Raw genomic sequence first — 42,350 nt, 5'->3', positions numbered from 1 at the left:
TCTACAATTAGGCACTAATGAGTTTAAATTAAAATATGGTTTTAAAGAGCTTTATGGCACCTCCGTACATAAGTTTTTAATGCAGGAACGCCTGAGAAAATCAAAAATGATGATTCAGTACAGTAGCGAAGCTTTAATTTCTATTGCTAGAATGACAGGCTTTAAAAGTATCGCCCATTTTTCTAGAGCTTTTAAAAAGCATTATGGATACCCTCCTAGTGAACTGCGAAAAACTCCTTTGGAAGGAAAAAAATGATGACTTTTCAGCATCTTAGAAAATAAATCCCTTAGAGTCAAAAACTTATCCTTTAAAGAATAACTGTATCCTATAATTTTATACCAATAAATAACAAATGGTATGAAATGGTCTCAAAAACAAACAAATCTAATTACGGAAACAATTTCTATTGTCTTCGTCATTTTATTTGTTTATGCCGCAGTAAGCAAATTTCTTGATTATGAGAAATTCTCTATTCAAGTGAGTCAATCTCCAGTACTAACATCAATAGGACATTGGATTGTATTTCTGATACCAACTTTAGAAATTATTATCGCCATACTTTTAGCATTACCTCGACTTAGGCTACTTGCTTTATATGCCAGTTATAGCCTGATGGTCATGTTTTCCACATATATCGTTCTAATCCTAAAATTTAGCCCTTTTATACCCTGTGCGTGCGGTGGAATTTTAGATAGTATGGGATGGACGGCACACCTTATTTTTAACCTATTCTTTGTGGCTATTGCAACTATTGGAATTCTATTGCTAACACAAAAATCAGTAACATGAAAACAACTATTGTAAAATTAATAACATGTGCTTCTCTAAGTATCACTATGGTAGTATGTTTATATGCTGTATCAAATAAACTTACACATAAACAAAACAGTTTTCACAGGTATTTTCCTCCTCACCCCATTCTATTAGATACGGTTATTCATATTAAATACAATTCTTACTATTTTTCTGGATACGATGCTTTAAACAATAATATCTACCTAGGAAATATCACAGCACCATTGCATTTGCTTAAGGTTAATCTCCTTTCCAAAGATACTACCCAAATAAGCATTAAAATGAATTCCACATCATTAAAAAAATACTATGCTAAAAGTAGAATATTGGTTATCCCTCCTGATTTCTATCTTTTAGATGGCATAACACCAAAACTTTTAAAGGGTAATATCTCATCTTGGAAAGCTAGTGAATTCATGTATGATAACGCCTATTTTAACGAGGCCATTCCTATAGGTCCAAAATCAATGGCCATCCGTTCTATTGATGCAAAAAAACAAGAGCTGGTTTTAGGCAAACTGTCAAACAAACCACCTTATGTTACTTTAGCTCCTAATTTATTAAAAAAGCAATGGGATGGCATATTTTGTACTGATGGGGCTTTACTTTATAATACAAAACGGTCCGAATTAATTTATATATACTACTACCGTAATCAATACCTTATCATGGACACCACAATGCAGTTAGTAGATAAAAGAAAAACTATTGACACCAATAGTATTGCAAAAATCAAATCCAAAGCAATTGACGCCTATAATTCTAAAACCATGACAGCTCCTCCTTTCCTAGTAAATAAAAACAGTTACACTTATAATGATTACCTCTTGGTACATTCTAATTTAATGGCTAAAAACGAAAGCCCTGAACGATTTAAAAACTCAACAGTCATTGATGTTTATAATTTAAAAACGAACACCTATGATTTTAGCTTTTACATAAATGGATATAAAGGCTTCAAGCTTAAAAGGTTTATGATTACAGATAATCATTTACTAGCCATACACCACAACTACCTTATAATTTATGAATTAAACCAAAACTGGTTTTCGGAAATGAAGCCGATTTCAAATCAAAACAAAGATAATATCGCGATAGAATCAGGAAATAGAAACACTGAACACCTGTATAAAAAATAAGTGTATCCTATTAATTTAATTTTAGAAAAGATGAAAAATTTAAAAATCATTTTGCCTGTAATGGCATTCATGTTTGCTGTAGCATTATCATTTGCCACGGCAACTGAAACTAGTCCCGCACAAATGGGAGAGTATGTAATTTCTAGCAATCCGCAAGCTTGTCAGCCTGTGGATGCTGGTTGTGAAGGAGAAGGAATTACCTGTACATTCCTTGGACAACACGTCTATGCTGTTAAAAACGGAACTACTTGTAATAGTTTGTTAGAAAGAGATCCTGATTAATTTTAAAATAGACAAAACCTTGTCTAAAAAAGGAGTTGGTAGTGACTTGCTACCAACTCCTAATTTTACTTTAATCAGATATGACAAGGACTCTAAATTCCTTATGGGCGATTTCCATTTCAAAGCCTTGTTTTTTTAATGCTCCTTTAATGGTATCAAAGTCCGATAACAAAACAGTTGTTTCAGGTATATCTATGTGAAATGCTAGCCCTGTTTCATTAATAATAGGCATATTTAATTTCGATTTCACCATATAAAATATCGAATCAATGTAATTATCCACTGAAACATTTTGAAAGGAAAAATTTGTAAATCCATCAGATTTCAACCTATAATCACCTCCTTTTGTTTTCAAATTACTTTTTGCCTTTTCTAAAACGGTTAAACGCCAATAAGGCAACATCCGCTTCTCTATTTTAACTTGATATCCAAAATAGTTTTTCAGATCTCCTTGCATCACGTCTTTGATATACTCTGGTATTGCTTTTTCAGAAGGTACAATAAGGCTATAGATGAACAAGTTTTTTCTAGTCTCATAATTTACACCAGAAAATAAGGACTTATCTTTTAACTCCAATATCAACTGATTATAATCTCGCTCTTTTAAATATAGATAGTCATTCAATACCCCTTTAGAATTAATATATCCAAAATAGGCTAGTTTATATAAATCTGATAAGGTTACACTTCCTTGAAGCCATCCCTTTTTTCTATAACTATTGTCACGACATACTGCATCAATGGTATTTGATATTCTAGGCACTCTAACCCCTTCCTTTTCATAATGAGTAAATAACGATCGGTACAAAAATGGAGGGTTTTTAACCCTTTGACCATTGGATTCAAACGGCATAAATTCATCCACCTTTTCCAACACCGCCTTTTGCCGTGCTTCATTTGAAATATCTCTAAAGAAAAAATCCTTGTCCGCTAAGAACAACTTAACTTTCTCTTGATCGATTGCATTGGTTATGGCCTTCACAATGCCTTTTGAATCAATATAAATAATGCAGGGAACTTTTGATTCAGGTACAAAACGCTGAAACAACAAAGGATCAAAGGCTACAGGAATTTTCAATCCCTGTTCCTGCTTAAGGTTTGAGTATAACTCCTTAAGATTCTCCATTCCAGGTTCCATTCCTAGAAAAACATGTTTACCAACTCCTGCATCTGCTGCTTCTCCTCCAACTAAAAAGATGTTTATCTTTTCTCCAAACTGTTGATTCAACCCATTTAACTTGGAAATGTTTCGAACGGCACTTGAACAGTATCGACTCCAAAAATAAAGGATAGTTGGTTTACCCTTCAACTCTGAATAGGTCGTTCGTTTCTGGGAATAGTCTATTATATTTTTTATTTCAAAATCTAGAATAGGCTTACCTATTTCTGGAAACTGATTCGGAGACTCTTGAGAATTAAGACTTAACCCAACACTTAATCCCATAAAAAGCAGCCCAAGCATAGTTTTAATTTTATACTTCATGGTTTTCATAAAATTAAGAGTCTAATATTCTGAATTTTGAGATAGGTTTGGATTTTTCGCTAATTCACTTTCAGGGATGGGATAACGCAACTCTGCTGTGCTATTCCAATTGGGTTTCAAAGCAGAAAGCACTTTATTAGCTTGGCCTATCCGTTTTAAATCAAACCACCGATGTCCCCTCTCTGAAAACAATTCAATTCGGCGTTCCTTTAAAATAATATCTAGTAAATCTGCGGTAAGGCTAGTGTTCACATTTGATAAGCCTGCCCTATTCCTAATGGCATTAATATCTTGTTGAGCTTCGATTATCAGTCCTTGATTTGTTCGTGCTTCTGCTCGAATAAGATATTGTTCTGCTAACCTAAGTACGGTGCTATATTCTGAAGGCGGATCAATGGTCGATTTTATCTTGTACTTAAATGGAAAGTAGTCAACTTCAACACCACTGCCTAAAGATGAAACCCATTGATTTAGTCTATCATCTCCATTTTCAAAAGCATTTAACAAATCTTCACTTAGTGCTACTGGACTTAAAAAATAGTTCGGTGTGGTAATTATAAATATATTGCCTTCCCTTGTTTCTCCTGTAGTACCCACAGGGGAAATTTGCCAGATCGCTTCTTCACTGTTCGCTAAAAACACCTTATTTAAATCATCTGAAAGCTTAAATAGTTGACTAGCATTTATAATTTCTGACGCCATTTTTTCAGCATTTAGCCAGTCTTCTTGGTAGAGATATACACGTGACAACAGAGCTGTTGCACAATAGCTATTTACATGTGTTCGCTGATTATCTCTATAGGATACGGATAACATGGATTTGGATTTGTTTAAATCCTCTATAATGAATTGATAGGTGTTTTCCTTTGATGCTCTTGGTTCCAATGCATTTTTACTGTAGTCCGTAGTATTAATTAAAGGAACTCCGCCATACAAATTTGCTAAATTGAAATAAGCAAAGGCTCTTATAAAATGAACTTCTCCTACTAACTGTTGCTTAGTTGCTTCAGTAATCTTATTGGATCGATTCAACCCTTCTAGCGCTGCGTTGCACATGTAAATAATGTTATAGGCCGTTGACCAAAACTTTAAACTTGTAGAACTATCTGGGTTAATGTTATGCTCATAATATTCTTCGAACTCCGGGTACGCAATGGGATTGTATAAATCCAATTCATCTGCTGAAACCCCTGTTACTACCGTAATAGAGTTTACACTTCCACTAGCAAAACCATTGAAGTTAAAGAGCTCATGATAAATGCCATTAACGGCTGCAGTAGCTAATTCATCACTCTCAAAAACTACTTGACTTACTACCTTTGAGTTTGGAGGAGCAATGGTTACATAATCTTCGCAAGCTACAAAGACTATACTAAGTAAAAAGGCAATTAGGTATATTTTATATTGTATTTGTGTTTTCATTGTTCTAAGGGTTAAAAAGTTAATTGCACTCCAAAAGTGAACATTCGTAAAGGCGGTAAGTTTGAAATACTGCCATACAGAGCTGACTCTGGATCTAAACCTTCATAATCTGTAAGTGTAAATAGGTTTTGACCATGTAAAAAGATCCTACCCGATTGCAAGGCTACTTTTTCCATTAGATCTGGAGGAAAACTATATGAAAGAGACAATGTTTTTAACCGTATAAATGACGCATCAGTGATTACTAAATCACTAGTTCTTGCTCTTGTGTAAGTTCTATATGCTGTTGAACTTGTTGAGAACTGCTGTGTTGTTGCTACATCCCCTGGCATTTGCCAACGATCAAGAACGGCAGTCTGTTGATTTCCTAAAGAACGCCCTGGGGCTTCGAACATAGCCAAATGGTTTCGTCCTTTTTGATTTACAAATTGAAAAAAGAAGTCTAATGAAATATTTTTGTGACTAAGCCTATTCGTTAATCCTCCGTAGTATTTTCGTCCCATGTCCTGGATTATTAAGCGGTCATTAAAATCAAAACGTCCATCGCCATCCATGTCTTCCATCTCGTAGAGACCCGTTGTTGAATCTACACCTAAAGAACGGTATAAAAGTGCACTGTTTAAAGATGATCCAACCTTATATTTGTTATTATATGCTGTATTCTCAATATCAGGAAACTCTATAAGCTCGTTCTTAGGAATCGTAATATTAAAAGAGGTTTCCCAATTAAATGTGTCGGATTGAATATTTTGAGTGGTAAGCTGTAACTCCCAACCACGGTTTTCTACCGTAGCTGGTAAATTTGCTTGAATGGATGTAAAACCTGTAAGCGCAGGAAGTGTATAACCCACCAGTTGGTTAGACGACCTATTTCTATACCAGTTTGCTGATATCATGATACGGTCGCCTACAAACCCTAATTCGGTAGATAATTCCATTTTTTTATTAACCTCCCATGAATAGTTTGGATTTGCTAACTGTGTAGGGTACAAACCACCTACTCCATTGGTGGGTTGATACGTATCATAATAGCCGTAATCTGCAATCTGATCACTACCAGTTGTACCGTAGCTGCCTCTAAACTTCCCAAAACTTAAAAAAGGTAATGCACTTTTTACAAAGTCTTCCTGTGTAAAAATCCATGCGGCTCCTACAGCTCCAAAGTTGGCAAATTTATTATTCGGACCAAATCGAGATGAACCATCTCTACGCCCTGTTAGGTTTATAAAATATTTGGATTCCCATTGGTAACCAACCCTACCAAACACAGCATTATAAGCATACTCTCTATCGTCCTGAGTCAGAACACTTACACTATTGGCTGCTGCAAAATTATCTAGTAAACTTTCATCAGTATACCCCTTCCCTACTAATAGAGAGGACTCATTTTTACTATTTTGAAACGTCGCTCCAAATAAAATATCCAATTCACCTTGACCTAAGCTTTTATTATAAACCAATTGGGGTTCTACGATATAGGAGTCCCTAGAGGTTGTACGTTGACTCGCAGTATTTTCAGAAATTACAGCTGGATCATTACTGCTTATTGGATTTTTATCTAAAGCTATACTCAGTAAATTAGTGTAACCCACACTTACTTTGGCTTGCAGACTGGGCATAATCTGGTAGCTCACCATCATACTACTTAATAAAGTATTTGTGTTTATATCCTGTGTTTTTCTTAAGTAACTTAATGGATTCACCCATGTGGAGTTTTCCCAATTTAAATCACCTTGATTATTATACAGTTCTGGCGCATTGGGGGCTAACGTTATAGCTTCATTTATAAAACTGGAGGCTTCAAAACTATTATGTTTGTCCACGCCATAGTTTACAGATAAGGTAAAATTTAGTTTATTATCTACAGAATGGTGATTTAAATTCAAGTTTCCTGTCAGCTTTTTATAACCAAAATCTCCAGGAAAAACTAAATCTTCATTGTGATACCCCATTCCAAATAAAAATGATGTTTGAGGTGTTCCGCTCGATATAGATGCCTGAACATCCGAAATAAATGCGCTATTACTTAATAATAAATCCTGCCAATCGGTATAGCTATTTTGATTCCAAACTAATAAATCTGGGGCATTACTCAATGTTGGTATTTTATTATCATTGGTAAAGGCTTCATTACGCATTTCCAAATATTCAGAAGTATTTAAAACATTCATTTTCTGAGATATTTCACCAACACCTGTATAAGCACTAAAATGAACTCTGGATTTCCCAGATGAAGCCTTTTTAGTGGTAATTAAAACCACCCCATTTGCCCCTCTTGAACCATAAATTGATGTGGCATCAGCATCTTTGAGAATCTCAATACTTTCTATATTTGAAACATTTAAGGTACTCAACGGGTCTAGTCCAGATATCGCATATAACCCAGAAGCATCGATCTCCTCCGAACTTATTGGAATTCCATCTATAACATAAAGTGGTGAATTACCATCATCTCTAAGACTATTTCGCCCTCGTATTTGAATAGTTGTAGCTGCTCCTGGCAAATTGTTAGTTTGATTTATCTCTACACCTGGCATTCTACCTTGTAATGCTTGTAAAGGGCTTACCACAGGTTGTAAAGCTATATCCTTTGAACCAACACGACTTATACTTCCTGTGCGTTCTCTTTCCTTAACACTATAATAGCCTGTATTAATCATCACTTTACCCAACTCGGTAATGTCTTCCTTAAGTTTCACATTAATTTGACTTTGATTATTTACAGGTATCGATTGTTGTTCAAAACCTAAAGCCGAAAAGAGCAATACCCCTCTACTGTTTACTTCAATACTGTATGAACCATCAAAGTTTGATATGGTGCCTTTCTGAGTCCCCTCTACTTTTACATGAACTCCTACTAAAGGCATATCATTCATATCAGTAATAATGCCTTTAACCCTTATCATGCCTTGTTTGATGGGTGTGGGAATAATGCGCGTAATGGTATAATAATTCCCATTTGTTACTGTTATTTTAAAATTTGCTGGAGGAAGGCATTGTTCTAATAACCTATTAACTTTTACAACGCCTTTTTTTATAGCTATTTCGGGGACGTCTTTAAAAATATCCGATTGGTAAATGAAGGTACATTCTGTTTGCTCTCCTATAATTTCCAAAACCTCGTAAATAGTCATGGTTTTGTCTGCTTTTATAGAAACTTTTTCATTTTGTGAAAAAAGAATTTCTGATGAAAAGCCGAAAACAGTTGTACAGCATAATAAGATTAGTGTTTTCACAATAAGCTTTGGAAGCACTTTCCTTTTAAGGAAAATACCGTTGGTTAATTTTATTTGCATAAATTTGTGTATTAGTTGGTTAAAAAAACCGATTAGTGTATAGGGAATTTAGCTTTGTACTGTCCAGGTAGCAGCTTTATTCCCTTTCTTTTACTTGATTGTTATCGTCTTGTTTTTTATCTCATAGGCATTAATAATGTTTGTGTTTTGTATTCCGTTTAAAATATCTTCTATATGCTGATTTCTATTTAATAAGCCACTAAATCTGACTTGCTCCAAATCATTTGATTCAAAATAAATTTCAACATCATACCATCTTGAGAGCACTTTCATAATCTCTTTTAGTGGTTTATCTTTAAAATTAAAATATCCTTTTACCCAGGCTATATCGTATTTTATATCTACTGTTTCTTTAACGACCTCTCTAGACAAAACATGCATTACAGTTTGTTCTCCTGGGCTTAATGATTCTGAGTGTTCATTGACCTTGACATCAACCTTACCTTCAACTAAGGTTGTGAAGACTTTATTTTCACCTTCATAAGCTTTAATATTAAATTCCGTTCCAAGCACTACTACTTCTTGACCTTTGGTTACCACCTTAAACCTGCTTCCATGATGCTTTGTACTTGGCGACACATCAAAATAAGCTTCACCATATAAAAGTTCAACCATGCGAGTCTCTCCTGGCTTAAACGCTACAGGGTATTTAAGTTTTGTGGCTGCATTTAACCACACCTCGGTACCATCTGATAAGGCTATTTGATACTTACCGCCTCTTGGCACAGTCAAATAATTAAATGCTGTGTTAAATTTGGTTTGTCCTCTTTCATAATCTAAACGCTCTCCGTTGCTGGTGACTAACTCATTTTGGAAAGGAATTCCTTTTTGAAGTGCAACTTGAGAACCATCCTCAAGAGTCAATATAGCCTTATCGGTACCGGCAACAATTTTGGGGACTTCCAACGCCCTGTGTTCTTTTTTATTTAAAATAATATGCGCTACAAACCCAACAGAAATTAAAATAATAACAATAGCAGCTACCTTGTAAAAAGGTGCTAATAGTGGTTTTCTTTTAGGTTTAAGCTTTAATGCAACTTTTTCCCAGTCCTTTTGAGTATCTATGGATTGTAGTTGCTTTACGTTATATTCAACTGCTTCCTCTCTTAAAGCTTCGAGCAAGTGCTTTTTATTATCTTCATCAAATACATTGGAAGTGTGAAGATCGACTGGTTCTTCTCCTTTTGATAAAGCTTTTGCTGTTTTCTTAGCTAATGAAAATATGTGATCGTAAATCGTCATAGAAATTGTACTTATACCTCTATGACAATCAACACGTGTGAAGCGTCTACAAAACGTATTAAAAAATTAAGAAAATTTGATTTAAGTGACTCAATATGCCTTTTAACTTTATATAGGCTCTATTCTTTTGAGTCCGTACTGTACTTTGAGTTATAGACAACTCTTCGGCAATTTCTTTGGTGGTGTAGTCCTTCAAGCTTAATTGGATAACCTTAGCTGTTTTTTTAGGTAAGCATTCGATGGCTCTGTATAATTCAGAATAGATTTCTACAGTGGTTATTTCAGCTAGTACATTGGCCTCGGTTTTCAAACTGAACTCTGTTATTAGACTGGATTTATTTATCTGTTTAACATGGTTACTTTTCAAATAGTTTAAACAGTGATTTTTCACCATGGTATACAAATAAGCCTTTATGGCATTTTGATTTTTAAGTTGCGGTGGCTTTTCCCAAACTTTCACAAACACCTCTTGTACAATATCTTTAGATGCATCCATATCCTGAAGGTACTTACTGGCAAATAAACACAAGGATGGGTAAAGAGTTTCAAAAAGTGATTTGAACCCTACCAAACTGTTGGGATGTGCTTTGCGGGTGAACATGCTCCGTTGGGTTTTTAAAGGAAATATTTCATTTTCCTTAAAACTATTAGCGCCAAGTATTACTGCTTAAAGCTTCCCTGAATTCACATTACAATAACTAAAAGGGCGCAGAACTCAGCTTATTGCCATTGAGGTACTGGTATACCGTTGCAACAATAAGTGAGCCCACGCCCGTAGACGTGAGCATCTTACTTATCATCTCGTTGCAAAAATTACCAGTTTTCAATGGCGAGATTCAAAGCGAATGCTTCAATATTTTTTATTCGAAGTATCGCAAATATATTAATTCTAAGCTAATATAATAAACATTATCCACCTGTACTAGTACCGTTGTACAAATAAAATAATAATTCCAATTTGGTAAATTAAAAACAACTTTTTGGGAACTGAAATTGAAACACATATTATTCTTAAAGTCAAAGATATGAGGATGAAAAAAAAGATTTCACAAGTTACCTTATCCCAGTGCTTAGGTATGAGCAGTAGTTTTGTTTCTCATGTAGAATCTGTAAAAAGAAGAGCAAAATATAACATAAATCATCTTAACGAGATTGCCAAAATATTTGATTGTTCCCCTAAAGATTTTTGGCCAGAAAAACCAATTTAAAATTTACAACTAGTATTTACTATAGTACTGTATTTTATTTGAATTTTCATTTTGTCAATCAAATGGATTATATCATTTACTCGAAGAATATCAAAATTGCAATATGGCTAAATTACGACCAGAAGAAATTGCATTTAATGATAAAGTAGCCCAAAGAATTAAGGATCTTAGGGTAAAAGTCAACCCTAATCAAAAATAATTTTCAGAAAGCCATGATATCGATAGACAAATAGTTAGTCGATGGGAAAGTACTACTGACGAAAGGGGAGTCTCGATTCATACAATAAATCGTTTCTGTAAAATGATAAATATTACCTTAAAAGAGTTTTTTGACTCCGAACACTTCACTAAGGAATAATTTCCTTTGTCTTATGCCTAAAGATAAAATATGTCAAAAAATAAACTACACTAGTAAGTACCCGTTATATAATTTAGCTTTGGGATAGCGTTTAATTTATTAGCTTTTTGCATGGGGCAGCTCTTTAAAGTTGTGCAATGAGGCACTAATGAAACAAGCTGTAATGTGCTACAGTATGGCAATTTAAACGCTATAGACGTGTGGCACGGGGAACAAACCAAAAGATATTTCAACTACCTCAATACAAGCTACGGTTTTTGAGATATCGGCAAGATCAAGCTAGGGCAGAGCGATAAAAACAGGTTTTAGCCTGTGGGGCAATTATGTTGATTTTTTGTAGGTAATCACACATTCTCTAATTAAATAAGCTTCACAATACCCTAAATCAATCATTTTATTTAAGATGTAAATAAAATCCTCTATTAAACTTTGACTTTCTTTAATTTCTTGAATATGATTATTAAGAAGTACTTGAATTAATTTAACCGCATTTGTAGAGTCTAAACTCTTATAACCACTATCATCTTCCTTTAAATTTTTCACTATTAAATTAATTCCCGATGGGAGAAAAACTTTTTCTCCAAAAGTGGAAAAAACTGAAATTATATGTGATAATGATTTTACTTTAAAATACCCTACAAATTCGTTGTACTGAATTCTATAATTGACAAAACCTTTCCAATTATCTGATTTTATTGACCAAGACCTTTCATTAACATCTAACAAAAGTTCTTTTACAAAAAAACAATTGCTTGATGCCTTAACCTTATTGAAAAGGTATTTCCATAATTCCCAAAAATGATTTCTATACCTTTCTACATCATTATCTTCATTAATTAAATCATCTAACCTTGTGACAGTTGTATTAAAAACACCTGTTATAAGCTCATACAAATCTTTTAAATTATGCATATTCTTTAACTCGTTATTTAGAATGGGATTGCATAATTTATCTATTAACGATTTGCTAAAATTTACATCATTAAACAAAAGAACCTCGTTAAAATAAAAACGTAAGTCAACAAGAATTGTATAATTTGTTTTTCGAGACTTTATTGAACGAGAATAAGACAAATCATCTTCTAACTTTAAGTCTTCTAAAATTAATTCACACATTTTCAAAATGTAATTTTGAAAGAACTCAATATTCACACTTGAAGTTATTAGAAGTAAAGAATTGTTTAAAAAATGTGATTCATACGATTCAAAAGACAAATAAGAAGTTTCAGGTAAATCACTTTCGATTAATATGCTTTTAATAAATTCAAATTCCTTTTCTTTGTAATCCTCTGTTTCTTGTTGGCTACGATAATGATTCACCCTATTTTCACTATAGAATTTCGCATAGTTTATTTGAATAATAATTAGTTTTTGAGCCTTTTCTGGGAATTCTTTACTGAAAATTTTTCTGAAATATTTTTGAAAATTTCTTATTTCGTGGTCTGCCAAATTACTAATTAGTAAACATGTAACAAGTAGATCCAAATCTTTCTCATCAACAATACCTTCACTGAATTTATATAGTAAATGAATAGATTCAATAGTTAATTGTTTTTCCAATATATTATACCCATACAAACGGCTAAAACTACCTCTATCATTAGTTTCTTTTATTATTTGCTCCAGTGCATCAATAATAGTTTCAATACAATACTCTTTTTGAACTTTACTTAATTTTTCATAAAATAAATTTAGGCCCAAAACAGATAATGTTACAGGTGAATCCCATATTGAATTCTCAGTTTCATCTGAAGAAAAGTGTTCGAAAATAATCTCCCATTCATCAAATGACATTTCAGATTTCTTTTCCTTTACCTGTCGTAACGAATGGGAATAATGCATTGAAAGATTATCATTTACATTTTCTTTAGTAAAAGTCTCAACTACATTATAAACAGGTTCAGTGTAATTTACCTCTAACTGAAAAACCCCTTTTTCTTCATCTACAATTGATGCTTTGTATTTTCTTATATCCATTTCGATAATGGCTTTTTCCCAAAAAATATCTTCCTCACAATTTTCGTAAAAACCATCAAAGATTGTTTGTAATTCTATATTGAGCAAACCACTATTTATTTGATAATGAAGTAGAAATTCTCGAAGTCCACGTTGATATTTTGTTCTGTGGGGAAGTCTATTGAATTCTCCTTTCTCTTTTTGGGCATAAGAAATTCTTTCGTCGTAAATTGCTGTAGCGGAATGTTCTCTTGTTGCTCTATGTGTATCCCATTCATAAAACTCTCTAACTCTTAAAATTGGTAAAATGGTATCCCCAAATGCTTTTGAATAAGCTATAAATACACTGGTTAAAACACTAATTATTGTAGCTGAATTGGAATTTTCTAATAAATAATTAGTTATTGTTTTTAATAATTTGTTGTCAGGAACTTCAAATCGAGCAATTTCTAATAAATATTTTTCAAGGCTAATTAAAACAGATTCAAGCAAGTTATGAGTTACAGTTGTACTTCTATATGCGTTCCATAAATATTCATTTCCATAGAGCGTCTTTACATAACCGTCATTTAACATCATTTTAATTTCCTTGAGTTCCTCTTTTACACTAAAATCAGATTCTTTATAAGATGATGTTATATAATTAGTGAACTCACAAATAAAAACTACAGCCTTTAAAGGATGATGTTTCAGTAAATTATAAACAAATGTTTTATAAATACCAGACGGAAAAAAATCAAATCTGGTTTTTGTTATACCCCAGGCATCTTCTCTTTCTTTACGTTCCGGAAAAGAAAATCCAAAAGGGCCTTCTCTTTTAGGTAGACTTTCAGGTGGTATACGTTTCCAATGTTTGTTCGCTATGTGTATTAATGTATCCGGTAACTCTTTAATTAGTAAGCCATTTCTAACACCACCTATAGCCTTTTTAATTACCAATTCACTAAAACCTTTTAATCTTCCATACTCATCTGTATTTGAACTACATTCTTCAATAAATTTCTTTAATTCATCTTTACAATAAGACGCAAAACCAAATAACATGTATACAAAGCCTGTCTTTTGATTGACATTTTTTGATGAATAGCCCCAATGGTCACTTCCATCGTACATTTCTTTTATATAATGAAAAACCAATATATTTGCTGCTTCTATCTCTTTAATAGAACAAAGCTCAAATTGGAAAAGAAATTTATATTCCCAGTCCAGTAAAAAATTTGAAATAGACTTCCTTATACTTTCTATTTCTAAAATATTTGAAGATAAAAAACATACCATTTCTTCCCAACAAGAACCTACAGGAAATAAAATGTCTTTAGAGTTTGCCTTGTTAAAACTATATTCCCTACAAGTAGTTCTTATAAGCAGAATACATCTATTCAAAAACATACAATTGTTTTCCAATAATGTTGAAGAGAAATATTTGAAAAAAGAACTGCAATCATCTGACCTAAAAACAGCTGTAAGTATTTCATCTGTCCAATATGTAGGTATTGACTCATCTTCAACGGTCAAAGAAATTAAAGTTGCAACTGTATCAATATCATTAGCAAGTAATTCTTCAATCCATAATCTAAAAGCTCTTCGTAAAGCTGGTTGGTTACCTAGTTTATTAAATAAATCTGCTTTATTAGAGAGTTTATTTGCAATTGAATAAATATATCTTATTAATGCCCAATCCTCCAAAATATCATGAGAGGGAGAAAATTGATATTTATTATTATTTCTAACTATTATATTATCACTTTCCAAAAGCTCTACCGCTTCATAATCTATTTTATCATCTTGGGGTTCAAAAAACAATCTCATATTAATAGCTCTACCTACTGCAATATGCATGAAAGTAGTACCTCTTTTTCTAGGAAGGCCATTCTTTGTTACCGTTGAATTCTCTATAACTTCATTCCATAATATCTCCTTAAATTCTGAATAACTCATGTCTTCCGAGATATTTTCATTTTCTACTTTTACCGCTGATACTGTAAAATCAAGATACTTAGGGCTTCTTAAAACTTCATTTATTTTACTATTAGAAAGAAAGTTGGTTAATTGAGGAAATTCTTTTTTTATTAACTCAATTTCATCATCATTTAAAAGCGGTATATCTACCACATTTATTTTTTCGGAATCGATACCAAATTTTTGTTTAATTACATTAACAGCATAAGACCTACAAGTCATTAAAAGTTTAATTTCCTTATTTTCTGAAATAATTGTTAATAATTGTTTAAACGCAGAATCAGGTTGAGCTTCCAATAATTTTTCAGCACTATCAATTACAATAATTTTATTTGAAAGCACTGATATTAAACTAAACAAATCGAATAAATTGTGATTTATCCCGACTTCACTGAACACTTGAGCTAATGAATTCTTATTTAGCTGATCAGCTTTAAAAATTATAGGAACTGTATCTGATAATTCAACACTTAAAAGATCTTTTAATAGGGAAGATTTACCAACACCTGGGTAACCTGTTATTATAGAAATATCAGATTGATTTATAGACTTTATTATTGACTTTTTAACAGTTGCTCTATCTATATGATAACCTTTTATAGAATTTTTGAATGGTTTTAATAGTAATTCACCATCTTGATGTATTTTCTTGAGAGAAGAGTACGCATCATTAGTTATAGATAAGTCAAAATATTTATATGGTTGAAAACTACTTAAATTTTCTTTAGAAATACCCCCTCCATTTCGATTATGTGTAGCAACTTCATTAAGAAGTATACTCCAAATCTCTTTAGAAGTAGTTCTTACATCTTTAGATTTTGATAAGTGAATAAGATTAAGTGTATATGTTTCATCTGTGCTTGCTTCAGCAGTAAAATCATAAGCCAGCAAATGAAAGCATTTTAAGAACTGAAACAGCTCTTTTTCGGTAATAACTTCTCCTTTTGCTAAAGTTAGACTTTCTTCAAATATATCAAGTGCTTCTTTTTTTATTTTCGTTCTATTAATTTCAGAAAAAAAATCTTGTGAAGTACTTTGTTTAGAAGCTATTTGACATAAATAAACTATATGATTTTTATCGTTATTAGTTAGACTCGATTTAATAAGGAACATTTTATCTCTTTGTCTATCGAAATGGTTAACATTATTAAAATCCTCCCAAAAAGCCTTAATTACTTCCAAAAAAATTTCATTCTTTGATGAAATTGGAATATTATATTTTATTTGAGAAATTATTCTTTTCGTAATATTATCTTCTTCAACTTTAAAGAATAAATCATCTGTTTGATATCCTTTATTCTTATTTTGAAATCCAATTTCTATAATTTTTCCATTAGGAAATGATGGCACTACACCATTAATAATCATCTGTAACAAAAATGATGCTTGCACATAATTTTCATAATGAAAACCACCACCACCTGTTTGAAATACACTTGCCTCTCCTGCCATTTATTCTATTTTTCTATTAAACCAAGTTTTAACTCTTCCAAAATTTGAACAGCATATTCTAAATCCCAATCTTTATTTCGAATCCATTGTTTAGCTATTGCTGAATTTTCAACATTAGCAACATTGGTATTTATTGTTGTTAGAATTCTTTCATTGATTGCTTCAGAAACATTTAAAAACGTACTTGCTTTTCTACCTAATACCCTTGCTGCAATTTTGAGTTGGTCTAAATCTCCTTCTTCTGGAAAAGTATCGTTATGATGCTCTACTATTTCATTAAAATTCAAATTGAAATAGTGTTCTATAATTCTTAAAATATCATACAAATCACTATCGCGTTCTTCAGGCCTATCGCTCCAAGCGATTAGCTTTAAAATGACCATACCTGGTAAGGAAGGAATTTGTATTGATTTTTCTTCAATTTGAACAGTTTCCGGAAGTTGCAATACTTCGCTAAAACCTAAAACATGTAAGTCGGTATAGCGCTCATTGAAGTTTACTGTGAATTTTTCTTCAATTTCGCCAAATGGTAATAGATCTATAACAATATTAAATTTATCGTGATACATTGTCCATGGAGCCTCTACTTTATTAAATCCGTAATTGCCAAGCTCTTCAACTATGGTTTCAAATTCCTGAATAGAAGAAATCATAATTGCAAAGTCAATATCTTTTGTACCTCTGCTAGGTTTAATTCCGTCTTTTAATAATTCTAAGGCTATGGCACTTGCTCCAATGAGATAATAAGGCACTTTTAGTTTTATCATAACCTCATCAATACAATCAAAAACTTCTTTAAAGTAGGGAATAGCGAGTTCTTTATATGTTTGGTTGGATGTGTTCATCAAAAATTAGTTTTGCAGTTTCTTTACACCTTTTATCATCAGTATTCATTAAATCTATATAAACCAATTGTTTTGGTGCTGTGTTGTTATTATTTTTATTAAAATTTGCTGCCCAAAACATATCATAGGCCCAGATATCTCCATTATCGTCAGGTAATAATTTGTATTGCAACATCAAATCTTTTGTAGTTTCTTTTGTGTAAATCGTGAATTTTTCTGGTCTTAGATGATCAGTTATGATATCTCCAGCTGGTTCGCCACCCCAAACTGTTTTATCGGTTTTGAATTGTAACGTTCTCCAATCTTGGTTCTTGTTTTGAAATCTAAAACGTTGTTTAAAAAGCGTAGGTTTTAACGTTTGCTCAAAATCTGTCATCCACTTATGCAACAGCTCTTCATTATCATTTATTATATATTCATTTTTGTTTAATTTTAATATGAGGTTGGTTTCCAATAACCCATTTATGATTAAAGGAATATTACCTAATGCTACATTGGTTATTTCTGCTATCTCTCGTTGTGTTTGGTTGATTAATTGAGGATCTAATAAGAAATGAAATATTACTTTTAGTCCTGTTTTGGTAAATGCTCTATTTCCTTTTTCTTTTTGAGTTTTTGTTGTTTTATGGGTATCTATAAAAATAAAAAAACCGTCTTTATTGATGTACACATTTCCATTTTCTTCTAAATAATTTACTTGATTTTCTCGAAGTTCTTTCTTTACTTTTGGATATAGTTTTTCTGCTACTAATAAGAAGTTTTTGAATCTATTATTATAATCTATGATATTAAACAATTGATGGTTTTTAACATCTTTTTTAACTTCAACCAGCATTGTGATTTTTTGATTGTTAATTGTGAGGTTTAATTTTCCATCAACGCCTATGTCATTATTATCATTCACAGGCTCCCAATTCCATGTTATTGGAATATCCTTTTCTAAATTATGAATTGCTTTATTTAGTATCTCTATTTCTTTCATTGTATTTTTCTTCTATGTTCATTATTTTTAAACGTTCATTATTCATGAACACTTGTTTAATATGAACAAATATATGTTAATTATTTAAATAAAGTCCTAACACTTAAAAGTTATGATGGTTAAAATTTGGCAAAATTTTTCAGTTTTGCCAAATTTTAATTTATTAAAAAAAGGTGATGTGTACTTATTGATAGAAAAAATACATTAATTTATAGGATTAAATTAAATAGTTTTCGCATTCTACTTCTTATACGGTTTCCATAGTATTGTTCAATTTTTGAAGCAGATAGTGGCTGTTTTTTTTCCTAACAACCAATGTGCTTGTGCATGAGCATTAGCATTTTATATTTCGTTATGTCCTTTTCCCTCAAAAATTTTCGGTTTTGCTTTATCAATTCTTGATATTCGTGTTTTAGATTGCTTGGCTTGTGAGAAATAGAGTAAATACCCTTTTTGTCTCCCTGGGGTTAGGTTAAAAAATGCTGTCTCTAATTCGGGATTGTTTTTAAATGTTTCTTCAAGTTCATGAGGAATTTCATATTCAGAAGTCTTTTTCATTTTTACTTCCAGTCCTACCTTTTCGACCTCTATGGCTTCAAAAACATAAGCTTTGATAACTGCTTTTAAGTCAATAATCTCCTGTTCGTTTATGAATCGAATTTGACGAGCTGACTGGACGTTTTCGGTTTGTTGAATTAAAAGGTTGTTAGCATCGTTCAGTAATGCTCCTTTATGAAATAACAAGGCACAATACTCTTTAAATCCGTGAATGAGTACAATGTTTTTACCTTGAAAAGTATAACAAGGATGCATCCATTTAAAATCTTCTTCGAGGCCACATTTTAAACAGATTTCTCTCAGGAGAATGGTTTCTTCTTTCCAATTTTTTATCTTTTCGATATATTGGTCAACTTTTTCCATTTAAGATTTTTTTAATTTTTGCAATTCGTTTAGTAACTCTTATAAACCTAGCTTAAAAACTGATTAACAATACTCATTAGTAGCTCTGGTTGCTCCACATACACTTCGTGTCCGCAAAAAGGGATATTTGCTAAGTTTGAATCTTTTATTTTTTCTGATAGTTCAAACGTATGCCTTTTTCCTACTAAAAAGTCTTTGTCTCCTCTTACGATTAAAGTTGGACAGGTTATATTTTCAACCTTATCATTAGGGTGCCCCGTAGCTGTTTCATCAATCCACATAGGGACAATTGCTTTTGTCAAAACATCAAAATCAGGTGTTGGATTTATTCGTTGATAAATTTCAAATGTGTTTGGAAATTTTTCTTTCCAACTATTTGCAGTGATTCCTCCAAGTATATCTTTTGATTTTTCTAGAGATTTTGAATGCCAAGTTGTACCAATCACAATAAGTTTATCAATATTAATCTCATTTACAGAAGCAAGCCGTAACCCAACAATACCACCATCACTAAAACCAATGATAATAGGATTCTCCAAATTTAGCTTCGCAATGATTGTTTTAACGTCTATTTCAAGTTGAGCATAACTAAGTTCGTTAACACCTAAAGTAGATTTACCTTGCCCTCTACTGTCAATTCCGATAATTCGGTACTCTTTTTTAAGTAAAGGAATCATTCCATTAAAATCTTCTATATTTCCAAAACCTCCGTGTAAGAATATCAATGGCTGTTTTTGAGAATTTCCTAATTCTTCGTAATAAATTTTAGCAGAATCTATTTCTACAAAAGTTTCTGATTTGTGCCTAAATTTCATTTTCATATTAAATTTTGATGTAAATCATTGATAGCTTCTGTAATTGAAATTCCATAACCTTTTAATATTTCAAAACCTAGGTTATCAACTAAAGTTACCACATATTCATTTTTAATGTATTCAAACCTTAAGTTTTTTAATTCTGATAGGTTTATTTTTTCGTCTATCATAGTTGTTTATTCCGATAACAATGTAACCTCCTTCAAATCTGCCTTTGCATTTTTTAAAAACTCGTAAGTCATTTTATCTGCTTTACAGTTGATAAACTTAACTCCTTTCATTTTTCTACCTTTATAAAAAGTATTGGTTAATACTGCATTTTGAAATGTTACTTTCTTGAATCTGCAATTATCAAAAGAACAGTTGTCGATATTTCCTTCAAAAACAATGTTTTCAAAATACATTTTAATAAAAGAGGTTTGATTCCAAACAGTTTTTATCACTTCTATATTTATAAAAGTTCCTGAAATAAACTTTACCTTAGATAAATTGGCATTTGAAAAATTACAGTTTTTGATGTGGTTTTGTGAAAATTCAGATTCTTGTAATGCACAATTTTGAAATTTATTTTTTATTAATTGGGAGCCTTGTATTCGACTGTCTTTTATTTCAGAATCTGTAAAATCACATCCATCAATATTGTTACCTTTTAATTGAAGTCCTGATAATTCAGAACCGATAAATTTACAGCGTTGCATATTAGAGTTGCTGAATTTATCTTTAAGGTTCTTCAAACCTGAAAAGTCTGCATCCACCCAATTCCCACTAGACATATCCCAACTGATGTTTTTTGTATCAGTATTTTCTTTCTCTTCAGATTGAGACTCTGTTTTTGGGGACGTTGATTGAAAAGTTTCTGAAAAATAATTTAGGTCAACATTAAGAATTTCAGCAAGACGGTTAAATGTAGTGATGTCTGGCATTGATTCTCCACGTTCCCATTTGCCAACAGCTTGTGGACTAATAAATAAAAGTTCAGCTAGTTTAGCTTGTGAAATGTTTGCTTTTTTTCTCGCTTCGGAAATTTTGATTCCAATTGTTTTAGTACTATTCATTTTTTTAGTTTTAAAATTATGCGACAAAGTTATTTTGAAGCGAGGTTAAAACGCATAAAAAGCAAATACTTGTGGTTGTAATTACACTACTTACAGTTGTTTATTCATTACTGTTGGTTGTAATTCGTATAATATTAAATATTGTTCAGTTTTGCTTGTGCTTTAATCAGTTGCTTAAATTCTTCTGTAGGGATATCTTGGTCAAATTTTATCTGGATTGTCTTTTTTCCTGTTTTATACCCCTTTTCTTCCAATATTTTACGCATCTCTTCGGTTAAAGAATCTATGCCAAAACTTACGTGTTTTTTAGCTAATGAAAATCCTGCAAGAATTCCGTTGTATTTATAGATGGGCACATTCCAACTAATACCACTTTCTGCATTTGGTTCAGTAGCTTCAATTAGCTTTTTCAGCTTAATCATTACTTCTTGAGATTCTTGTGGTGAAATATCAATAAACTCATCAACTGTTTTAGGTTTTAAATCTGCCATATTTATAGTTTTTCTAATTTTCTGTTTGCCGGTCTAAAATACCAAGATGCTACTGTAAGAACTAAAAGTAAAATCGGTCCAAAAAGTGTTATTAATTCATCTCCAACTGCTAAATGGGAAATAATAGCACCTGACATTACAAAGAAAAATCCTGCATAAGCCCATTCCTTTAATAGTGGAAATTTCGGAAGGAGTATTGCTATAACTCCTAGAATTTTCCATACACCTAGAATGCTTAACAAATACATAGGATAGCCTAGTAATTCCATACTTTGAATGTTTTCTTCTAATTGTAACAATTGTACAATTCCTGTTGATAACATTCCTAAGGAAAGCCAAATTGTGGCTATCCAATAAATAATTTTATCTCTTTTTTTCATTATGACTTTTTTTAGTTTGTAAATATTTCCTCTAATTTATCGTGAGCCATATTTAAGCCATAAGCAAAAGGTAGTTTTAATTGCTCAGCACGATGTGCTTCAGATTTATAAATAATCTGAATGGTTAACTTGCTTTTGTCTTCTGTAACTTTTTCAAAATTCAAGAACTCCAATTGTACACCTATTGACATATTTTCCATTTCAAAAGTTCGTACTATTTCTTGATTAGTAACAATTTTATGAATGGTTCCATTTGCCTTAAACATTACATTGCCTTCGTGTGAAGTCTCGAATTGGTAGCACCCGTGATTTCTATTTTCAAGCTTTATCACTTTTGTTCCCATCCATTGTGCTACAAATTCTGCTTCGGTATAGGCTTTGTATACAAGTTCAACAGGAAGGTCAAATTCTCTCGTGATAGTTAGCTCTTGCTTACCTTCTAGAGCATTGATTTTTGTTTTTTGGTCCATAAGTTTATGTATTATTTGATTGATGCTGCTTCATAATTGCTTCCAATGAATTAAATCGGTCGTCCCACATTTTTCTAAAAGGCTCTATAAAATCAGCTATTTGTTTCATTCCGTTAGGGTTAAGCTCATAGTATATTTCTCTTCCCTTTTGTTCCTGTTTCAACAACTCACATTCGGTAAGAATTTGAATGTGTTTGGAAATGGTTTGTCTGGAATAATCAAAGTTTTCGGCAATAGCACTTGGTGTCATAGCACTTGCTGCCACCAATGTGATAATTGTTCGTCTAGTTGGGTCGGCTATGGCTTGAAAAACGTCTCTCCTTAATTTCATTACGCAGTTATTTGACAGCAAATATAAGTGCAGTTATTTAATTGCGCAATTTTTTTTAAGAAAAATAAGATAGAATATGTGTATTATTTTAAATTAGACAACTGTAAATAAACGGTTAGATTAAATAGTTTGTAATGGAAAAATATCTAGAAGCAACACCTGATGGTGGTAAACAATTTTATCAAAACTTTAAAGATAAGGGAGAAATTGTAATGCTTAATCTGCTAAGGTTTAAAGAAACAGCTGATTATACAAATTTAAAACATCTAAGCCCCAAACAAGAAATTAGTGGAGAAGAAGCCTATCAGCTATATCTCGATACCACAAAATCACAATTTCTAAAAGCAGGTAGTGAAATTGTATATTATGGAAAGGGAAAAGATTTTTTAATAGGACCTGAAACGGAAAAATGGGATGCAATATTATTGGTTAAACATCAATCGGTACTAAAATTTATGGAATTTGCGCAAAGCGAAGATTATCTAAAAAATGTTGGTCATAGAACTGCTGCTCTTGAAGATTCACGTTTGTTGCCTACTACAGAAATGAAAAGCAAAATATAACTAAGCAGCTTGGTATATCAATAATATGGAGACACTAATCTTTTCCTTTCATGTTATAACTACTTCTGACAGGATTGATAAAAAGAGCAACAATTGTATTTATCAGTGCACAAGTATTGCAACTTATGCACTGATAAATTTCCTATAATTCTAATGTGACCTCTGTATAATGAAAGAGACTCATATTATAGGTAGTATTTTCATAAAGAAATCCTAAATAATATTCTCCCGCTTCCCATGCCTTTATACCAGAAATTGGGTTAGGTGTAGGCTCATTATTATCAAACTCCGCACCTATTAAGAAGTCTGGATATGCTTCGGTATCAAAATTTATATTAGCGAGGGTTTGCGCCTCCTCTACACCTGTATGCTTTTCAATATCCCAAATAATGGTTTTAGAATAATCTATAGCATCTATAGACTCTGGCTTATGATTAAGCTCTTTTTTAATAAGCACCACATAAAATTGTCCGTCGCCTTTTATACCTGCTACAAAGAAAGTTGCCCTAAGAAAATCGTTCATATAAAGCGTGTAATCTGGATTTCCAAACACCTCACCCCCAGAATATTTATAAACAGCTCTATTAGTTTCTGGATCAGATATACCTATGAGAGACAAAATTGGATCAACAGGCAGGTTTTCAGGGAGCATTATTGTAATATTTCTTTTTTCTTCTAAAACGGCACCATTTTCATCGCTTACTACAATTGTAAAATCATAATCGCCTTCTACAGCATCTTCAGGAATGTTAAAGTGTTCATGAACCGTGGCATTTTTAACACCCTTAAATTCATTCCAAGTTATTTCATAGCTCCAGGGACTTGCATAGGTTTCTTCTTCTTTAGGCTCAATTTTTATTTGCACAAGATCAATTTTATCGCCTGCAAGAATTTCTGCATTAAAGTGGAAGTCACGCCCAATAACGCCTATTTCATTGTTTTGGAGTCCAATTTCCACATTATCAATAGTTGGCATTAATGGTTCTGGATCATCGCTTTCACAGGAAGAGAATAGCAAGCATACCAAAGGGATTACTAATAAGAGGTTTTTTAATTTTGTTTTCATGGTTATTTTTCTGATTATTTATATTTAAGTATGTCTTAAGTTTTCAGTTGTTATAAATTTGAAAATAACATTCTTTTAAAATTGCTCCTAATCTTACTCCGTATCTACAATTGATTGGGTACAATTTTTAATTTACTTCTCACCTAATCATTTCTCAACACTAACGCAACTATGTCGCTATAGGTGTTCTGCAAATTTATACTTTTTACACAATAACGCAACTCTGTTGCAATAAAATAATTTGAAACAAAGAAAAACACATACAAAAACTGAGAAATTAAAGGACTTAAAATCTTTAGAGACGAATTAAATTACTTTATAACACAAGACAATTTTCAATCAGCTATTGATAAATATTATAGATATGTTAACTAGATTATGAGAAAAAAGCTAAAAAATAATGGGAAGTGACAGAAAGCAGTATCTTCATATATTTTTGTAGAAAAACATAAGGAAATCCTCATTTTTCAACTCATTCGATAATACCTTTCATAGTGTTTAAAGTAAAAATGAGCAAAGTGTCTAGTTTATAATTCTCTAATTAATACGGCTTATTTTTAAATTGTTTAAATTACTATAATTGATAATTCCCAAAACATCAATACCTGAATGACTTTCTATACGCAATATCTTATCACAATCTTCTAAATCAAAATTGATATGATATTCAGGATATAATTGATTGAGGTCTGTAATTATTTTGTTGGCTAACTGTTGGTTACCAACATTGGTTTTAAAAATCTCAACCGTTACTTGTGTAAAAGTCATTAGATTACTCATTTTCATTTTTATTCAAAATTGAATAAATAAAATCAATAAAACCTTGCCTTATGACAATTTCTAGAGGATAAAATATTGATTCTTTTACTTATCCCCGTTTAACTGCTTTATCTTTTTCTTAAAACTTAATTTTTCTGATTCAGAATGACTTAAACTGATTGCTAATTTATAATGTGAAATAGATTTCTCAACTTCTATTTTTTCATACAAATAGCCTAACAAGGAATGGTAATAACTAACATCCATAGGTTTTAGTTTTTCAACTTCAGCTATTGCTTTAGCATTACCATATACCTTTGCCATAGCAAAAACTCTATTTAAAGACGTAATTGGCGAATATTCTATCAAAACCAATTGATTATAAAGCTTTAGTATATTTTTCCATTTATCATTTTTTTTGGTAGTATGCCAATAGGCTATTGCCGCTTCCAAATGATATTTTGAGGTTTCCTTACCATTTGTTGCATTTACCAAATAATAATTACCTCGTTCGATAAGTGATGTGTCCCACAGATTTTTGTCCTGCTCATCAAACAGAATGACTTCACCATTTTCGTTTGTTCGTGCTTCAATGCGTGAACTCTGGAAGCACATTAATGCCAATAATGCGTTCGCTTCTGCAGTGTTAGTGAGTGAATTTCCGGTTAATAACAAATTCAACCTAATAGCTTCTGAACAAAGTTCTTTACGGATAAAGTTATTGCTAGATTTAGAAAAATAGCCTTCGTTAAATAACAGATATAAAGTTTTTAAAACGGTATGTTGTCTAGATTGTATTTGCTGTTTAGACAGTATTTTTAATTGGAATCCGCTGTCGCGAAGATTATTTCTTGCCCGCTGAAGCCTCTTTTTAATGGCTTCCCTTTTAGAGAGAAACGCATTGGCAATTTCTTCTACACTAAAACCACAAAGAATTTGAAGAGCCAATGCAATTTGACTTTCATTTGAGTTTGCAGGATTACAAACAGCAAATATCATAGCCAATTGACTATCTGAAATAAGTTGATTACTGAATTCTATCTCATTTAAATAATCAGGTTCATAGCATGGGAAGTGATTCTCAATGTGTGTTTCAACAATAGAAATATGTTTAAAATAATCTTTGGCTTTATTTTTGGCAACGGTATAGAGCCATGCTGTAGGGTTTTCGGGAACCCCGTTGATTGCCCAATGCTCGGAAGCCTTTAGGAAGGTGTCACTGGTAATGTCCTCTGCAATCTCTATATGCCTTAAACCAAAATGACGGCATAATACAGCCGTCATTTTTGCATATTCCTGTCGGAACAAATGTGGTACAAGTTCGTTATGTAATTGTAAATTTTTCAAATACTAATCACGTTTTAAGACTTCACGTACCTCAATACTGCCACCAACTTCAAAAATGGGGTTTCCTTTTGCAATTTCTACTGCCTCATCAATGGATTCTGTTTTTATCACAATATAGCCCGTAATAAATTCCTTGATTTCAGTATAAGGTCCATCCGTCACTACATTATTGGGTTTTACCGTTTTGGCACTCCCCGGTATGGGTAAAAGGGTGTTTCCCTTATCCACTAATTTGTTTTGAGCAGCAATGCTTCCAAGCCAATTCATACGTTCCTCCATTTGTTTTGGGGAAGGTTTAAAATTGGAAATGTCGTTTAATCTAAAAATTAATGCGAATTCTTTCATTTTGATAAGTTTTAATATTCACCTTTATGACGATTGGATTTCCTATATGGGGACATGTTATAATGTGTTTTTAAAAGTAGATGTTTACTTTTTCCATTTTTATTCATTTATCTGTTGTACCATTTTGGCTTTTTCTACTCAAACAGTTTATAACTATAGCTAACTCTTGATTTCATTTACTCACTTTACGGGCTACTTTCGTATGTTTACGTGATCTGGTATGCTTTTGTAAATAATTCTGACTAAATTCATTTACTTCACCTATCTCCAACCCAATGTGGATAGATCAATAGTTGTCTGGAAATTTCGTTGAGCTGATTTAGATGTTCATCTGATAATTTCCAGCCCACAGCATCCAAATTTGAGAGCAATTGTTTTTCATTTCTGGCTCCCACAACCACATTAGAAACAGTATCCTGTTGCAATAACCAATTAATAGCGACTTGCGGAATACTTTTATCTATTTCCTTGGCAATGCGATCCAGTACATCAACTACATTGTATACTAACTCATCATCTACAGGGGGAGAACCAATATCTCCCCCAGATTTTATTCTGCCTTCACCTAAAGGCTGATTTCGTTTGATCTTTCCAGTCAATCTTCCCCAACCTAGGGGACTCCAAACCATCAGTCCCAATGCCTGATCTTTGATCAACGGCATCAATTCTTGATCGTAATCTCTACCTATTAGTGAGTAGTAACCCTGGTAGACAATGTATTTTTCCAGATTTAACCTTTCGGAAATGGAAAGTGACTTCATAAGCTGCCAGGCGGCAAAATTAGAACACCCAATATAACGTACTTTGCCATTTTGCACCATCGTATCTAATACGCGCAAAGTCTCATCAATAGGTGTGCTGGAATCAAACCCATGCATGATGTACAAATCAATATAATCTGTTTTTAAACGCCTTAGGCTAGCTTCTAAAGCATTCATTAAGTGATAGCGAGATGCACCCCTATCATTAGGCTCGTCTCCCATTTGAAATGTCGCTTTTGTAGAGATAAGGCTGTGTTGCCTTTTCCCAGCTAATGCCGCTCCAAGAATAGATTCGGAATCGCCTTGAGAGTAAACATTCGCTGTGTCAAAAAAATTGACCCCTCGATCCAAACATAGATCTATAAGTCTGGAGGCTTCTTTCACACCTGTTTTACCCCAGCGCCCAAAAAATTCGTTCGTGCCGCCAAATGTACCTGTACCCATACTTAGTAACGGTACTTTTAGTCCTGAATTTCCTAACTTTCTATATTCCATAATTTTCCTGTTTTTCTATGAGGCAAAATAGAAACATTAAAAGCCGAATTCACAGGAGAATTATCACAGATATGATGTGTGAAATGTCACACTAAACCGGCAGGAGACGACTTAGTGTTTCTCTAGAAACGCCTAAGTATGAAGCAATCATCGTTTTAGGAACGCGCTTAATCAAATCCGGATACTGTTCCAATAGATAATGGTATCGGTCGCTTGCTTTACTGCTGATCAGACACATTATCCTTTTTTGGAGGGCGATGTATCCTGCGGTAGTTTTCTTGCGAAAGAAAGATTCCATTTTTTGTAGGTCACGGCACATCTTTTCTTTATTCTCTAGTGTAAGCGCAAAAACAGTCGAGTCTTCCAAGCAGTCTACAGACAAACTTGCTTTGGTCCCATTATGAAAAGCTTCTGGATCGGTGATCCACCCGTTTTCCATGGCAAAATGAATGATGTGTTCTTTTCCTTCAGCACTGGTGCGTGCCGCCTTCATCAATCCTTTTGCAACAAAGTACTCATGTGGCACATAATCTCCTTGCTGGATAATGAGATGATGCTTCTTAAATACCTTTGGTTTAAAATAGGAGAGTACTTGTGCAAATTCATCATCAGTAAGCGTGATGGTTTGTTCTATGTGATGCCTTAGTTTGCTTTCCAATTGATTCATTGATGAATATTCCTAAATTAAATTTTAATGTAAATCATTAATTGCGGCTGTTATTACCTAAACCATCTGCTACAAATTTTTTAAAAAATCAATATATTTCGGTACACTTTTCTCAATCCATTCTTTCGAGGCATTCAGTTCCATTCCATAATATGCAAAAAATGGTTGATAGTCAGCTTTTATATACTCAAATGTAAGTTCAAAAGGAGTTGTCAGTTGAGTTAAAGTATATTTGTATTTTCCATATTGATTATATTGATTTTCATCAATCCCAACAGATATTGCCAAAGAAATTTTCTTATCAGAAACCTTATATCCACTTTTGCTACCATAGGCCCATCCGTAAGTAAGGACTTCATCTAACCATTTTTTGAAAAGTGGGGGACAGTTAAACCAATAAAAGGGAAACTGAAATACTATTTTGCTATATTGTTCTATTAATTCCTGCTCTGCTCTGATATCAATTTTTTCATCTGGATAAATTTCATGTAATTGATGAACATGAAATTTATCTGGGTATTTATTTAACTCTAGGATCCATCTTTTATTAATTGTAGAATCTTGGATATTCGGGTGGATAACAATTACAAGTGTTTTCATTTAAATTAGAAGGTTTTTACTTTCCGCTAAAAAGACAACATCACCTCAGGTAAAGGCAATATTAAATTGTTTTAGGTATTCGATTTTGGGTGACTTACTGCAATTAGGCAGGGTATTATTCTGGTCATTTAAGAGGTTTATAATATTCCAACTTGTGCCAAGCACTGTTGGGAACAGGCATTCAATTACTTTTCTTTCCATTTACCTTTTTCTTTGGCTATTTCTATAAATTTCAGTCCATTTTCAGTCATCAACCCTTGTTCAATCATTCGTTCGGCACGTTCTATATTTCTATCGCTCCAATTGCTCCTTTTCGGGTTTCGAGGTGTAAAGGTTAGGTAATAACTTTCTTCATCACGTTTTTTACAAAGGCTGTCAATCCAACCAAAACAAACAGCTTCTTCAGTAGCCTCAATGAGGCTAACACAGGCTTTCGTACTCTTTTTTTTGTGCAGAATTAACCAAACAGATTTATCTGTTTCGCAATTTTTGTTCAACCACTTTCGCCACTCTTTTCTTGTTTTACAGTATATGGCGGGCTTGCCGTCTTTCATCTCCATTATTCCGCTGTTTTCTTCTCTAAAATTTCCAAATAGTGTTTATTTGTCATAATTCCGAGAACATTCCCAAATGGGTCAATTACAGAAGCTGTTACAAAAGCCATTTTCCCACCACTTCTATCTGTGATTGGCTCAAATAATTTTGCTCCTTTAGAAATTAAGAGTTTTAGCGTATCTTGTAATTCATCAACATGCCAATAAGCGATTGCTCCACCAACCTTCTCTGTTGAATTTTTCGGTGTATACTTTCCATCAATAATGCCAAGTTCGTGCTGATAATCACCAAGTCGGAACTCAGAATAGCCCGGAACATTAAAATAGGGCTCCATTCCTAAAATTTCACTGTACCATTTTTTTGCTTCTTCGTGATTGTCTGCATAAAAACTGATGGTGGCAAGTCCTCGTAATTTGATATTTTCCATTTCTCTTTTTTTTTTAATTAATTCTGGCTATTCATTTATTTTCGGTTTACTCAATTATTATCAATAGCATTCTAAACGTTTTGATTTAATGTTTAAGTAAATCTTGTGAAGAAGCAACTAACTGTATTACTTCAATTTGTGGTAAACCTTCCAAACCGCTTTCATCCCGATGTTTCTGGAAAGATAGAAATGAAGGGACCTGAAGCAACTGTTTTTGAATTTCCTCATTTTTATAGTGTGATAGATGGACAAAAGTTTTTCCGTCTCCACACAAATAGGATACATATTGAAAGTCGTTTGAATTCAATTTTTTAAAATCAACCATAAACAAATTAATGTTCTCTTGGTTCTTCTGAACGAATTCAGGTTTTACGGTGTACGTTACTTTTACAGTTATCATTTTGTTTATTTTTATCATATAAACCATTTCCATCAAAATATTTTTTCCGTTGAATTTCGCCATATTCCTCCATTGTCATTTGGTGTGGAGTGAAATTTTCGGGTAAACTAATAATGGTCTTAATTCTATCTATTCTAAAATTTCTAAATTCGTTTCTTAACCTACACCAAGCTACTACAATCCAATCTTCTGAAAAACTATGATAAATAGCAAACGGTTCAATACTTCTTATAATTGGCTGTATGTCTGTTTCTTTTTTATAAGCTATTTTTAACACATTAAAATTGGTTAAAGCAGATTGTATTATTGATAGGTAATTACTTGTTTTTTTATTTTCCCAATTTTTTCCTATTATAGTTCGATTGGACAAAAAATCAGCTTTAATTTTTTCATCATTTCTTAATACTGCTTTTACTTTACTTATGGCATTGTTAAATTCTTTTATTAAGGATTCATCTTTAGTTTTTGACATCATTTTTTCAGCAAAAATTAAAGCATTTGCTTCTGGTTCCGTAAACATTACAGGTGGAATTTTGTATCCATTCATTAAAGTGTAACCTTTTCCTTCAATAGCAACAATAGGTACGTTGGCTTGTTCTAAAGCTAATAAATCTCTATAAACGGTTCTTTTACTAATCTTAAATTCTTTAGACAATTGTGCTACGGATACGTATAAATTGGATTGTAATTTTAAATGAATGGCTGTTAACCGGGAAAGTCTTGAAATATTATCTGTATATGCCATTACAATAGTATTTTAAACGCTTAATATAGCAATTTCATCCATTAGAATTTCAATATCAAAATCCTGTTTTTGGACGATATTTATAATAGCAGCATTATCTAATGCTTCGTTATAAGTATCAATTCTTAAAATATGGTCACAATCATCAAGATCAAAATCAACACAGTAATTAGGAAACTTATTTTTTATTTGTTTCTTTGTTTCCTTTGCTTGTTTCTTTTTTAAGATATTAGTTTTATATACTTCTATCATTTTATAACCTTTATAATTTTATACAACAAAGAAATAAGGAGTTGTGACAACCCTTCGACAGCCTTTTTTAATTTTTAAAAAAACTAAACACAATGTGACAATAAATTGATTGTAGCTCCATTGGGGTCTTTTACAAAAAATCGTCTTACGCCCCAATCTTCATTGGCTATTGGATATACAATTTCAATTTTTTGCTTTTTGGCACGTTCAAACCAATTGTCAATATCCGAAACTTCAATTGATATAAATATTGCAGAGTTATCTAAAGGTTTGTTTTCATTATTTTGAAAAATTGAGATTTGTGCTGTTGGGTTTTCTTTTGACACGAAAGTCAAAATCCAAGCCAAATCCATCGCTAAGTCCATTCCTAAAAATTCAGTATAGAATTGCTTACTTTTCTCTATGTCGTTTGAATAAATATTTGGAACAATCCTTCTCATGATTACTTTGTTTTTTGTTGAGTGAATTTGATTAAAATCAAACCCCAAATTGTCTTAAATGGTGGTCGTAATGCTTATAAGCAAAAATCCCAATTTGTTCTTTGGTCATTTTGCCGAAAAAGCCATGAATAAAACTTGGGTTATTATAGACTCCATATTGCTCAGTTAATTCAATTAGAGTCTTTTTTTCCTTTTCAAAATCTCCATTTTTTTCTTTGATAGTAAAGTTTGAACCTGCCGGTGCCCCCTTACCCATACGTTTGTCGTTTTTGGTGTTGCTCTTTAGTACCATTTTGCCAATAAGTTTACCAACAAAGTCTTGTTTATAAGGTATATTGTTATCAATGCCTAACACCCATTGATTCCATTTATTCAAATGTTTAATCATTTGGTAAACATTCATTTTACCCCATTGCGCTTCACTGTCCTTGTCAATTTGCTCTATTCGATTGATGAGTTGCTTTCTATTATCTTGGTCGAAAATTGTTTTCATCTTTATAATTTTATACAGTATGATGTTATGGTCTTTATTTTTTCGCCTTTTGCACTTTGAAAGACATAAAAGTCTGAAAATGCATATTGCTTTCCGTTTTGCATTTTCATCATCCCATTGGCAGCTCCTTCTTTACCGTGGGATAGGATTTGGTCAATTCTCAATTCAGCTACTTTAACAGATTGCATTTTTTCTAATTCCTCTATAAACGCTTTTATTCCTTCTAATTTTTTATCGCCAATCCTATTCCAAACAATATCGTCTGTTACATTTTCGGTTAAAAAAGCAACATCTCCTTTCGCAAAGGCTATATTAAAACGTTTGATAAATTCCATTTTGGGCGAGTTACCACAATTGGGACTAGCTATTATTCTGGTCATCTTTATCGTTTTTAATATTACATATTCTCATTATATAAAAGATTAAACTTATGTCCATCTGGGTCGGTAAATACACAAACGTAGAAGTCATTTTTATCGTAGAATTCTTTCCTGTCGGTGTTTGAATCGAATAAAATTTTACCTCCTGCCTTATTTATTTCAGCAATCCAATGGTTGTATTCTTCTTTACTTTCTGCTGCCATAGAAAACATCACTTCATTGCCTTGATTTAAATCAGCCGTTTTTCCTTCCAGACTTTCTTCCAGTTTTTCTTTTTTGAAAAAGTGAATCACAAAATTATCAGAACCAAAAAAGAAACTGACTAAATCTTCCGAAGGGCTTCCATTTAACTGAAAGCCCAATGATTTATAAAATTCTGTCGTTTTTTCTATGTTTTCTACACCAAGGTTTGCCCAAATCTGTTTTGTTTTCATATTGATTCTATTTTTCAATTACATCCACAATCAGTTTTCACTTGTTGACTTTCGTTTAAGTGCTTAATTATATATGGTGACATTTCCATCTTTTCTGACTTGTTTTGAGGTTCAAAATACCCTTTCAACAGAACTTCTATCAACATTTCTTTTGTGGGTTCAGACGTTGTTAAACCGTTCCAATACCATTCTCTTTTTTCAGAATGATCGTTTGCATGATTTGGGTAAAAGTCAAGGTTCCCTACCCTTATGGTTGGGGAAGCAATGATTTGTACTTTTTCAGCTTCTTCAATCGTCTTCACTGTTTTTGACTTGAAAAAGATTTCACAATCCAATTTATCAAATAGTTTTTGTACTTCCTGAATAGCAGAAACTAATTCACCTTGAACCGTATCACAGGCTGAGCAAGAATTATTTTCATTTGTTGTCATTTCTACTTGAATGAGTTCTACTTTTAATACTTTTTGTGTTTCCATGTTCTTATTGATTTAAATTTTGATTTACCTCTAAGACTTTGAAAACACTAAAAAGACGCAACAATTTGTTTTTTTATTCTAAACAACAGGCTTTGGTTATATGATATGACAGGTACTGATGTTCGGAAGATTCGAGCTTACCACATTCTTCAAACTTTTCTTTTAACATTTTTCTTGCTCTTTGAATTCTTGACTTGGTAGCCGTTAATGTTAAGCCCATTTGTGTTGCAACTTCTTTTTGAGGGATTCCTTTAATATCTGAAAGGTGTAATGGCAGAGCATATTTCTTTGGTAGTCTGTCCAAAAAATGATGTAGCCAAATAAAAATCTTTTCGTCATAATCATTATTGGCTGATACATCTAAATTCTCTAGATAAAAATTTGTGGTTCTCTGGTTTTTCTTTTTATAATAGTCCGCAATTGTGTTTTGAGTAATGCGATAAAGCCAGGGTTTAATGTGTTTTACATCGTTCTTTCGTTCGCAATAATTTATAACTTTTATCAATACCGCTTGTACTATATCATCAACATCTTCTTCATTTGATACTCGCTTGTTTACATAAGCTCTTAATGGGTTATGATACATTGCCCAATACGTATATATTTCACATTTCATATATTTAGTATTTTTCATCTTTTATATTTAGTAAAATATCTGGAACAACAGACGTTATACCGTTTATAGTTGCACCTGCGTGAGCTACATTTCTAGCTGTTTCTAAAAACGGAATGGGGAAGTTTAAGTCCGGTTTTGAAATATCGTCTAAATACCCTTGCTCTGCTTTGGTGAGTGTAATTTTTAATGCATTTAAATTGGTGGTTAAATGGTCCATTGTGCGAACTCCCATTAAGGTTGATGTGACACCTGGTCTAGATATTACCCAAGCCAATGCAATTTCCCCAGGGGTAACATTTTTTTCTTTAGCAATTTTAAGAAGTCCATCTATAATCGAATACGTACTTTCAGAAAATGCTGGATTATCATACCTATCACTCAGCTTTTCGCCTTTATTATCTCTTGTATATTTCCCTGTTAAAACACCTTGTTTAAGTGGCGACCATGGCATAACTCCTAAGCCCAATTCTTGAGCCATAGGTATTAACTCACCTTCTGATGTACGTTCCAATAAAGAGTATTCAACCTGTAAACCAATAAAAGAGGACCACCCCCGAAAATGAGCTATCATTTGAGCCTGAGAAATTTTCCAAGCGGGTGTATCTGATATGGCAATATACCTCACCTTCCCTGATGTAACAAGGTCGTGTAACGCAGATAAAGTTTCTTCTATTGGGGTAAATTCATCATAAGCGTGAACCCAAAACAAATCGATATAATCTGTTTTCAGTCGTCTTAATGAATTTTCTAAAGATGTTATCATTGTTTTACGACTTGTTCCTCCTCCGTTGGGGTCTCCAGGATACATATTCCCAAAAAACTTGGTTGAAAGCACAAGACGATCTCTTCTTATGTTATTTCCTTTAATATAGTCTCCTATAATTTTTTCGGAATGACCTTTGGTATAAATATTTGCAGTATCTATCGTGTTTCCACCCAGTGCAATATATTTTTCTAAGATTTTTACTGAATTCTCAGGGGAAGTGCCGTAACCCCAATCCTTTCCAAATGTCATGGTACCAAGGGTTAGCGGACTTATACGTAGACCTGATTTTCCTAATGTTTTATATGATGTTAATTCCATGATTCTTCGTATTTTGATTTTTGTCTAAAAATTTCATCTATCTATTATTTAAAAATCACAACCAACCATTATACAAAACGACCAGAGCAATCGTGTCAAAAAAACCGTGAACAGCAATATTGAACCATAAATCGTATTTTCTGAAATAAAATATAATTGCCAATAACATGCCTACTAGCCCTGTAATAATTTGCCCTGTGAGCCCTTGATAACTATGTACCCAACCAAAGAGTACCCCAAAAAATAGAATGTTACCTATAATACTCCATCTGCTTTCTCCAAAAAATTTTACAAATTGATTCATAAAGTAGCCTCGAAATATCATCTCTTCTCCAAAGGCAACTGATGTCCATATTAATAATAACATACTCAACAAAATCTCCCCATTTCCTTTTAAAGCTTCAAAATGAGAGAAATCTAATGGTTGCTTTGTGAAGTGGGTTATTACAGGAATAAGTATATAAAAATACAATAGAAACAAACCTAAAGCAACCATAGGTGCTAGGATTAACAAATTAAAAACATTAAATCGCTTAGATTTAAATCCTAAAAATTTAAATCCGCTTTTACCAAATTCAAGTACACTCGCTACAATAACAATAAATATAGGTAGTATTGTTTGAAATTGATTTAACCCCAACGGTACAGTTAATAATACCATTGAGATTATGAAAGCTAAAATGGGTATTAATTTTGTTTTCAAAAAAGCGTTATGCTCCATAGTGATATATTGTTTTTGTACCTAACTATTCAATTGTAATTTGTTGATAATGCTCGCTAATGCTTTTGGCTTGGATAACATTGGCCAATGCCCCCCATTCAATTTATTAAACGTTATGTTACCAAAGTTAGGATTCGTTTTAATTCTTTCAGATAAGTTGCCTCCGATATAATACGTAGGGATATTTTTTAGGACATCCTTATCTATTTGGACTTTATCGGTGATTGTTTTACCCGGGTGGCCAACCATTGTATTTATTAAGTAATATTTTTGAGATTCGGATAAAAATGGTTGATGTATTAATTCCTCCATAGTCGGTGGTGGCCACAAACCATTGTTTTGTTTTATTGCCTTAATCTCTGATTCAACATCTAATCCTGCCACTTCTAACAAGGACTTATTATTTTCAGGTAAAAAAGCTTCAACAAAAATCAATCCCGCAATTTTATCAGGGAACCGTGCTGCTGCCAAAGAAGCCACAATTCCAGAATAGCTATGTCCTACAAGATAACATTGGTCATTTTGTTGAGCCTCTATATATGTTGTAACATTATGTATGTGAGTCTCTAAATCAATATGCTTTTTAGTAATTTCTTTATCAAGGCCTTCTAAAGTTATTGAAAGTGATTCGATACCTAAATTGGATAATTCATCTACGATAAGCTCCCAAATAGATGCATCAGACCAAGCTCCGGGAATTAAACTGAGTTTTTCGTTTTTCATAGCTACATGGTTTTAAAAGAAAAAAGGATTACTCCCAGTTTAATTGCCAAGAAACCCCAAACCTATCTTCTACAAAAGCAAATTGTTTGCTAAACCCATAGTTGTCTAAAGTCATTTTTACATCTCCATTTTCGGATAGCTTTTTAAAAAGCTGTTCAATTTCTTTATTATTCTCACATTCCACCCAATTAGACACTGCAGGTGTAAAGTCCCAATCGTGTTGGATAAAACTATCGCTACAAATAAACTGCTTGCCGTTTAATTCAAATAAAGCTCTTAATACGGTTCCTTCTTTGCCTGGCCCATCTTTTCCGTAGCGTTGTATTTCAATCACTTTTGAATTATCGAACAAGTCGACATAAAAATTCATAGCTTCTTCAGCGTTGTTTTTTTGGAATGTTAAAAAAGTTGTGATTTGTTGTTTCATTATTTTGATTTTAAACGTTGAATTAATTTTCACAATGGTTCTTCAATCGGTAAAGAAACATTGCCCAGTTATAATTGCACCAGCCGTAAAATTCAGTGCGTGCTCTCCAGTCAAAATGTTTAAGTTTAATTGTTATGACTTTATCTTTTTCAATAAGTTCAAAAGATACTTTAGTTCCTACCCATTCTTCATCAGACACGATGCATTCCCAAACGATTTTACTGTTTTCAACAAGTACAAGAATCTTAAATTTTGTGATATAACCTTCATCAAAATCAAACTCATTCACAAAACCAATTTCTGGTTTTACTTGGAGTTTTTTGGTCCAAATATTTCCTAACCCGTCTTCAGAAATAAGTGTATTATAGACTTTAGAAATAGGGGCTTTTATGTAGTTGATATGTTCAATACTTTCCATAATATATGCATCCTTATTTTAAGGAATGAAATCCAATAGAATTCCCTTCAGTATCTTTAACAATAGATACAAAGCCATGTTCTCCAATACCCATTTTCGCTTGAATAATTTCAGCTCCATTTTCCATAGCTCTATCTTCCAACACTTGGCAATCCTCACATCCAAAATAAACGAGACTTCCGTTTACAGAAGGAGTTATCCCTTCCATTTTCACCAAAGCACCAGCTGCACCATAATTTTCCATATCACTAGGGAAACATTTCATTTGTACAGTCCCATTGGCTGGATCACTCATATCTTCCAATGTTACTTGAAGTACATTTTCGTAAAACTTTGCAGCTCTATCTATGTCATTTACATATATTTCGAACCACACTACAGGATTAAATTTTTTCATCTTATCTATTTATCTAATTGTTATGATTACAAAAATGAAAATAGGAAAGCTAAAAAATCTTGTCCTATGGCAAGTTCTCTGTTTGAGATAATATTTCTTTCCTAATTCTACTTAAAGAAGTGTCAGTAATCCCTAAATAAGTAGCAATGTATTTTAAGGGAACTTCTTTGATTATTTGTGGTTTCTGAGTCATTAACTCCAAATATCTTTCAGATGCACTTTGCGTATGCATATTAACAGCGCGATGTTTGGCTATAAAAAGTTGCTGTGACATCCAGCTGCGCCCCCATTCAGTAAAGCCTTCTATAGTACTATACAACTTTTGAAAATCATTAAACTCAATTTTATAAACTTCACAGTCTGTTAATGCTTGTATAGATTCATTAGAAGGTGTACGAAGAAATAATGAAGCTACTTCAATTAAAATATCATTAGAACAAAAAAAATCGGTAGTGATCTCGTTGCCTTTATAGTCGATAACAAATGAACGAAACAAACCTTTTTTAATTAGAAAATATTCGTTGCTAATCTTACCTTCCTTAAGTATGATTTCATTTTTTGAAAACTCAACTTTGGTATGGGCGGCCATAATAACTTCATAGTCCTCTTTTTTAATACTTGGATAGTTATAAATACTTTCAAAAAAGGAATCTGACATTATTTTTTTGTTTAAAAATATGAATTATTTTTCATCCAACTCCATAGCTTGTAAAATGTAATACTCAAGTATGTCGTCTTTATAATCTTTGGGGTCACTCAATCTTAAATTTAATGATTTTTTTCCGACTCCTTCCAGTAGTTTATACTTGTCATCAAACTGTTTACCATCCGTAAATGAAAAGGTAATTCCTTTTAGGGTAGGGCTCACGGAGATGATAATTCTATTGTGTCTATAAACTGGGATACCATAATATTTTTCGGTTCCTCCTCGCATTTCTTCTTTTAGTGTTGGGAATTTTGCCTTAATCAAGCTCCTAAACTTTGTAAAAATAGGTTGATACTCTTCCTTAATTTTATCTTTTATGAATTGATTGATGGTATTCATATGAGCTAATTTTTGAAATAAGATTTTTGGAGATAATGAGCACAACTCCAAACCCAAATAGCACAAAATACGATAACGATTCTACCAAGCCAACCAATTGGAGTCTCTGGTGTAATTATACCATTCGTTTCACTCAAATAAACACCCATAGCAATTATTAAAGCAAACTCTAAACCCCAAAGAATTATAGTTAATACAAACATATTTTTTCTAAATGGTTTAAGCTGTTCCTGTTTTCTAAATTGATAAGTAATAAACAGCGTAGCTAAAATCATAAAACCTAATAATCCTGCTGCTGCGTTATGAATTTGACCACTTATAGTCATGTGCTCAGGTAAAGTATCAACAGGATCAGTATTAAAAATGCCTGCTAAGAAATTACCAAGAGACGCTATTACTAACAACGCTCCTCCAATTTTAGAACCTATTTTGGATACGTATTTTATTAAGTATAAGCCTAAGGTTAAAAAACTTATACCAAGTAAAAAGAATGCAATCTGCATTAACCAACCTGCATTTCCTAATGCATATTCGCTAATAGGTTGCCATACAGGACTCACTGGAGTGTTTATAAGATGTAATAATATTAACAGGAAAATAAATCCAATAGCACCTGTTTTGGTGACAGTTAACTTGTTCATTTAATTATAATTTTTAGAATGGTAGTTTATTCTCTTTTCCCTTTTATATAGGCATACATAGCCATGGCGTGACCATGACCTAACCCAAACTCTTCTTTCAACCAATTGGTCACTTCGGTAGCCTTAACAGCTAATTCTCCATTTTTAGTAAAGGCTTTTTCTTCTGCAAAATTTTGGAAGTCCTGAGCAGTTTTGCAAGTTTTATCCTCGATGTTCTTGATATAAGTTTGGAATGCCATAATTAATGAGTTTTCATTTTAAATTTGATTTTTTGTGAACAGACGTAAGAAACTCCTAGTACTGCACCTACTACAATAGGCATTATGATATTTGCAATAACTTGGTCTACTACTACATGACTTATGACTGCAAAAATTAAATTGAAGGTCAAACCTGCATAAGCCCATTCCCTTAGTTTTGCAGGAAGCTTTGGAAACATTATTGCTGTTGCTCCTAACACTTTACAAACAATTAAAGCATAAGCAAAATAATCAGGGTATCCTAATGGTTTGGTTCCTGCGTTAAAGTATTCGTGTGCGAATAAAAGCGTTGCCAATGGCATTAAGGCCTCTAAAGCAAAAATGATGGAAGTTGCTATCCAAAATATGGTTTTATTCTTTTTCATTTTTTTAGATTTATTAATAATTCATCCAATCTTACTAACGTTGATTTAAGTCCATCTTCCATTCCCATTTCTATTATAGTTTCTAAATCTTTTAGAGAATTGTAGGTTACAATGGTCTCAACTTTTGATTTTTCATTCAAATCTAAAAAACTCACATGCCATTTTGCTCTTGGCAAAGCTGGGTTTAGATTTCCATTTTTATCACAAAACCCATCTAATGATTTATAATAATCAATAGGTTTAATTTCTGTGAAATCTGTTCGTCCCCAGTGCTCAGTTCCGTTTGGTTCTATCATTGCGTATAACCAATATCCGCCTTCCTTAAAATCCATCATCTTTGTTTTGGCCGTCAATGGTTTTGGTGCAAACCACTTTTCTAATAATTCACTTTTCGTGTAGCAATCCCAAACAAGTTCTCTTTCAGCGTTAAATTCACGCACAATTGTAAGTGTGTTATCCTTCTTGTTTACCAAGAAGTCAAAGTGTAGTTTATTCATTGTTTTTTATTTTTAGTTAATAATAATTGATCTAAGTTTAAAAGTGCCATCCCGAAACCTTCCTTAAAGCCCATTTCAATCAATTTTTCAATGTCTTCTAGTTTATCGTGTTTTAAGGTAACATCTACTAATGTAATGTCATTTTTTTCTGTAAAAATATTTGTCCATAATGAGCGTGGTTTCATTGTATTTTCATTCCCATTTTCGTCACAAAAAGCATCTAACCAAGACAATAACTTGTTTACTTCAATCCCCTTATAATCAGCTTTGCACCAGGTCTTTTCGTTATTAGGGCTTACCATTGCATAAAGCCACATTCCGCCAATTTCTAAATCTAAAGTTTTAGTTTCAATATGATAGGGTTTTGGTGCCCACCACTGGTTTAACAATTCTGGTTCTGTCCAAGCTTTCCAAACCAATTCAAGATTAGCATTAAATTCTCGCTGAATGTTAATAGTTTTATTTTCCTTATTCACGGAAAAATTGAACAATAAATTACTCTTCATTTTTTTTGTTTTTAAGTGTTTCTAATAAATTATCTAGTTGGTTAAATCTATTTTCCCAAATGGCTCTAAATTGCTCTAACCATTTATCGATTTCTTTCATTTTTTCAACTTTTAACTCGTAGTATATTTCTCGACCTTGTTGGTTTGCATCAACTAAGTCGCATTCATTTAAAATTTGAATGTGTTTAGAAATAGTAGGCCTTGCAGCATCAAAGTTTTCAGCAATTGCTCCTGCTGTCATGGATTGGGAAGTAAGTAGCACCAATATTGCTCGTCTTGTTGGATCGGAAATGGCTTGAAAAATATCTCGTCTTAATTTCATTATGAAGTTATTTGACTACAAATATATATGAAGCCACTTAACTACGCAATAATAAATAAAAATTTTTAGTACTATTCTATAGCATTGATAAATTTGATATAGAAACCTTAATTACAACGAACTCTCCTCTTCTATAAAAATAAACTTGACTTCGCTATATATTTTTTGAAAATGTATTGCCAGGTCGGCTGCAGATAAATGGCATCCCTGTTTAGGCTTCTCTTTTAAAATGAGTTGCAA

At 32.4% G+C, this 42,350-nt stretch carries 54 protein-coding genes; 6 read left to right on the top strand and 48 right to left on the bottom strand.

The window, feature by feature from the left end; translation table 11 throughout:
• The 4 genes from A6I66_RS15555 to A6I66_RS15540 form a co-directional block, all read left to right on the top strand.
• Positions 1 to 256 (top strand): helix-turn-helix transcriptional regulator (locus tag A6I66_RS15555; protein WP_157614251.1); only part of this gene is annotated, 256 nt, incomplete at its 5' end.
• Between the two features lie 102 nt (positions 257 to 358).
• The gene (locus A6I66_RS15550) at positions 359 to 790 is read left to right on the top strand and encodes a MauE/DoxX family redox-associated membrane protein (protein ID WP_067151536.1); all 432 of its coding nucleotides are present in this window, start codon (positions 359 to 361) and stop codon (positions 788 to 790) included.
• On the top strand, positions 787 to 1,935 hold the full coding sequence (locus A6I66_RS15545) for a hypothetical protein (RefSeq protein WP_067151533.1): 1,149 nt from the start codon (positions 787 to 789) through the stop codon (positions 1,933 to 1,935). The genes A6I66_RS15550 and A6I66_RS15545 overlap by 4 nt, the downstream gene beginning before the upstream one ends.
• A 30-nt stretch (positions 1,936 to 1,965) precedes the next feature.
• Positions 1,966 to 2,217 carry a DUF6520 family protein gene (locus A6I66_RS15540; protein WP_067151529.1) on the top strand — a complete coding sequence of 84 codons (252 nt, stop codon included), beginning with the start codon at positions 1,966 to 1,968 and terminating at the stop codon, positions 2,215 to 2,217.
• Positions 2,218 to 2,287: 70 nt separating this feature from the next.
• Here the strand turns inward: A6I66_RS15540 and A6I66_RS15535 are convergent, their stop codons facing one another.
• The 5 genes from A6I66_RS15535 to A6I66_RS15515 all read right to left on the bottom strand — a co-directional run bounded on the left by A6I66_RS15535 (position 2,288) and on the right by A6I66_RS15515 (position 10,261).
• Positions 2,288 to 3,700 (bottom strand): TlpA family protein disulfide reductase, encoded by a 1,413-nt coding sequence (locus tag A6I66_RS15535; protein WP_169815744.1) that lies wholly within the window; start codon positions 3,698 to 3,700, stop codon positions 2,288 to 2,290.
• A gap of 21 nt (positions 3,701 to 3,721) precedes the next feature.
• Positions 3,722 to 5,122: a RagB/SusD family nutrient uptake outer membrane protein gene (locus A6I66_RS15530; RefSeq protein WP_067151523.1), complete on the bottom strand. Its 1,401-nt coding sequence runs from the start codon at positions 5,120 to 5,122 to the stop codon at positions 3,722 to 3,724.
• Positions 5,123 to 5,133: 11 nt separating this feature from the next.
• Entirely contained in the window at positions 5,134 to 8,418 is a 3,285-nt protein-coding gene (locus A6I66_RS15525) for a SusC/RagA family TonB-linked outer membrane protein (RefSeq protein WP_067151520.1), read from the bottom strand.
• Between the two features lie 90 nt (positions 8,419 to 8,508).
• The gene (locus A6I66_RS15520) at positions 8,509 to 9,660 is read right to left on the bottom strand and encodes a FecR family protein (protein WP_067151517.1); all 1,152 of its coding nucleotides are present in this window, start codon (positions 9,658 to 9,660) and stop codon (positions 8,509 to 8,511) included.
• Between the two features lie 58 nt (positions 9,661 to 9,718).
• The gene (locus tag A6I66_RS15515) at positions 9,719 to 10,261 is read right to left on the bottom strand and encodes an RNA polymerase sigma-70 factor (RefSeq protein WP_067151514.1); all 543 of its coding nucleotides are present in this window, start codon (positions 10,259 to 10,261) and stop codon (positions 9,719 to 9,721) included.
• 379 nt (positions 10,262 to 10,640) lie between these two features.
• Between A6I66_RS15515 and A6I66_RS15510 the strand changes: the two genes are divergently transcribed.
• A complete protein-coding gene (locus tag A6I66_RS15510; protein WP_211267553.1) occupies positions 10,641 to 10,868 on the top strand; it encodes a helix-turn-helix domain-containing protein in 228 nt (75 codons plus the stop codon).
• A 679-nt stretch (positions 10,869 to 11,547) separates the two neighbouring features.
• On the opposite strand, the gene A6I66_RS15505 is transcribed toward A6I66_RS15510, so the two are convergent.
• From A6I66_RS15505 to A6I66_RS15460, 11 genes are all read right to left on the bottom strand, one after another.
• Positions 11,548 to 16,593 (bottom strand): NACHT domain-containing protein, encoded by a 5,046-nt coding sequence (locus tag A6I66_RS15505; protein ID WP_067151511.1) that lies wholly within the window; start codon positions 16,591 to 16,593, stop codon positions 11,548 to 11,550.
• 5 nt (positions 16,594 to 16,598) lie between these two features.
• Positions 16,599 to 17,438, bottom strand: coding sequence for a nucleotidyl transferase AbiEii/AbiGii toxin family protein (locus A6I66_RS15500; protein ID WP_067151508.1), 840 nt, complete (start codon positions 17,436 to 17,438; stop codon positions 16,599 to 16,601).
• Positions 17,413 to 18,420, bottom strand: a complete 1,008-nt coding sequence (locus A6I66_RS15495) for a type IV toxin-antitoxin system AbiEi family antitoxin (protein ID WP_067151505.1) — start codon at positions 18,418 to 18,420, stop codon at positions 17,413 to 17,415. The genes A6I66_RS15500 and A6I66_RS15495 overlap by 26 nt, the downstream gene beginning before the upstream one ends.
• A gap of 342 nt (positions 18,421 to 18,762) precedes the next feature.
• The gene (locus A6I66_RS15490) at positions 18,763 to 19,341 is read right to left on the bottom strand and encodes a YdeI/OmpD-associated family protein (protein WP_067151502.1); all 579 of its coding nucleotides are present in this window, start codon (positions 19,339 to 19,341) and stop codon (positions 18,763 to 18,765) included.
• Positions 19,342 to 19,388: 47 nt separating this feature from the next.
• The gene (locus tag A6I66_RS15485) at positions 19,389 to 20,162 is read right to left on the bottom strand and encodes an alpha/beta fold hydrolase (RefSeq protein ID WP_084399717.1); all 774 of its coding nucleotides are present in this window, start codon (positions 20,160 to 20,162) and stop codon (positions 19,389 to 19,391) included.
• Positions 20,159 to 20,326, bottom strand: coding sequence for a hypothetical protein (locus tag A6I66_RS16685; RefSeq protein ID WP_157614247.1), 168 nt, complete (start codon positions 20,324 to 20,326; stop codon positions 20,159 to 20,161). Before A6I66_RS16685 ends, A6I66_RS15485 begins: the two co-directional genes overlap by 4 nt.
• A 6-nt stretch (positions 20,327 to 20,332) precedes the next feature.
• Positions 20,333 to 21,211, bottom strand: a complete 879-nt coding sequence (locus A6I66_RS15480; protein WP_067151501.1) for a helix-turn-helix domain-containing protein — start codon at positions 21,209 to 21,211, stop codon at positions 20,333 to 20,335.
• 134 nt (positions 21,212 to 21,345) lie between these two features.
• A complete protein-coding gene (locus tag A6I66_RS15475; protein WP_067151500.1) occupies positions 21,346 to 21,702 on the bottom strand; it encodes an iron chaperone in 357 nt (118 codons plus the stop codon).
• Positions 21,703 to 21,704: 2 nt separating this feature from the next.
• A complete protein-coding gene (locus A6I66_RS15470; RefSeq protein WP_067151499.1) occupies positions 21,705 to 22,082 on the bottom strand; it encodes a DoxX family protein in 378 nt (125 codons plus the stop codon).
• Between the two features lie 11 nt (positions 22,083 to 22,093).
• The gene (locus A6I66_RS15465; protein ID WP_067151497.1) at positions 22,094 to 22,552 is read right to left on the bottom strand and encodes an SRPBCC domain-containing protein; all 459 of its coding nucleotides are present in this window, start codon (positions 22,550 to 22,552) and stop codon (positions 22,094 to 22,096) included.
• Between the two features lie 4 nt (positions 22,553 to 22,556).
• Positions 22,557 to 22,883 (bottom strand): ArsR/SmtB family transcription factor, encoded by a 327-nt coding sequence (locus A6I66_RS15460; RefSeq protein WP_067151495.1) that lies wholly within the window; start codon positions 22,881 to 22,883, stop codon positions 22,557 to 22,559.
• A 134-nt stretch (positions 22,884 to 23,017) separates the two neighbouring features.
• Between A6I66_RS15460 and A6I66_RS15455 the strand changes: the two genes are divergently transcribed.
• Positions 23,018 to 23,446 carry a DUF1330 domain-containing protein gene (locus tag A6I66_RS15455; protein ID WP_067151491.1) on the top strand — a complete coding sequence of 143 codons (429 nt, stop codon included), beginning with the start codon at positions 23,018 to 23,020 and terminating at the stop codon, positions 23,444 to 23,446.
• Positions 23,447 to 23,588: 142 nt separating this feature from the next.
• Here A6I66_RS15455 and A6I66_RS15450 read toward each other — a convergent pair whose 3' ends face one another.
• The 32 genes from A6I66_RS15450 to A6I66_RS15295 all read right to left on the bottom strand — a co-directional run bounded on the left by A6I66_RS15450 (position 23,589) and on the right by A6I66_RS15295 (position 42,110).
• On the bottom strand, positions 23,589 to 24,512 hold the full coding sequence (locus tag A6I66_RS15450; RefSeq protein WP_067151488.1) for a DUF4625 domain-containing protein: 924 nt from the start codon (positions 24,510 to 24,512) through the stop codon (positions 23,589 to 23,591).
• Between the two features lie 537 nt (positions 24,513 to 25,049).
• Complete coding sequence (locus A6I66_RS15445; RefSeq protein ID WP_157614253.1) at positions 25,050 to 25,280, bottom strand: hypothetical protein; 231 nt, start codon at positions 25,278 to 25,280, stop codon at positions 25,050 to 25,052.
• 96 nt (positions 25,281 to 25,376) lie between these two features.
• On the bottom strand, positions 25,377 to 26,618 hold the full coding sequence (locus A6I66_RS15440; RefSeq protein WP_394331379.1) for an RNA polymerase sigma factor: 1,242 nt from the start codon (positions 26,616 to 26,618) through the stop codon (positions 25,377 to 25,379).
• Positions 26,619 to 26,621: 3 nt separating this feature from the next.
• Positions 26,622 to 26,963, bottom strand: coding sequence for a YciI family protein (locus tag A6I66_RS15435; protein WP_067151479.1), 342 nt, complete (start codon positions 26,961 to 26,963; stop codon positions 26,622 to 26,624).
• Between the two features lie 257 nt (positions 26,964 to 27,220).
• A complete protein-coding gene (locus tag A6I66_RS15430) occupies positions 27,221 to 28,219 on the bottom strand; it encodes an aldo/keto reductase (protein ID WP_067151477.1) in 999 nt (332 codons plus the stop codon).
• Positions 28,220 to 28,310: 91 nt separating this feature from the next.
• Positions 28,311 to 28,886: a Crp/Fnr family transcriptional regulator gene (locus A6I66_RS15425; protein ID WP_067151474.1), complete on the bottom strand. Its 576-nt coding sequence runs from the start codon at positions 28,884 to 28,886 to the stop codon at positions 28,311 to 28,313.
• Between the two features lie 69 nt (positions 28,887 to 28,955).
• Positions 28,956 to 29,486, bottom strand: a complete 531-nt coding sequence (locus A6I66_RS15420) for an NAD(P)H-dependent oxidoreductase (protein ID WP_067151471.1) — start codon at positions 29,484 to 29,486, stop codon at positions 28,956 to 28,958.
• Between the two features lie 185 nt (positions 29,487 to 29,671).
• Positions 29,672 to 30,046, bottom strand: a complete 375-nt coding sequence (locus tag A6I66_RS15415; protein ID WP_067151468.1) for a YdeI/OmpD-associated family protein — start codon at positions 30,044 to 30,046, stop codon at positions 29,672 to 29,674.
• Positions 30,046 to 30,468: a VOC family protein gene (locus tag A6I66_RS15410; RefSeq protein ID WP_067151465.1), complete on the bottom strand. Its 423-nt coding sequence runs from the start codon at positions 30,466 to 30,468 to the stop codon at positions 30,046 to 30,048. The genes A6I66_RS15415 and A6I66_RS15410 overlap by 1 nt, the downstream gene beginning before the upstream one ends.
• 85 nt (positions 30,469 to 30,553) lie before the next feature.
• Positions 30,554 to 30,868: a hypothetical protein gene (locus A6I66_RS15405; RefSeq protein WP_067151462.1), complete on the bottom strand. Its 315-nt coding sequence runs from the start codon at positions 30,866 to 30,868 to the stop codon at positions 30,554 to 30,556.
• Positions 30,831 to 31,613 (bottom strand): helix-turn-helix transcriptional regulator, encoded by a 783-nt coding sequence (locus A6I66_RS15400; RefSeq protein WP_067151459.1) that lies wholly within the window; start codon positions 31,611 to 31,613, stop codon positions 30,831 to 30,833. Before A6I66_RS15400 ends, A6I66_RS15405 begins: the two co-directional genes overlap by 38 nt.
• Before the next feature lie 12 nt (positions 31,614 to 31,625).
• The gene (locus A6I66_RS15395; protein WP_067151456.1) at positions 31,626 to 31,865 is read right to left on the bottom strand and encodes a hypothetical protein; all 240 of its coding nucleotides are present in this window, start codon (positions 31,863 to 31,865) and stop codon (positions 31,626 to 31,628) included.
• 83 nt (positions 31,866 to 31,948) lie between these two features.
• The gene (locus tag A6I66_RS15390) at positions 31,949 to 32,305 is read right to left on the bottom strand and encodes a VOC family protein (RefSeq protein WP_067151542.1); all 357 of its coding nucleotides are present in this window, start codon (positions 32,303 to 32,305) and stop codon (positions 31,949 to 31,951) included.
• Between the two features lie 37 nt (positions 32,306 to 32,342).
• Positions 32,343 to 32,798, bottom strand: a complete 456-nt coding sequence (locus A6I66_RS15385) for a DUF1569 domain-containing protein (protein ID WP_067151454.1) — start codon at positions 32,796 to 32,798, stop codon at positions 32,343 to 32,345.
• A gap of 2 nt (positions 32,799 to 32,800) precedes the next feature.
• Entirely contained in the window at positions 32,801 to 33,178 is a 378-nt protein-coding gene (locus tag A6I66_RS15380) for a nuclear transport factor 2 family protein (protein WP_067151451.1), read from the bottom strand.
• A gap of 17 nt (positions 33,179 to 33,195) precedes the next feature.
• Positions 33,196 to 33,612, bottom strand: coding sequence for a VOC family protein (locus tag A6I66_RS15375; protein ID WP_067151448.1), 417 nt, complete (start codon positions 33,610 to 33,612; stop codon positions 33,196 to 33,198).
• A 14-nt stretch (positions 33,613 to 33,626) separates the two neighbouring features.
• Positions 33,627 to 34,088 carry a DUF2703 domain-containing protein gene (locus A6I66_RS15370; RefSeq protein WP_067151445.1) on the bottom strand — a complete coding sequence of 154 codons (462 nt, stop codon included), beginning with the start codon at positions 34,086 to 34,088 and terminating at the stop codon, positions 33,627 to 33,629.
• Positions 34,089 to 34,161: 73 nt separating this feature from the next.
• Positions 34,162 to 34,722 carry a sigma-70 family RNA polymerase sigma factor gene (locus A6I66_RS15365; RefSeq protein ID WP_067151441.1) on the bottom strand — a complete coding sequence of 187 codons (561 nt, stop codon included), beginning with the start codon at positions 34,720 to 34,722 and terminating at the stop codon, positions 34,162 to 34,164.
• Positions 34,709 to 35,788 carry an aldo/keto reductase gene (locus A6I66_RS15360; RefSeq protein WP_067151438.1) on the bottom strand — a complete coding sequence of 360 codons (1,080 nt, stop codon included), beginning with the start codon at positions 35,786 to 35,788 and terminating at the stop codon, positions 34,709 to 34,711. Before A6I66_RS15360 ends, A6I66_RS15365 begins: the two co-directional genes overlap by 14 nt.
• Positions 35,789 to 35,843: 55 nt before the next feature.
• Positions 35,844 to 36,491: a CPBP family intramembrane glutamic endopeptidase gene (locus tag A6I66_RS15355; RefSeq protein ID WP_245683468.1), complete on the bottom strand. Its 648-nt coding sequence runs from the start codon at positions 36,489 to 36,491 to the stop codon at positions 35,844 to 35,846.
• Between the two features lie 39 nt (positions 36,492 to 36,530).
• On the bottom strand, positions 36,531 to 37,232 hold the full coding sequence (locus A6I66_RS15350) for an alpha/beta fold hydrolase (RefSeq protein ID WP_067151432.1): 702 nt from the start codon (positions 37,230 to 37,232) through the stop codon (positions 36,531 to 36,533).
• 28 nt (positions 37,233 to 37,260) lie between these two features.
• Positions 37,261 to 37,659, bottom strand: coding sequence for a VOC family protein (locus A6I66_RS15345; protein ID WP_067151539.1), 399 nt, complete (start codon positions 37,657 to 37,659; stop codon positions 37,261 to 37,263).
• A gap of 22 nt (positions 37,660 to 37,681) precedes the next feature.
• Complete coding sequence (locus A6I66_RS15340; protein WP_067151429.1) at positions 37,682 to 38,077, bottom strand: SRPBCC family protein; 396 nt, start codon at positions 38,075 to 38,077, stop codon at positions 37,682 to 37,684.
• Between the two features lie 13 nt (positions 38,078 to 38,090).
• A complete protein-coding gene (locus A6I66_RS15335; RefSeq protein ID WP_067151426.1) occupies positions 38,091 to 38,474 on the bottom strand; it encodes a VOC family protein in 384 nt (127 codons plus the stop codon).
• A 64-nt stretch (positions 38,475 to 38,538) separates the two neighbouring features.
• On the bottom strand, positions 38,539 to 39,132 hold the full coding sequence (locus A6I66_RS15330; RefSeq protein WP_067151423.1) for a Crp/Fnr family transcriptional regulator: 594 nt from the start codon (positions 39,130 to 39,132) through the stop codon (positions 38,539 to 38,541).
• Positions 39,133 to 39,156: 24 nt separating this feature from the next.
• Positions 39,157 to 39,519: a DUF1801 domain-containing protein gene (locus tag A6I66_RS15325; protein WP_157614245.1), complete on the bottom strand. Its 363-nt coding sequence runs from the start codon at positions 39,517 to 39,519 to the stop codon at positions 39,157 to 39,159.
• Between the two features lie 5 nt (positions 39,520 to 39,524).
• Entirely contained in the window at positions 39,525 to 40,160 is a 636-nt protein-coding gene (locus A6I66_RS15320; RefSeq protein WP_067151417.1) for a DUF998 domain-containing protein, read from the bottom strand.
• Between the two features lie 26 nt (positions 40,161 to 40,186).
• A complete protein-coding gene (locus tag A6I66_RS15315; RefSeq protein ID WP_067151414.1) occupies positions 40,187 to 40,399 on the bottom strand; it encodes a DUF4287 domain-containing protein in 213 nt (70 codons plus the stop codon).
• 2 nt (positions 40,400 to 40,401) lie between these two features.
• Complete coding sequence (locus tag A6I66_RS15310; protein ID WP_067151411.1) at positions 40,402 to 40,785, bottom strand: DoxX family protein; 384 nt, start codon at positions 40,783 to 40,785, stop codon at positions 40,402 to 40,404.
• Positions 40,782 to 41,282 (bottom strand): SRPBCC family protein, encoded by a 501-nt coding sequence (locus A6I66_RS15305; RefSeq protein WP_067151408.1) that lies wholly within the window; start codon positions 41,280 to 41,282, stop codon positions 40,782 to 40,784. Before A6I66_RS15305 ends, A6I66_RS15310 begins: the two co-directional genes overlap by 4 nt.
• The gene (locus A6I66_RS15300) at positions 41,279 to 41,788 is read right to left on the bottom strand and encodes an SRPBCC family protein (protein ID WP_067151405.1); all 510 of its coding nucleotides are present in this window, start codon (positions 41,786 to 41,788) and stop codon (positions 41,279 to 41,281) included. Before A6I66_RS15300 ends, A6I66_RS15305 begins: the two co-directional genes overlap by 4 nt.
• Positions 41,778 to 42,110, bottom strand: coding sequence for a metalloregulator ArsR/SmtB family transcription factor (locus tag A6I66_RS15295; RefSeq protein ID WP_067151402.1), 333 nt, complete (start codon positions 42,108 to 42,110; stop codon positions 41,778 to 41,780). Before A6I66_RS15295 ends, A6I66_RS15300 begins: the two co-directional genes overlap by 11 nt.
• Positions 42,111 to 42,350 lie beyond the last annotated feature (240 nt).

It is taken from the genome of Pseudotamlana agarivorans, assembly GCF_001642835.1.
In the GTDB taxonomy this organism is placed as follows: Bacteria; Bacteroidota; Bacteroidia; order Flavobacteriales; family Flavobacteriaceae; genus Pseudotamlana; species Pseudotamlana agarivorans.
Note: the sequence above shows the minus strand (reverse complement) of the source record. Positions and strands in the feature narration are given on the sequence as shown.

Coding starts and splice junctions, on each gene's coding strand:
- A6I66_RS15460 (WP_067151495.1), bottom strand. CDS start 22,883: ATGAAATTAAGGAGAGACGTTTTTCAAGCCATAGCCGACCCAACTAGA.
- A6I66_RS15315 (WP_067151414.1), bottom strand. CDS start 40,399: ATGGCATTCCAAACTTATATCAAGAACATCGAGGATAAAACTTGCAAA.
- A6I66_RS15345 (WP_067151539.1), bottom strand. CDS start 37,659: ATGAAACAACAAATCACAACTTTTTTAACATTCCAAAAAAACAACGCT.
- A6I66_RS15445 (WP_157614253.1), bottom strand. CDS start 25,280: ATGACTTTTACACAAGTAACGGTTGAGATTTTTAAAACCAATGTTGGT.
- A6I66_RS15540 (WP_067151529.1), top strand. CDS start 1,966: ATGAAAAATTTAAAAATCATTTTGCCTGTAATGGCATTCATGTTTGCT.
- A6I66_RS15320 (WP_067151417.1), bottom strand. CDS start 40,160: ATGAACAAGTTAACTGTCACCAAAACAGGTGCTATTGGATTTATTTTC.
- A6I66_RS15375 (WP_067151448.1), bottom strand. CDS start 33,612: ATGAAAACAAAACAGATTTGGGCAAACCTTGGTGTAGAAAACATAGAA.
- A6I66_RS15430 (WP_067151477.1), bottom strand. CDS start 28,219: ATGGAATATAGAAAGTTAGGAAATTCAGGACTAAAAGTACCGTTACTA.
- A6I66_RS15400 (WP_067151459.1), bottom strand. CDS start 31,613: ATGGCATATACAGATAATATTTCAAGACTTTCCCGGTTAACAGCCATT.
- A6I66_RS15515 (WP_067151514.1), bottom strand. CDS start 10,261: ATGTTCACCCGCAAAGCACATCCCAACAGTTTGGTAGGGTTCAAATCA.
- A6I66_RS15305 (WP_067151408.1), bottom strand. CDS start 41,282: ATGAATAAACTACACTTTGACTTCTTGGTAAACAAGAAGGATAACACA.
- A6I66_RS15370 (WP_067151445.1), bottom strand. CDS start 34,088: ATGGAAACACAAAAAGTATTAAAAGTAGAACTCATTCAAGTAGAAATG.
- A6I66_RS15520 (WP_067151517.1), bottom strand. CDS start 9,660: ATGACGATTTACGATCACATATTTTCATTAGCTAAGAAAACAGCAAAA.
- A6I66_RS15310 (WP_067151411.1), bottom strand. CDS start 40,785: ATGAAAAAGAATAAAACCATATTTTGGATAGCAACTTCCATCATTTTT.
- A6I66_RS15500 (WP_067151508.1), bottom strand. CDS start 17,438: ATGAACACATCCAACCAAACATATAAAGAACTCGCTATTCCCTACTTT.
- A6I66_RS15410 (WP_067151465.1), bottom strand. CDS start 30,468: ATGGAAAATATCAAATTACGAGGACTTGCCACCATCAGTTTTTATGCA.
- A6I66_RS15330 (WP_067151423.1), bottom strand. CDS start 39,132: ATGTCAGATTCCTTTTTTGAAAGTATTTATAACTATCCAAGTATTAAA.
- A6I66_RS15480 (WP_067151501.1), bottom strand. CDS start 21,211: ATGAATAGTACTAAAACAATTGGAATCAAAATTTCCGAAGCGAGAAAA.
- A6I66_RS15335 (WP_067151426.1), bottom strand. CDS start 38,474: ATGAAAAAATTTAATCCTGTAGTGTGGTTCGAAATATATGTAAATGAC.
- A6I66_RS15360 (WP_067151438.1), bottom strand. CDS start 35,788: ATGGAATTAACATCATATAAAACATTAGGAAAATCAGGTCTACGTATA.
- A6I66_RS15365 (WP_067151441.1), bottom strand. CDS start 34,722: ATGAAAAATACTAAATATATGAAATGTGAAATATATACGTATTGGGCA.
- A6I66_RS15550 (WP_067151536.1), top strand. CDS start 359: ATGAAATGGTCTCAAAAACAAACAAATCTAATTACGGAAACAATTTCT.
- A6I66_RS15425 (WP_067151474.1), bottom strand. CDS start 28,886: ATGAATCAATTGGAAAGCAAACTAAGGCATCACATAGAACAAACCATC.
- A6I66_RS15405 (WP_067151462.1), bottom strand. CDS start 30,868: ATGATAACTGTAAAAGTAACGTACACCGTAAAACCTGAATTCGTTCAG.
- A6I66_RS15325 (WP_157614245.1), bottom strand. CDS start 39,519: ATGAATACCATCAATCAATTCATAAAAGATAAAATTAAGGAAGAGTAT.
- A6I66_RS15295 (WP_067151402.1), bottom strand. CDS start 42,110: ATGAAATTAAGACGAGATATTTTTCAAGCCATTTCCGATCCAACAAGA.
- A6I66_RS15385 (WP_067151454.1), bottom strand. CDS start 32,798: ATGAAAACAATTTTCGACCAAGATAATAGAAAGCAACTCATCAATCGA.
- A6I66_RS15435 (WP_067151479.1), bottom strand. CDS start 26,963: ATGAAAGAATTCGCATTAATTTTTAGATTAAACGACATTTCCAATTTT.
- A6I66_RS15350 (WP_067151432.1), bottom strand. CDS start 37,232: ATGAAAAACGAAAAACTCAGTTTAATTCCCGGAGCTTGGTCTGATGCA.
- A6I66_RS15300 (WP_067151405.1), bottom strand. CDS start 41,788: ATGAAGAGTAATTTATTGTTCAATTTTTCCGTGAATAAGGAAAATAAA.
- A6I66_RS15465 (WP_067151497.1), bottom strand. CDS start 22,552: ATGGACCAAAAAACAAAAATCAATGCTCTAGAAGGTAAGCAAGAGCTA.
- A6I66_RS15525 (WP_067151520.1), bottom strand. CDS start 8,418: ATGCAAATAAAATTAACCAACGGTATTTTCCTTAAAAGGAAAGTGCTT.
- A6I66_RS15455 (WP_067151491.1), top strand. CDS start 23,018: ATGGAAAAATATCTAGAAGCAACACCTGATGGTGGTAAACAATTTTAT.
- A6I66_RS15505 (WP_067151511.1), bottom strand. CDS start 16,593: ATGGCAGGAGAGGCAAGTGTATTTCAAACAGGTGGTGGTGGTTTTCAT.
- A6I66_RS16685 (WP_157614247.1), bottom strand. CDS start 20,326: ATGATAGACGAAAAAATAAACCTATCAGAATTAAAAAACTTAAGGTTT.
- A6I66_RS15545 (WP_067151533.1), top strand. CDS start 787: ATGAAAACAACTATTGTAAAATTAATAACATGTGCTTCTCTAAGTATC.
- A6I66_RS15395 (WP_067151456.1), bottom strand. CDS start 31,865: ATGATAGAAGTATATAAAACTAATATCTTAAAAAAGAAACAAGCAAAG.
- A6I66_RS15470 (WP_067151499.1), bottom strand. CDS start 22,082: ATGAAAAAAAGAGATAAAATTATTTATTGGATAGCCACAATTTGGCTT.
- A6I66_RS15530 (WP_067151523.1), bottom strand. CDS start 5,122: ATGAAAACACAAATACAATATAAAATATACCTAATTGCCTTTTTACTT.
- A6I66_RS15535 (WP_169815744.1), bottom strand. CDS start 3,700: ATGAAGTATAAAATTAAAACTATGCTTGGGCTGCTTTTTATGGGATTA.
- A6I66_RS15380 (WP_067151451.1), bottom strand. CDS start 33,178: ATGACCAGAATAATAGCTAGTCCCAATTGTGGTAACTCGCCCAAAATG.
- A6I66_RS15495 (WP_067151505.1), bottom strand. CDS start 18,420: ATGAAAGAAATAGAGATACTAAATAAAGCAATTCATAATTTAGAAAAG.
- A6I66_RS15475 (WP_067151500.1), bottom strand. CDS start 21,702: ATGGCAGATTTAAAACCTAAAACAGTTGATGAGTTTATTGATATTTCA.
- A6I66_RS15415 (WP_067151468.1), bottom strand. CDS start 30,046: ATGGAGATGAAAGACGGCAAGCCCGCCATATACTGTAAAACAAGAAAA.
- A6I66_RS15485 (WP_084399717.1), bottom strand. CDS start 20,162: ATGAAAATGAAATTTAGGCACAAATCAGAAACTTTTGTAGAAATAGAT.
- A6I66_RS15490 (WP_067151502.1), bottom strand. CDS start 19,341: ATGGAAAAAGTTGACCAATATATCGAAAAGATAAAAAATTGGAAAGAA.
- A6I66_RS15340 (WP_067151429.1), bottom strand. CDS start 38,077: ATGGAAAGTATTGAACATATCAACTACATAAAAGCCCCTATTTCTAAA.
- A6I66_RS15420 (WP_067151471.1), bottom strand. CDS start 29,486: ATGAAAACACTTGTAATTGTTATCCACCCGAATATCCAAGATTCTACA.
- A6I66_RS15450 (WP_067151488.1), bottom strand. CDS start 24,512: ATGAAAACAAAATTAAAAAACCTCTTATTAGTAATCCCTTTGGTATGC.
- A6I66_RS15390 (WP_067151542.1), bottom strand. CDS start 32,305: ATGAGAAGGATTGTTCCAAATATTTATTCAAACGACATAGAGAAAAGT.